Source organism: Nostoc sp. ChiQUE02 (genome assembly GCF_034531305.2).
Taxonomy (GTDB): domain Bacteria; phylum Cyanobacteriota; class Cyanobacteriia; order Cyanobacteriales; family Nostocaceae; genus Nostoc.
In genome coordinates this window covers 1-57,671 of sequence record NZ_JAVRBN020000034.1, presented here as the reverse complement: position 1 = coordinate 57,671, position 57,671 = coordinate 1, and the positions used below count along the sequence as shown (strand labels likewise).

Here is a 57,671-nt window from a genome sequence, read left to right as displayed (position 1 = left end):
TCTGGCAAAAGCATACTATGTCGATGGTTTGGGTTGTATTCCTGGTCGAGAAAACCGTCAACTTTTAATTCTTAATCTCCACGGACATCAATTTGTTGCTTTCTTGACTAAAGAAACCCTTGTACCTCAACCTATATACCCCAGGCATTGCGGAATTGTCTTTAGCTTAAAAAGTGATTGGGAAGAAGTACTTTCAAAGGCAGAGCAACAAAAGCTCACTTTTAGACAAAAACCTGAACTCCGTTTTGCTGATTCTTTTATAGAGCATGACACCTTTTTTTTAGAAGATCCTTTCTATAACTTGATAGAGTTTAAACATTATCGTCACCCGGAAGCAATCTTTGGGTATTATGATTATACGCAAATAGAAGAACGGGTTTGACAGGGGTTAAAATAATTCGTAATTTGTAATCAAGTTCCTACGTTGCAAACGTAATTCGTGATTAAAATAGTAGGAAATTTATTTACAACTAATTCCAAATCACCAATTTGACAATTTGGTGTGGTGTTTCGCCGAAAATAACGAATTAGCTAAATATCCAATCGCATCAGCTAACTCATTCCAAATGTTAGGAAATAATGACTTGCAAGACCGATGGATTCCTCGCTATTTCAGATTAGCGATCGCGAATATGCTCTCCAATTTAATGGTGCCGTTGTCTGGAATGGTTAGTGTTTCCTTTTTAGGACACTTGCAAGACATTCGTCATTTAGCTGGCGTTGCACTGGGGACAGTTCTGTTTAATTACTTCTATCGAACATTCAATTTTTTGCGTCTCTCTGTGACTGGCACAACTGCTCAGGCGACTGGAAGGAACGATCGAGAGGAAGTACTACTGCTAGGCTTACGGAATGTTTTAATTGCCCTCAGCTTGGGATTTGCTGTTTTGCTCCTACAATACCCACTGCGAGAGTTGGGGTTTATTGTCTTGAACAATGCTCCAGAGGTGAAAGCGGCTGGAGTGGACTACTTCAACATGCGGATTTGGGGTGTACCTGCGGTTCTGGTGAATATGGTGCTGTTCGGCTGGTTGATGGGGCGCGAACAGAGCCAGAAAGTGTTGGCCTTATCGGCTTTTGGTAACGTCCTTAACATCGTCTTAAGTTACCAGATGATTCTGCGAGCGGGTTGGGACAGCGTGGGAGCAGGCTTGGCACAAGCTTTGAGCCAATTTCTCATGATGGTGCTTGGACTAATTTGGGTCAAGAGTGAAATCCAGTGGCAAGAGATCCGTGCCGTCGCGCCTCAGCTTTGGGACAGATCTGCCTGGAATGAGACTTTTGCCTTGAGTCGGGAGCTTTTTGTGCGGACACTGGCGGTTGGGTTTACCTTTTGGGCTTTTACCAATCTGTTTGCTGGGATGGGAAGAATCGCCTTTGCGGAAAATGTCTTGCTGCTTGAGTTGATGACGCTAGGAATTCAAATACTCAATGGCTTGTCTTATGCAACAGAAACCTTGACAGGCAACTTTCATAGCACAAACGAGCAGAGGCGGATGGTGCCACTGCTTGGCGTTTCTGTAGGCGTGACTCTGATGTTTGCAATTACCATGTCCCTTACCTGCATCCTGTTTCCTCAGACGGTATTTGGGCTACTGACAAATCATACGGAAATAACCACCCAGAGCGATCGCTATATTCTCTGGCTAATGAGCGTACTGGCGCTGTATGCCTTCGTCGTCTCAATTGAGGCTTATTTCTTTGGTTTGGCAGAAGCATTAATACTCCGGAATGCAGCTTTTATTGCAACTGGGTTAGGGTTTATTCCCACAGCAGCCTTGGCTTGGAAGTTACAGAGTGTCCATCTGTTGTGGTTGGCGATGTCTTTATTCATGGTGACTAGAATTGCAGTGCAGGGAATTCAGATCCCTAGAACCTTGAAACTAACGACAGAAGATATTGTTCCTGCCCAAAAGACTCAAGCTTCATGAAATCTCACGAAAGGGCATTAACGCTTGTGCTGACCTCTCAACTATAGTTGTTGTAGCACTCATGTTTGGGGATTTACTCAAAGATTTTCCATTAGGAACAGGAAACTGGGGACTTGTCACTATAGGGGTTCCGTTTTGGCTTCAAGTGGTGATATTTTTTGTATTGATAGACTTCCAAAGATATTGGTTTCATCGATTAGACCATTCTTTTATATTTCTTTGGCGTTTTCACAAGATCCATCACGGAATCTCCAAATTCAATGTTATTTCCTCTCAAAGAGCACACCCTAACCATAGGATAGGAAATACCATTTGCCATTAGGTGGGTCTAAAACGTTTTGCTACTGACAAGAGGACTTTTCAAATATCCTCTTAAATATTCTTGTTTATATGGATACAGATTTTTATATTTGCGTCTAATATCCTGGATCGAAGCATACTCATTTCAGGTGGCTTGGATCATTTTCTTCACCATAAAAATAGCTACAGCAAATATTAATATTATATATTGCTATAGCTATTTTTATAAAAGTTAAATTAATTAATTCAAACCAGTCATTTTTGTCACATGAATAAAACATCCGAAAGTCGGCAAAAAACTGCTCTAATTACAGGAGCAGCTAGTGGAATCGGCTATCAATTAACCCAGATTTTTGCTCGTCATAAATATAATCTTGTGTTAGTGGACAAAAATGAAGAAAAACTTGCGGAAATTCATCTAGAATTTCCGCAAAAGTTTGGTATTTTTGTCAAAATTTTTGCTAAGGATTTATCTATCCCAACATCCCCAGAGGAAATTTTCACAGAACTACAGCAAGCATCCATCAAGATTGATGTGCTGGTTAACAATGCTGGCTTTGGTACTTATGGAGCATTTAGTGAAACAGACCTCACCATTGAACTGAAAATGCTACAGGTAAATATGGTGAGTCTGACTCATTTAACAAAGTTATTTCTCAAAGATATGGTCGAGCAAGACTATGGAAAAATATTAAATGTGGCCTCAGCTGCTGCTTTTCAACCTGGGCCTCTAATGGCAGTTTATTTCGCTACTAAAGCCTATGTCTTATCATTTTCAGAAGCGATCGCTAATGAATTAGAGGGCACAGGTGTAAGTGTGACTGTTCTTTGTCCGGGGCCAACAGCATCGGAATTTCAACAAACAGCTGCAATGGAAGATTCAAAGATTGCTAGCGTTAACAGAATGATGGATACAGCAACCGTTGCTAAGATTGGTTATCAGGGTTTAATGAAAAACAAAACTGTTGTTGTTCCTGGGATGAGAAATAAGATATTGACTGAAAGCGTCAGATTTACACCCAGAAATTTAGTAACAAAGGTTGTGAGAAGTATGCACGAACTCAAAAAAAGTAGGTAGTCCAATATCTAATACTATTTTCGGCGTTGCAGAACAGTGACATGAATTGGGGCCAAGTTCTTGAGGCAGAGGAGGAAAAAGAGTCATTAAACAATACCTTCTCTTCTTCTCCCCCTGCCTCCCCTGTTTACCTCAACACATAACTTTCTCTTTTCCGAACCCTATTGCTAACACTTCTAGCACAACTGCGTCACTGAAGGTTTTTGTTATGAAGCCCACAGTAGATATATGTCACAAGATAGCTGCTTTTTCGATATATATATATGCTGTGAAAGTTGGGCTGAAGTATCTGGAGCATAAAAATAGTTAAAAACTACAAATAAAAAGGTTTTGTGACTTACGTATAAACGTTTGTATGTTCAGGCAGTGCTGCGAGAACAACTGTGTCGAACAGGAAAGCCTCTAGGAGAATCTGCAATCTCTAGTGGAGTCATCAGAACAAACTAAAAAAGCGGATTTTTAGAAGTTAGTAGTACTAAGTGGATTTTCATAAATAACTTGATATCTTTTAGCATCTTATTTTGTTTTACTGCCTATAAATTATGTCAATAACTATTTAATTATAGCTATTATTTATTACTATCTTTTGGATGCCCAATTCCCTCACTATAGTAAGATGTGCGCTCACTATCTCAAATATTATTATATTTATTAAATAGAAATTACAATTGACGTAAAGAGGTAAGTAATGGCAATTAAATTGACAGTTCCGGATATCAAAGGTGATGACTGCGCCAAGAAAATAACTAAATCTATTCAGACTATGGAATCTGATGCCAAAGTAGATGTGAACGTTAATGCAAAAACTGTAACTGTAGAAGCTGCGGCTTCTGAAGAGACAATTAAACAGATAGTCCAATCTGCTGGGTATACTATAGAAGGCTATTAATTACATTTATAAATTTCTGAGGAGATTTAGATGAAGTAATTTAGCTAGCACAATTGCTTAGTCATATATTCGCCCGGAAAACGGGCGGAATATTATTAATTGCTCTACTTAATAAAAAATATTTTCCTGTTCTGACATCCTTGAAATACTTGGCTTTCTACCTGACTTATAAGCTGTAACATATACAGCTAAAGACTGTAGAATTTTGAAACTATTACTGTATATTTGTTTGATCTGAACAACTTGTTAAAATTCCGGGACTCGTTTTCAAGTACGAATTAACATCGGGTCATAAATTTGACATTCCTGAACTCCATAATTGCCCAAAATCAAGCTAGCCTGCTCAAGCTCTTTGTCTGTGCCACTAACGATAAGTATGTAATTGCCTTGAGAAATTTGCTCGTTGTAAAAACGTGCCCATTCATCTGCTATTCCTAGCCTCATAGCGTCAAAGCGCTCACTTAAATTAATACCAGTTAACCCAATAAGTTGAGAAAAGTCTTTGCAAATTAAAGACATCTGGTTTGCTGAAAAACCTGCTATGTACATATCGTTAATTGCAGATTTAGCATTATCTATGTTATCAAAACAACTAACAGCATACTTACTTAAAATCCCACTTTTATTAGGAATGGTAGTAGCAGGATTTGTAGGTAATTGCTCACTACTTAGAGGCTCGTAAATACCAAACTCTTCAATACCCCAACGCTGTAGGATTGCTTCTACTTTAGCAATTTCAAAAGATGTACAATCCACGATTATGAAATAGTGCCCATGCTCTACTCGCTCGTTATACGCTCTAGCTTGCTCTTCCGATATTCCCCAACCAACTAGCGCACCAGCAAAAGTGCCAGTAGCAGCACCAATACTTGCACCAACAAGGGTTGTAACCAAAGCAGTTGCAGCTGCGCCAGCCAGCATTATTGGCCCAACTCCAGGGATTGCTAAAGTCCCAAGACCTACTAATAAACCAGTCAATCCACCAACAGCGCCCCCTGAAAGCCCTCCTACTGTTGCACCTTCGTCGGCTTTATCACCAGTGCGCTCTTTAATTTCATCCTCGGTAATTTCATGATTGCGATCTGCATTCTGTACAACTACAGATACTTTGTCCATCGCCAAGCCAGAATCTCTCAACTCATGTAGGGCCTGTTCTGCATCTCGACGATGAGTAAATACGCCTACAGCACGTTGATATTGACTTAAAACCATTATTACTCCTTGGTAGCAGGGTCAATTAATTCCCCACATATCTAGTTTTTCATTACCTTGTAATGTTAAATACAATCTAATTTAACTCGGAACTATCCTAAGTAATAAAAATTATTATGGTTAAGGCAAGAGACGCGATGAATCGCCGTCTCTACAATAATCAGTCTTTCGTGCTGATGAAAACCCGACCAACGGATTATTTTGTTTAAAAAATCTGTTGATCGGGTTTAGCCATTCACAAAAAATCAGCTGAGATTACCCTCTGTCTACTTTGATAGTTTTGGCGCGAAGAGAATGCGGTTGTCATTAATGCTATCAAATGTAGGTGTAGACCAGCGATCGACTACTTTGCCAATAATTGACATTTCTTGAACTAAGCGGTCAAATTTATCAGGGGTGAGAGATTGCGGCCCGTCAGATAAAGCTTTTGCGGGATTGGGGTGAACTTCAATCATCAAGGCATCTGTACCAGCTGCGATCGCAGCCATTGCCATAGATGGAACATATTCAGACCTACCCGTACCGTGACTAGGATCAATCATAATCGGTAAATGGGTGAGCGATCGCAATACCGGAAGCACAGATAAATCTAAAGTATTGCGGGCATATTTACCATCAAAGGTTCTGATTCCCCGTTCACAAAGAATCACATTTGGGTTTCCTGATGCCAAAATATATTCTGCTGCCATCAGCCACTCGTCAATTGTGGCAGACATCCCCCGCTTCAGCAGCACTGGTTTATCTTGAGCGCCTACCTTTTTGAGCAACGAAAAATTGTGCATATTCCGCGCTCCGATTTGGATTATGTCAGCTGTTCTCGCCACTGCTGATAAATCGGCAGCATCCATCAATTCTGTGACGATACCCAAACCAGTAGCTTCCCGTGCTGCTGCTAATAAATCTAAAGCGCTTTCACCATAACCTTGAAACGCATAAGGTGAAGTGCGAGGTTTGTAAGCTCCGCCACGCAGAAACTGCGCTCCTGCTGCCTTCACGCGCTTTGCGGTTTCGACAATCATCGCTTCGTTCTCAACGGAACAAGGCCCAGCTACCACCACAATAGGGTGATGTTCGCCAAAATAGACATCACCATTAGGTGTAGGAACGACAACTTCGCTGGCTTCTCCATGTCGGAATTCTCGGCTTACCCGCTTGAAAGGTTGTTGCACCCGTAATACTTGCTCAATCCAAGGGCTGAACTCTTGAACCTGTAATTTATCGATGCTAGTGGTATCACCAATTAGCCCTAAGACAACTTTATGAGTGCCAATGCTTTTTTCTACCGTGACTTTCCAAGTGTCACTCAGTTCTTGGCTGATGCGAGTAATTTCCTCAACAGGTGTACCGTTCTTAAGTATGATAATCATCTGTTTTTCCTTGTGTATGTTTTTGGGTCTAAATAGGATTAAAAGGGCGGTTAGAAACCGCATTTATACGAGGTAAAACCTACTCCGTGGGTTTTACAATACGGTTGGGTTAAGGGTTATTGGTGTAGATAATTGGTTTTTCAAGACGCGATAAATCGCGTCTCTACATGAGGGTTTCAAACCTCAATTTTTTCTTAGGCTGTGCTGCGCCTCTACCTTGGTGATTCGTGCAAAAATTCAGCAAGTTGTTCTAGTTTTGTCCAAGCTGCGCCGCTTTGCAGAATTTCCTTCGCAAGGGTAATACCTTTGACACAACCGGCTAAAATATCCGTTTCTCCATGAATGGCTTCACCAACTTGGAGTGCCAGGGCTGTATTTAAAGCGACAACATCCTGCTGCGCTTGAGTGCCTTTCCCTTGGAGAACTGCTTTCAAGATTTCGGCATTTTCTTGGACATCTCCACCGTGCAATGCAGCAGTTGGGGCAAAATTCAAACCAAGTTCTTGAGGGTTCAGCGTTAGAGAACGCACCTTTTTATCTTGGAGTACAGCTAAATCGGTGACATCTGCTAAACCAGCTTCATCTAAACGTTCGCGTCCATGAACTGCGATCGCTTGCTGACATCCCAATTGGGATAAAGCTTGCACAATCTCCTCTAGTAGAAGCGGATCGTTCACACCAATAATCTGCCCCGTTGGTCGCATGGGATTTACTAGCGGGCCGAGTAAGTTAAACACAGTCCGCACCTTCAAAGTTTTTCGTAAATTAGCGATCGCTTTGAGTGCAGGATGCCAACCGGGAGCAAACAAAAAGGTGATTCCAACTTCACCCACTGCGGCTTGTACTTTTTCAGGAGTGGCGTTGAGATTTATCCCCAAAGCTTCCAGCACATCAGCCGAACCGGTCTTGCTAGATGCCGAACGATTGCCATGTTTAGCAACTTTTACCCCGGCGGCGGCAGCAACAAAGGCAACAGCAGTGGAGATATTAAAGGTGGAAGCGCCATCTCCACCAGTTCCGCAGGTGTCAATTAAGGGAGTATGTAGAGACGCGATTAATCGCGTCTCTGAAGATTGCGATTGTAAGACGCTGGCCATGCCTACCAATTCTTCGGCGGATACGCCTTTAGCTTGAATTGCGGCTAAAATCGCTCCTGATAGGACATCCGGAATGGCATTTGTGAGCCAACCTTGCATGAGATCCGCAGCTTGGGGAACCGTCAACGATTGCCGATTTAGCAACTGTTGTAATAAAGCTGGCCAGTTGTAGAACTCAGAAGGGATGTAGGTGTTATCAGGTGGAATTTGAGTTAGAGCTATCATAATTAGTCATTAGTCATTAGTCATTAGTCATTAGTCATTAGTCATTGGTCATTGGTCATTGGTCATTAGTCATTAGTCATTGGTCATTTGTGATTTACGAAGGACAAAGGACAAATGACAAATAACAAATTAAGGAATAAGGACTTTGGCGACGGTTTGCACGTCTTTGTCACCTCTACCGGAGCAATTGATGACGATGCGGGGACTGCCTTTTAACTGAGGACAAAGGGTTTCGAGATATGCGATCGCATGAGCAGTTTCCAAAGCTGGGATAATTCCCTCTAGTTGCGAAAGTCTTTGAAATGCATCTAACGCCTGTTTATCAGTCACACTGTAATATTCGGCGCGACCAAGATCCTTTAAATAACTATGCTCAGGACCAACGCCGGGATAATCTAATCCGGCACTAATTGAATGGGCTTCGATGACTTGACCATCATCATCTTGCAATAAATAGCTCATTGCACCATGTAATACACCTATTCTTCCCTTTGTCAAGGTAGCAGCGTGTTTTTCTGTATCTACACCTTCACCTGCCGCTTCCACTCCAATGAGACGCACCGAAGGTTCATGCACAAATTCATTGAATAAGCCGATTGCATTGGAACCTCCACCCACGCAAGCCAGTAGAATATCTGGTAATCCTCCCCATTTATCCTGGGACTGAATGCGGGTTTCTACACCAATTACCGCGTGGAAGTCACGCACAATCATCGGGTAAGGATGAGGCCCGGCAACAGAACCGAGGATGTAATGGGTTGTTTCTACATTCGTAACCCAATCCCGAATTGCTTCAGAAGTTGCATCCTTGAGAGTTCCCGTACCTGCCTCTACTGGGCGAACTTCTGCCCCCATTAATTTCATGCGGAAGACATTTAAGGCTTGGCGTTCCATATCGTGGATGCCCATGTAAATCACACATTTCAAACCAAACCGCGCACACACAGTTGCAGTCGCTACGCCATGTTGTCCTGCGCCTGTCTCTGCAATAATCCGTTGCTTACCCATGCGTTTAGCTAGCAAAACCTGAGCCAAAGCATTATTAATTTTGTGAGCGCCTGTATGATTTAAATCCTCACGCTTTAAATAAATTTGTGGCCCTGTGCCATCTGGTCTAGCGTAGTTTGTTGTCAGGCGTTCAGCAAAATATAATGGGCTGGGTCGTCCGACGTAATCGCGCAGTAGGTTTTGCAGTTCTGCTTGGAAACTCGGCTCATCGCGATATTGATGAAACGCTGCTTCTAACTCACTTAATGCAGGCATTAAGGTTTCGGGGACGTATTTACCGCCAAATCTTCCAAACCTGCCCAAAGAATCTGGTTGGATAGTTGCAGTCTTGATGTCTTGTATGCTTACCACTAGTTAAAATCCTTTTATGTTCAAGTATTTTTTACTTTCGTTCTAACTTTTTAGAACTTATGCCACAGCTAAAATCATCTTTGCGTTTTCCTTTCCCAGGTTTCGTAGGTATAGCCCAGTTCCCTGTGATTCAAAACGTCTATAGGGCGTACCAAATCATCAGAGTCAAAATTTGGTAATAGGGATAGTAAATTTCCTAACGCTGTAGCTTTGGGGGTAGACATACCACCGTCCCAAGGCCACATTAGGTCTTTAAGATTGTGTCCATAAGGCTGGCCATTGGCAGGATAAAAATCGCTACCTTTATGACCGTTTTCTTGCCATTCAGCCCAGAGGCGGTCTGCGTTCGCATGATGCAACCAAAACACTGGGTCATAAGGGGAACTTGGTATATTGCTCATGGTACCCAAACCCTTAAATGTTATGGGTGTCGTACTTGCGTCTATCCGTACCCCGCCGACTAAGCCATGAATGTAATTGTGGATGAATCCTCCAGGGGTGACTTTACCCTGTTCATCTACAGAGATAAATCCTTCCAACGCTGGGCGAAATAGAGAATAGTTATTAAGACTCAGGGCACGCTCAATATCTTTTTTGGGCACTGGGTAATCACTGGCAGGAGGTACTTTTAGAAAGCGTACAAGTGATGTACCTAATGATGTTCCGGTATCAGGGTCAATGTTTAATGCTGGATTCATAAGCCAGCCATTTACAGCAGCAAAAGCCCCAGTTTGTACAGGCCCGCCTGTAAAATCTCCCTGATTTGGAATTTTGATGGTTACTCCTTGACCGTTAGAACCAAGAAAGTCATCGTTAAAAATAACATCAAGTGCTTTGGCATCTGTCCAATCCCAGTATGGGAGAGTAACAGTTCGGTCTACTGCTTGCAAAGCTTGTTCAAATCTACGGATATATTCTCGATGCCAAGGGAAAAATGCAGCATTTTCATGAGCAAGTTCCTGAACGGAACCATCGGAATGTCCTTTATGGTTATGAATCAAGCGTGTTGCCCCTAGATGTATGGCAACGAATTGATCGTAAATACTGAGCTTGCTACCTGCGGGAATTGTAGTTTTTAAGGTTTTGATAGCTTTGACAAAGGCTGCTTTCTCTGCTGGTGTCAGGTCAGTCACGTTCTTTCTTACAGCTAATTGAGCGTACTGTCCCCGAAGATTTTCATACCTATAGTGTTTGTCTTGTCCGTAGCCAATGCGATCGTGGGCGAAGACTGTAACAGCACAGGCGCTAACTATAAGTAAGCTATAGATTAATATTTTGACAGATTTCAGCAGGAGTTTCATAGCCAAGATTTCCTTTATATTTCTTCCTTTGCGACCTTTGCGCCCTTTGCGGTTCGTTATTTTTTATCGAACCACAGAGGCGCAGAGGGTACAGAGAGGGAAGAAAGAGAGAGTTTTTTATTTTGCGGAAACAACTTGTTGCAGGGATAATGGGGTTATTGCTGCTTTCAGTTCCCGACAAAGCTTTTCTACTGCTTGTAATCTTTCTGTTGGACTACCTTCAGCTAAACGTTTGACAAAGGCGCTACCAACAATCACGGCATCTGCTCCCCATTCCATGACTTGATGCGCTTGTTCTGGCCCTGAAATACCAAAACCAACGCCAATGGGTTTATCAGTGACGCTTCGCAAATCTGTGATTAAATCTTTTACCCGGTCTTGGATTTGAGCGCGGATACCTGTTACACCTGTAACGCTGACCAGGTAGATAAAACCTTGAGATTGACGAGCGATCGCTAAAATTCTATCTTTAGAACTGGTAGGAGCTACGAGTAAAATTACCTCAATCCCAAAAGATGCAGCAGTTTGGATTAATTCTTCGGCTTCTTCTAAGGGTAAGTCTGGCACTACTAAGCCTTGCACCCCAACAGCAGCAATTTGGGCCAAAAATGTCTTAATACCCCGGTGCAAAATGGGATTGTAATAAGTAAATAGAATTATCGGCGCTTTCAGGGTAGGAGTTACAGCTTCCAACATCTCTAATACTTGTTCTAATTTCGTCCCTTTTTGCAAAGCGCGAGTTGCTGCTGCTTGAATTACAGGCCCATCTGCGAGAGGATCGGAGTAGGGAATGCCCAACTCGATGAAGTCTGCACCATTACGATCTAAGATGCGTAAAGCTTGGGCAGTGGTTTCTAAGTTAGGATCGCCTGCTGTGATAAAGGGGATTAAAGCACACTGTTGGCGAGTCTCCTGCGGAGAAGCTTCTCCTGACGGAGACGCTTCGCGAACGCTAACGCGTAAAGTTTGAAAGGAATTGGAGATAGAGGTCATTTTGAAAAATAGTTAATGATTAGTTAATAGTTTTGGAAGAATCAACATTTAGGAATTAGCAATACCCACGCTATATTTGTTTTTGTTGAGTCTTTTAGCTCCATTAACGAGCCTTTTATCTCCGTTAATGAGGCTTTTATCTCCGTTAATGAGGCTTTTAGCTCCGTTAATGAGTCTTTTATCTCCATTAATGAGTCTTTTATCTCCGTTAACGAGTCTTTTAGCTCCGTTAATGAGTCTTTTATCTCCGTTAACGAGTCTTTTAGCTCCGTTAATGAGGCTTTTATCTCCGTTAACGAGTCTTTGAACTCCGTTAATGAGGCTTTTATCTCCGTTAATGAGTATCAGAGCTTCATTTTTTAGGTTTACCTCAGCTCTCAGCACTCAAAAGACTACGTACAGCTTGTTCTATATCGCTTTGTTTAACTAAAGACTCTCCTACTAAAACGGCACGGACACCAGCTTCAGCAACAAGAGATAAATCAGCAGGTGTATGGAGTCCAGATTCACTGACGACAGTGATATCCAAACTTTGCAAATATTGCTGACGCTGTGCTAAGAGTTGCTGTGTTATTCCTAAATCAACCGTAAAATCTTCTAGATTGCGATTGTTGATTCCTACTAAATGTAAGTCGTCAAGTTTTAGCACCCTGTCCAGTTCAGCCAAAGTATGGACTTCTACCAGTGTATTCATGCCCAAATCGTGAATCACTTTCAGAAAGTTTTGCAGTTCTTGGTCTGATAAAATAGCAGCAATCAACAAAACTGCATCTGCGCCTGCTGTCCGTGCTAGATAGATTTGATAAGGATCAATGATGAATTCTTTGCACAGTAGGGGTAATGCAACGTGCGATCGCACATTACGCAGATTATCAAAACTGCCCTGAAAAAACTTATGATCAGTGAGGACTGATAGACAAGCTGCACCAACTCGTTCATAAGCTTGAGCGATCGCTACTGGGTCAAAATCTGCCCGAATAATCCCACGGCTGGGTGATGCCTTTTTTACCTCGGCAATTAAGCTAGGTTGGTTAGGATTTTGTTGTAAAGCAGCTAAGAAATTTCGGATAGTTGGAGCCGTAATTAACTGCTGTTGCAAAGAAGCTAAAGGAAATTCCTGCTGCATTTGTGCAACTTCTTGCCTTTTATGCAACACAATCTCTTCAAGGATATGGCGAGAAGTGGTAACTTGGTTAGTCATAAAATGCTTGAGTGAATGGGGAAATAATTAATTATTCTCGTTTCCAGATTCCATCTGGGAATGCATACAATACGGTTTAGTTAAGGGCTACTGGCAAAAATTTTGGGTTTTTGAGACGCGATAAATCGCCGTCTCTACAAGTATTGGGAATGCATGGGAACGAGGCACTTTTGACAAATGACTAATGACCAATGACTAATGACTCTTCGATCTGTGTATATGCACGCACCACATTTTTAATTATTTCCAGACCGACTTCTCCCGCTAAAGTCATGATTGATTCTGGATGAAACTGAACGGCGGCGATGGGAAGTGTCTGATGTTCAATACCCATAATTACGTTGTCATCAGAAATCGCTGTCACTTTCAGTTCTTTCGGTAAATACTGCGGGAGAGCAAATAATGAGTGATATCTACCCACGGTAAAGGATTCTGGTAAATTCTTGAAGGTAACGGAATCGGAATCAGTAACGAAAATCCGTGAAGATTTCCCATGTTGAGGATAGTTGAGAACTCCCAATTGTCCATCAAAAGCTTCAACAATGCTTTGCAGCCCTAGACAAACTCCAAAAATGGGAATTTTGCGATGAAGAAGCGCCCCGACAGTCTGGGGAACCCGAAAATCACTTGGTCTACCAGGGCCAGGAGATAAAACAACTAAGTCAGGGCGTTCTGTATCGAATAGCGATTCTGAGAAACCATGACGTAATGTGGTGACGCTTGCACCAGTTTGGCGAATGTAATTAGCTAATGTATGAACAAAAGAGTCTTCATAATCTATTAGTAAGATGCGTTTGCCAGTTGCCGCACAAGGTAGGATTTTAGCTGATTTTATGGAACTGGATTCATCAATTTTGTGACTGCTTTGCTTAACACGGCGAATCGTTTCAAATAAAGCAGCAGCTTTAGTAATTGTTTCTTGTTCTTCTGCTTGGGGTATGGAGTCATAAAGGACAGTCGCCCCAACTCGCACTTCGGCGATGCAGTCTTTTAATCGGATTGTCCGCAGAATTAAGCCAGTATTTAAATTTCCATTGAAATTTAAATAACCGACTGCGCCACCATACCAACGTCGGGCGCTACGTTCGTGCTGCTCAATAAAATCTATTGCGGCTTTTTTGGGTGCGCCGGTGACTGTAACCGCCCAAGTGTGGGAAAGAAAGGCATCTAAAGCATCAAATTGCGATCGCAGTGTCCCCTCAACATGATCTACTGTATGAATTAAGTGGCTGTATAATTCAATTTGGCGACGGCCAATGACTTGTACCGAACCAGGTTCGCAGATTCGGGATTTGTCATTGCGATCGACATCAGTACACATGGTCAACTCAGCTTCATCTTTGTGGGAGTTGAGTAACTGACGAATTTGCACCGCATCATCAAGAGCATCTTGTCCCCGGCTAATAGTGCCGCTAATGGGGCAAGTTTCTACGCGCCTACCTTCAACCCGCACAAACATTTCTGGAGATGCACCAATCAGATATTCTCCACCTAAATTAAAAATAAACCCATAAGGGCTAGGATTTATTTCCTTTAAGGTGTTAAATAGTTTGCTGGGTTCTTCTTCATAGCCCTCAAAAAAGTTTTGACTAGGAACCACTTCAAATAAATCGCCTCGGCGAAAATAATCGAGCGCACCCTCAACTTTTTTGGCATACTCGCCTACTTTATGGTCAGCAGTTTGATTTGGGAGAAGATGTTTTCCGCGATAGTCTACAGACTCACCTGTTCGAGGAAGATTATTAGTGCTGCCATGCACTGTTTCAAATTCATATTCTAGACGAAATGCACGTTGCTGATAGTAGTCAACAACTATCAAGTCATCAGGCAGATAAAGCACTAAATCCCGTTGATCTTTAGGACGTTCTAGGCGTTGGGTAATTGGTTCAAACTGAAAAACTAAGTCATAACCAAATGCACCATACAATCCTAAGTGCTCGTCTTCTTGACTAGAAAAAGTATATAGAATTTCACGAATAACAGTAAATGCTGAAGGTTGTTTACTGCGTTCTTCTTCAGCAAATAGTTTTTTTGCAGGTTTAATAAAGCCGACAATATACTTCTCCTCTTGGCTAATTTTCTCAAGTTGTTCTGACTGAGATAGCTGTTCTAGAAGTAATGGTAAAAGAACTTCACCGCGTTCATTCAACGCTATCAAAGTAAAAGCATTTCCCTGTGTAGTCAATTCCAATGGTGGATTGACAAATCCGATCGCCCATCTCTTATATCTGCCTGGATATTCATAGCTGCTCCTTAGCAAACCTCCACGCTGAGAATTTAAGCGAAACAGAATATCTTCCAGGGCAATGCCCATCTTCACTTCGGTGATGGAGCGAGAAACACTTACACCACCAGGGGTTTTGTAGGAACGGGAATCAAAAATCATGGGGAATTTCTCTGAAATATTTATTAGTCAGCAGCCCTTAATCATTATTGATAACTATCTTCAAATTAAAAACAAATCTAGATAAATCTATGTCAAATTAATTCAAATTATCTAAATCTGTAGATCCGTTTATAAAGATGTAATGAAAAACTTTTTGCTTCTTATTTAAGTGTACTAGATATCAAACAGATAATACATTGAATAATTTTTCGATTAGGTGTCAATTTATTCGCTTTTTATACTGCTTTTCAAGTACATTTCCTGAGAATACTGTTTGAAATTCTTCGCCTCCCTCTAAGGTAGTAGATAATCTCACAAGTTAGTAGTGAAAAATTGTCTTGTATCAAATCTTAGTGTTCCTACCCTGCGGGAAGGCAAAGCACCTATGCATTTAAAATTCACTCCTCAATGCCACCAAAAATAATCCTAAAACTCGCGCAACAGGGATATTGCTTGCCTGTACAAAAATAAATCCACCTTGTGAACTTCAATTGCTTTTCCAATGCGTTGTAGCAGCGTTAAAGTCAATTCTCCACCCAAGTGTTCGCGGAACTCGGTTAAACCCCGGAACAGACAATGAGGATGTTCCAGTTGTGATAACTTCTCAGCTAGTTCTGGCACATACAATGTGAAACCCAACGCTGATAAAGTATTTAATATCTGTTGCCACTCTGAACAATCAAGCAGTCCGACTAAATAAGAGTAGGTGCTATCCAAAGCGATACCGATCGCAACTGCTTCGCCATGACGCAAGCGATAATTTGTCAAATGCTCTAGTTTATGAGCCGCCCAATGTCCAAAATCCAAGGGACGAGACGAACCCATTTCAAAAGGATCGCCGCTATTGGCAATATGTTCTAGGTGTAACTGGGCGCAACGATAGATAACCTGTTGCATGGTATCCATGTCTCGCTGCGCCAGGGCTGCGGTGTGAGAGTGGATAAAATCAAAAAAGTTAGCATCCTTAATCAGCGCCACTTTGACGGCTTCTGCAATCCCAGAACGCCAATCGCGATCGTCTAGAGTTGTCAAAAAGGCAGAGTCATTTATAACTGCATAAGGTGGCGCAAATGTGCCGAGAAAGTTCTTTTTACCAAAAGCATTGATGCCGTTTTTTACGCCAACCCCAGAATCATTTTGTGCTAACACCGTCGTCGGAACCCGAATCAGGCGAATTCCCCGGTGAGCAGTTGCAGCAGCATATCCTACCAAATCCAATACAGCCCCGCCCCCGATCGCTAATATGTAGGAATGGCGACATAATCCGGCTGCTTCAATCTGTTGCTGGATTTGATCTACTAAAGTGCGATCGTTTTTGGCAGCTTCTCCTCCCGAAATTATCATCGGTTCGGCTGCGATCGCTAGTATCTCTGCATAAAACTTGGTATACGCTACTAATTGCTTAACCAATTCCGGTTGATGCTGCAATATTCCTGCGTCTACTATCGCTACAACTTTCTTCGGCTTTGTCTCCCCATCCGCTGAAATAACTTGAGCTAAGGTGGGGTTTTTCAACTCAAATAAATTTTGGGTGAAGTAAACCTCGTAGTTAAAAGTAACCGAAACCCGTTGATGGATTGGTTGCAGGCTGAATCTACTTTTTTGCTTGATGTCAACTACCATATTTTTGCTGATATATCTATAAGTGCGGCACGATTCAAAGCTTGAAGGAACATTTCTACCGAGTGAGAACCATTTATCTTGACTTTATTGTTGATGATGAAGAACGGCACGCTGTTGATGTCATGTGGCCGAGCAAATATTGATTCTGCCACAAAGGATTTAACCGCAGCATCATCACTCAATTGCAGCCGTAATTCCCTAGAATCCATTTGGTAAGCTCTACCTATGGCAATCAGAACGTCAATATCTCCGATGTTCAAACCGTCTTCAAAGTAAGCTTTATAAATGGCTTCTACGACATCGTTTTTTACCTTTGCGGGTGCGAGTGCAATCAGTTGGTGGGAAAGCTTAGTATTGATAGCCAAACGGATTTTGTCAAAATTTAGCTTGACTCCAGCCGCCTTCCCGGCATATTGCGTAGAATCAAACATATATTGTAATTCTTCCGCTTTGATGCCTTTTCTATTTCGCATAAAGCTGCGAAATTCGTACCCGTCAGCAGGAACGGTATTATCGAGAATAAAGGGATGCCAGCGGATATCTACTTCTTTTTCTGCCCATTGTGCTAGTGCATCAAACAAATGCTTTTTCCCTATTCTGCACCAAGGGCAAACGGGATCGTGAAAGATGTCTATCAGCATAGCTCTTATTCTTTAAATGCTAATATTTGTGTGCATCTGTGGTTTAAAATCTCGTTGGACAGTTGTGTTTAAAGGCTGGAGAAAAGTGTTAATTTTCTCCTCAAAAAAGCTTTGAGTATTTTCAAATTCTTGAATTAATGCGTCTCTATCTTTCCTCGCCACCAGTCTCGCTAAACGGCTGTAAGTATTAGCTAAAAAGCTAATTGCATTACATCTTTCTTCTGTAGCTAGCATAATATCCACACATAATTGAGGGTTTTGGGAAAATAAACGTTTAACAATGTCAATTTCTTGACGATAGTTAGGAGTTGACATTGTTAGGCTCTGCTCTATATCAATTTTTTTATGTGCCAAGAAAACGCCAAGACTAAATCTACAGAAGTGCTGCGTTGCTTGAACAATCACCATCATTTGATCGTGTTCTTCAGGCGTGCTAACAATTAACTCTCCACCTTGACTTTTAATTAAGTCTAATAACCATTGAAATGAATCATCGTTCCGACCTAGACATATCACCACTTTTTGTCCGAAGAACGATTTGATATTTGGTCCAAACATTGGGTGTAAACCCATGACTGGGCCTGAATGGTGTTCGAGCATTGCTTGAGTTGCCTGTGTTTTAATACTCGTGATGTCACACAAAGCTGTAGCTGGGCTAAGGTATTTAGCTGCACGCTTGATAACATCAACTGTATGCTTAATGGGAACGCTTACTAAGACTAATTCTGCTTGACTCAACAGTTGATCTGCATATTCCCAATCCTCGTGTTCGAGAATGCTAACATTGTGACCTACTGTCGAAAGCTGCTCTTGAAATAATCTTCCCATCCTGCCGCGTCCACCAATGATCGTAATTTGTCTGGGACTGACATGATTTGTTGCAGATTTAGGAATCAGAGTCGCATGGCAACTCTTTAGCACACCTGCCCAAACAGACTCAGGAATACCAGCTTGAGCGAGTAGGGGAGCGACATCAGCTAGTTGTTCATCTAGAGAAGGAAGTTCTGATGCTGCTAATAATGATAGGCGATCGCTAAGTAGAGCGATCAAGCTTTGGTCAGTTTTTTTAAGCTGATCTGAATTTGTCATTTGTCATTTGTCATTAGTCATTTGTCATTAGTCCTTGAGAGACTACGCGCACACGGGGCTTGGTTTTAATTAGCCCGATATGATTGGTTTTTTCGCCCACAAGGGATGAGGTATGTACCAAAAACTCTTTATCAACAAGTGATTCCTTAGAACTTAATTCGGGCAATATATCCAAAGTTGTTGCTTCTTTGGCAAGAATATTAGAAAATAGTTCTTCATATCGATCTAGCGCTTGCTCAAAGGAATAGTTTTCTACCGCAAACTTTCTTCCTTTGCGGCCTAATTGCGCTGCTAATTCCGGCTGATTATATAAATCTAATACCGCACTTGCTAAAGCATCTGCGGACTCTGGCTCAACAATAATACCGCCGCCACTTTCTTTGATAGCTTTAGCAGCAGTCCCAGTGGCGGGAACTGAACCAACAATTGGGCGACCACTGGCTAACAGCAGTGGTATTTTAGAAGGCATATTGAAGGAAATCACATTGCTCTTTTGGACAATCAACCCGACATCTGCGGCTGCTAACATTTGCGGTAGTTTTTCTCGCGGTTGCAACGGTAGCAGCAAAACGTTATCTGCTCCACAAGCAAGACAATGTTTTTGCAACCTTTCCAGAGCTTGGGATTCGCCTGCGATCGCAAAGACAATATCATTAATATGACGCAACCGAGCTGCTGCTTCTATTACTGTCTCCAAACCTTGCGTCAGAGCAATATTACCTGAATAAAGCACTACAAATTTACCATCGAGTAGATGGGTAGCTCTCCAGGAATTTTTCTCCTGCGGTAAAGGGCGGATAAAATTTAGATTCACCCAATTTGGAATGCAGGCAATTTTATTAGCCGGTACACCTTTATTTATTAAATTATCTACAAAGCCATCAGCAATTACGCTAATGGTATGTGCAGTTCGGTAGGCAAATTTCTCTAAAGTTTCCAGAGCTTGAATCATCAACTTATTTTTAATCAGCCCAACACGCACAGCAGCTTCCGGGAGGATATCTTGCACATTCAGCACTACTGGGCAGTTATATAGCCAAGCTATTAAGGTTGCAGGTAAACAAACTAGTAGCGGCGGCACTGTTAAGAGAATTACATCAGGTCGTTCGCCCTTGAGAGCTTGTGGCAAACTCGTAAAAACAAAGCTCAACTCTAGCAGTAGCCTGTCCACAAGGTTAGGTTTAGACTTAATCCGCAGGTAACTACGTTGAATGGTGACACCATTTTTTTGTTCAGTAACATATAACTTACCCCGATAGCGATCGTAAATCTGACGCTGAGGGTAGTTAGGCATACCTGTGATTACCCGCACTTGGTGCCCTCGCTTTACCAGCCCTTCTGCTAGTTCAGTCATCAAAGGTGCAATACCAATTGGCTCTGGATAATAATTGTATGAATAAATCAGAATGTGCATGAGCTATTAATGTCCTGAAAGCACCTTGATAATGTTGGCTTTGTTGTGCAATTTTGATCTCCCTTGTTCTGAAAATTTCGTAGGGGAGCCAGTAGGGTGTGTTACCGTCGAGAGTACGGCACCGAAATTATTAAGATGGTGCGTTAGCCAAGGGCATAACGCACCCTACGAAACTGTTACTCAAGCATTAGAATTCAGCACTGTTTTTGCAGTTCCTTCTCTAAACTGAAGACTGGCTTTTGTTGCCCACGTTTCCGCAATGTGACGGTAGCAGCCCCAAGTCCTAGCAATGCTAAACCCAATGCTGAACTAGGTTCAGGCACTTGCTTTCTGCCCTCTACGTTTAACACTTGGACGCGACCTTGGAAGAAATCGCCTACATAAAGCTTGCCATCTTTATAGCTTGTGCCACCCGTCCAGTTAAATGTGCCTGGTGTCAGGTCGAGTGGACTGCCAAAGGGTGGCTCACCTAGTTGAGGAGGTGGTGCTGCCGCAGGTTTACCAAATGCCGTCAGGAAGTTACCGTTTTTATCGAATACTTGAACGCGACTGTTGATAGAATCAGCCACATAAATATTCTCAAACTCATCTACTTCTAAGCCGATGGGCTGATTAAACTCCCCATCTCCACTGCCTTGTTTGCCAAATGTGAACAGAGAATTACCTTCAGGATCGAGTACTTGGACACGGTTGTTAAACTGGTCACTAACATAAAAATTGCCGCTAACCGGGGAAATTCTTAAACCTGCTGGCCCTTGAAACTGTCCAGGTTGAGTGCCAGAAGTGCCAATGCTACCAATTAGTTCGCCGCTCTTAGTATATTTATTGATTTTATCGCCGCTAAAATCACCGATATACACATTGCCTGCTTTGTCAAATGTGACACCAGATGGGCCAAAGAAAGCTCTACCTGGTATTAGACCGCCAAACTCACCAAATGAGTTAATAAACTTACCCTGGGGATCAAAGACATTAACGCGGTTGTTGAAAACATCACCTACATAGAGATTCCCAGTCTGCGGATCGATTTCTAGAGCCGATGGTTCGTCAAATTGTCCAGGCCCTTTACCGCCCTCACCGATCGCTCCAATATAATTACCTTTAGGGTCGAATACTTCAACCTTATTACCGATATTTGGGTTAAAAGTGCCGTCTGGGTTAAGACCGCGACCATTACTTATTAGAGTATTCCCGGAGCCATCCACTGTTATGCCTTGGGGAACAAAGAGCTGCCCAGGGCCAAAGCCAGGACTGCCGATACTTCTGTCGTAGGTTAACGTTACAGCCTTGGCTTGGGCAGTTGTTGCCAACACCGTGAATCCGGCACCGAGAATGCCGATTGATAAATTTTTGACTAATCCCATGAATTTTAAGTCCTGGTTGTATGAGTTATACTCGTTCCTAGACTAATTTCGTTCCCAGTCCCAGTTTGGGAACCCTGAAATTTGGGCTGCTGCCTCTTGTTTGAAATGCAACTTTCTGTGTGAGGCAGCAGCCTATTCTGTAAACATTCCCTGACAGAGCCAGGTCAAGAGGAATTAGACAGTCTCTGCTTTGGCTAGCAACTCTTCACCCAACTTTTCTTGGCGTTTGCGCTTGCCGTAAGCAGCAGTTGCGCCTACACCAGCAAGTGCTAACAAGCCGACTACTGAACCAGGTTCGGGGATTTTTTCTGTAACGATACCATCCACTCGAACAACCTCCCCTAGTTGTGGACCGACTCCGCGATTGGTAATATAAATCTTGCCGTCAGGGCCAATATCAATTCCATCAGCTGAATCTAGCCCTTCACCTGCTGCAACGAGTGTTGTGCGAGTACCGTCAGAAGCAACTTGGATGAGAGAACCAGGTAGATTTGTGATGTCACCCCCTAACTGGGAGGTGTCGCTAAACTGTAAGACTAGCAAATTGCCATTTTCATCAAAGGTTAGGTCTGTGATGTGCGTAAAGCCATCTAGAAAAACTTCTGGTTTTTGATCTTCGCCAATGCGGAAGATCCGCGATTTACCATCTGGATAAGGAAAACCCGTATATTCACCAACGTATAAAGCTCCATCGGGGCCAATTGTGCCACCTGTGGGTACTGCTTGAATTGCGATTTTTCCTCCTGGAAGCTCATCTAATAGTCCAGGAGGGACTTGTAATCCTGGTGGCAAATCTGACTTACTAATGATGTTCTTAGGAATTGCGATCGCCTCTGACTCACTTCCATCAAGTTTAATTTTGTAAGCAGTGTTCCCACCCCCGTCAACGACATAAGCACTATCGCCACTAACAGTCAGGTCATAGGGATTGGTAACTATATCGCCACTGTCTGGATTTTTGGTGATTTCATACTTGGCAAAGTCAAAAATACTGTTGAGAGATCCCGTATTCAAGTCAACTTTGTACAGTTGTGCTAAAAGCGGTGTATTCAAAACTTTATCGGGTGTTGATGGCGGGAAAGTAGCAAGTTGCTTTGGTGGGATAGGGAATTTAGAACCAAGGTTAAGTGTTTCTAAATCGCGGTTTCCTGGATAACCAGCAAATCCAGTCAGAAGATAAGCATTCCCTAGAGAATCAAATTGTATGTCTTGAATACCAGCACCTTGGTTGCCACTGGGTTGTTCTGCTAAAGACTGAAAGTTTTTAAGTATACGCTGTTTGGTGCCGTCTGGTGCAACTTTGACCAGTGAACCACTATTACCAGCACAGATAGGTTGAAACAGCGTACTCGGAGATGGTTGGCAATTTCCATTTCCTCCGATACCTGGCTCTGCTACGTAGAGACTGCCGTCAGGGCCAAAGCTAACACCCCGTGCATTACTGATTCCATCGACAATAGTCGTTAGTGTTGCAGCTTGTGCAGATGGTGTTCCACAAATAGCAGCAAAACAAAATGTAAGAGATGTAAGAGCAAATGACTTGAGTTTCATACCTTTGGAGATTGAGAGTTAAATAATTTGTTTGTGGAAACTTTTATGGTTTTAAAGACAATGCCCTGGTTGAGAGGCACTGATATTGGTTTGAAACTCTTTACCTGAGCGATACAACTCTATCTATGAGTGGTTGGGTAACTCTCTTCTTGTGCAACCAAGCAACGCCTAAGACACCGATCGCTAATATGCCTAAAGCAGAATCAGGTTCAGGAACAGACTTGGTATTTTCAATTCTGAGAACTTGTCCAACTCCTGAGCGATCGCCGCGGTTTGTGACGTATACTGCACCATCAGAACCAATAGTCAGAGCGCTAGGTGACTCTAATCCATTCCCACTCAGAAGAGTTGTGCGTGTGCCATCGGTAGCTATTTTGATTACAGAACCATCAAAATTACCCTTCCAGGCTGACTGATTGGCGTACTGCAAAGCATATAAATTGCCCGCGGTATCAAATTCTAAGTCTGTGAGTTGGGTAAAACCATCGGCAAAGATTGTTGCCAAACCATCAGCACCAACTCGATAGATTTTTGCACCACCTTCAGGAAACGGAAAACCAGTAAATTGGCTGACGTAATAAGCACCATCAGGCCCTTTTGCCACACTTGAAGGTACTGGTTGAGTTGCAAACTGCGATCGCACCTCTTCACCTTGAGATGGTACTTGCGCCGGTTCATTGGATGGTGTACCAGAAGGTGGAAAGACTGGATTAGTCAATATGTCTTGGGGAAACGCAACTATCGCCTGCAAATTACTGCCATCAGCATTAACACTGAGTAAGTCATTTGCGCCTGCATCAACTGCAACGAACTTATTGCCATCTATTACAAAAGCCAAGGGATTGCTACCGATATCACCACCATCGGGATTGTTGGCGAGTTCATAGTTAGCTATATCAGCAACACTCGTCCAGGAATTGGTATTAAAATCGGGAGCAATAATTTTACCGAGGTCAGTGTTACCCAAATTGCGATCGCGAAAGGCTGGATTAGCCCCATACCCAATCAGAACATAAGGTTTACCTTTAGCATCAAATTGGATATCACGAGGCCCACCGGCTCCAGTTCCATCTGGTAATGCTAAAGAAGGAAGTCCTGTAAGTATCCGCTTAGTCTTGCCATTCTCTATTTTGGTAACTGCACCACTTGTGCCATAGCATAAAGAATCGCCTTGACCACTTGCTGGTGGAACACAAGCCCCACTTCCCCCGATTCCCGCCTCTGTAACATAGAGATTCCCATCAGGGTCAAAGCTCAGACCACTGGCATTATATAAACCGTCGGCGATTACCGAAAATGATGCAGCTGACGCAACTTTCATTCCCGAAAAAGCGGCAACACAAAAAGTGAGGAAAGTAATAGTAAGTTGTTTGAGTTTCATGTGTTGCAATGTTGCTTCTTGGCCCCTTAACTAGTTACTAGCCGCTAGTGGCTCTGGAGTTTTTGGTAGATAGCTCATTCCCCGATCAAATGATTTGAGATTGCCAGCTTTAGCTTCGAGTAAGCGTTTGATGTTCATACTCTCAGCGCCAAAGTCTTCAATTTGAAGTTTGCCGTGGCTAACAGTTCCATCTGTTTTCCAGAATGTGATTCGATGCAGGATGAAGCCAGAGGCTTCTGGATCAGCGAAAGCATAAGCGGTTGGGATAAGTAGCGCTACAGAGCGCTGATAATATTCGTAGTCTGGATAAAAGTGTTCCTGTTCAAGCAAGTAGTATTTACTCAGACTATGAACCCGTACAGAAACTTTTACCTTCTGGTCATATTCATCTTTAAATTCACCTGATTCAGAAGTAATATCACCATTTGGTCGCAATAAATGTGCCCACTCATCTATATTTCGTAAGTCCTTTAAATATTCAATACCGATTTCAATTGGGGCATCAACATAAATGGTGTCAGTATCGATAAAGTGGCGTCCTTTGGCTGCTGCGGTCAGACCAGCCTTGCGTTCCAAATTACCTTTGAGAGAACGACATTCAGAAGTGTGTACTGTGTGAATTCCTTGCATAATCATCTGAGTCTGCCGTTTCGGATCGACAAAACTCAACCAATGAAAGTACACACCTTTTTCATCTGTCCCCGGCTCGATGTAGTCGGTGGGAAATAACAAAACAGGGTAAACCTGAAAATATTTCTGATACTCTAATCCACAGTGCCACTCAATGCCATAAAACAGCGGATTTTCTAGTTTCTTAACGTGGTAATAAAGATTTTTGTGATAACCAGATGCACTTCCGAGCCAGGTATCTTCGTCAATTTGCTCTTTCATCCGGCTATAAAGTGTCCATTCGTCTAAGTTCTTTAAACTACAAAGGTAGTTAAAAGCGCTCTCTGGTGAAGTAGCAATATAAGCTGATGTTGCAAAGGTATTTTTTTCCACTTCTCACTCCTGAAGATAATAATAATTAAGCTGCGATCGCTTTAGTTTTTCGCTTAACGCTCTGAATCCGATCTTCTGCTAATCGTTTGGCAGCATCGTTAGTAGTAATTCCCTGCTGTTTTGCAATATCAAAAATTGCTAATAGGGTGTCATAAATGTTATGCACTTGCTTGAAAGCTTTTTCTTCGTCATAGCCAATCATTTCGTTATAAACATTGATTAGCCCTCCAGCATTAATTACATAATCAGGGCTGTAAAGAATCCCTTTTTTGGTAAGCATTTGGCTATGTAGTTGCTCATTTTCCAATTGATTATTAGCTGCACCAGCAATAATTGAAGCTTTTAGGAAAGGAATTGTATGGCTATTAAGAATTCCTCCTAAAGCGCAAGGAGCAAAAATATCTACATCAAGAGCATAAATTTCGGCTGGTTCTACAACAGTTGCACCAAAAAGCCGTTTTATCTCTTCTGCTTTTGCTGGATCTACATCGCTAACAAAAAGCTTGACATCATGCTCATGTAAGTGCCGACAAAGATTTTTACCTACATTTCCTAGACCTTGAACTGCAACTTTCATACCATCAAGTCTTTTGCTCTGCCAGCGAGACTCTACAGCGGCTTTAATTCCGAGAAAAACTCCTAATGATGTTATGGGAGCAGGCCCACCAGATTTTTCTGATACGCCAACAACATGTTTAGTTTCTTGACTAATTGTTCGGACATCGCCAGGGGTAATATTGACATCTTGTCCAGTAATAAAACGTCCATTTAGGCTATCAACAAAACGTCCATAAGCTCTCAATAGATCGTCTGTTTTATTTTCAGGATTAGCGATAATGACTGCTTTGCCGCCACCAGCCGGAATGTTGGCACAGGCAGCTTTATAAGTCATGCCACGACTGAGACGAAGTGCATCTTTTAAAGCAGCTTCTTCATTGACATAAGGAAAGAGTCTTGTCGCTCCCATTGCTGGGCCCAAGCTCGTGTCATGGATGGCAATAATTGCCTTAATTTCGGGATTTTTACCATGACAAAAGAGAACTTGTTCGTGACCCATTTCTCTAACAGTTTCAAATAGCAGCATCTTCACCTCTTGAGATTGTTTGGGATTGGTTAGAGAAAGTAATGAACATTACAAAATGTAAATATATAGACACAAAACTACTCTCGAATATTAAGATTAGATGGAGCTAACATAAAGACTTAAATTTCAGAAATCAAAAATTTGAAATTCCAGCTATGTGAGTATAGTTTTTGACTGGAATAAAGTTTTTGCTGCTTCTAAATTTATCCTTTATCTTTTGCTGAATGGACTAATCCAAACTGCGTTGTCAATTCCGCTTTATTGGAGTGTCTTAGTGTCTATAAAAACTGAATGAGATTGCCAGCTTTTAAAATCAAACCATTGGAAATGAAACTTGCTTGGCTGAATTTTTAGCCGGACTTGATTTAATTCCTTGTGCAGCCAAACTTTTATTACGTGCACCAGAGGGTGCTGGGCGATCGGCATCAATCACTACATCAATGAGAAAGGGAACAGTTGATGCGATCGCTTGTTCTAATGCAGCTTCAATATCCGACTCTCTGACGACTACGATCGCTTCTGCTCCCATACCACGAGCAATCATGGCAAAGTTTGTGGGTGGAATTGTTGCATCTGCGCCCTTTAATCCCAAGATTTTCATCCCTTGATGGCACATGTTGTAACGCGCATCGTTGAGTACAATCCAGATGGCGGGAATTTTGTATTTCACGGCTGTGCTGATTTCGTTATTCATCAGCATTGCTCCATCACCGACAATCCCTACAGCCTTGCTATTGCTTGCTAGTGCTGCACCCAACACTCCTGTGACAGCGTGACCCATTGCGCCAACTCCGGTGCTGACTCGGTAACGATTGGCTTCGGAAAATTGGAGTAGGTGAGTTGACCAAGTAAACGAGTTACCACACTCCGCCATTACTATCGCATCGCTATCTTCAACAATTATCTTTTGAATTGCTGCCATCAAGACTTCTGGCCGCACTGGATAATCTACCTCTGGTGCAGGTTCAATTGCTTTGTGTTCTGGATGAGGTAGCGGCATTGTAGACTCAAGAGCATCTGGTAATTGCTGCAACAACTCTTGTACAAAAGCTTTGATATCAGACCGAACTGCGAAAGTTTCAACGTGTGGATAGGCCACACCTGGCACTTCGGGATCAATATCTACATGGACAAAACCTGCTTTTGGAACTAGCGCCGAACTCCAGAAAGAAGTCGGTTCACCAAGGCGGGTTCCTAATACGAGTGTGCGTAGTGGAGGTTGCTGTTCCATATAAGTTAAGACAGAAGCATGACCACCTAAACCTGTGACACCCACAAACTGGGGATGATCTTCAGGGAAGATACCTTTACCACGGGGTGAGCACATGACGGCTGCTCCGGTTTTTTCAGCGAGTTCAATGATTTCCTCTGCTGCATCACGTGCACCGAAACCAACCCAGATGGCAAAGGGGCCAGATGATAATAACTCTACAGATTTAGCGATCGCTTCTTTTGAAGCAGTCATCGGAAACGGAGAAATATCTAGTTGGGGTAAAGCTATATTCTCAACGAAACTTGTCTGCACACTGGTGGGAATACTCAAATGGGCAACAAATCCGCCTGGTTGCGCCATAGCCAAAGCCAGTTTACGAAAAATCTGCGGTAGTTGAGCCGCAGATTCAATAGTGATTGCATAGTTGAATAGTGCTCCTGGGGTAAAAATTCCTCCACTGGGCAATGTATAAGTGCTGGTTTCTTGAATTGCCCAACGTCCACGCTGCGGTGCTGATGTGCAAGCCGACAGCAAAATCACCTTTGCACCTTCACCACGAGCCGCAAACAATCCGGTGAGGGCGTTGGTGATCCCCGGCCCTGCTGTGGTAAAAACTACAGTAGGTCGATTATTTGCAAAGTAAGCTTCGGTCGCTGCAAATGCTGCTCCTGCTTCATGGCGGAAGTTCAACACCTCTATGCTGCTGTTGGATAGCGCACCCCAAAGGCTTGCCATTGCACCACCTGCGACACCAAAAGCGTAGCTTACTCCCAAATTTACCAACATCTGAGCGATCGCATCGGCAACTGAGAGCGTTGGGGTTGTTTGGTCGTTTAAAAAAGGCTGAATTCCCCCATTTTTCTCCGATTCATCAAGCTGACGGGAGTCAGACACAGATTCTACGTAGCTGTTTGCTGGAAGTTCTTTGTATGGCTCAGTGATGATTGGAGGAGAGTTTGAACCAGTATAGTTTTGACTCATGGTTTCACGTAATTACATTCAAGTTAGACAAAGGCTTTTTAGTTTACAATCACAGCTCTAGAAATATTTAATACAAACAACTCTGTTGTTTACTACAGCTATGACCAAGCTAGGTCGACAGTAGAAATGGTTGATCGCTGCTGGTTGATGCTTGTGAGCGCAGTACCAAAAAATTTTTACCAAAAGCATACAACAGTTGAGGCTGTGCTTCTTGAAACCAGAATAAAGGAGAGGAAGACTGTTGTGCAATCAAAAATCTTTTGATGGAGGTGACAAATTTTTCGCTTCTATGGTGATGACTACAGTACTTAAGTAAGTTGGCGGGGAAAAACTAAATCATGCAGAGGTGTATAAACTAGCAATTAACCTGGATTCAAACACATCTTATAAATTTTACAAAGCTTAATATAGTTAAGTTTAATTGCACCGCTCTACTTACTAAACCGCCTCTAAAGGTTCTTAACTTGCGATCGTTACTATGATAAAAACCTAATTTGCAATGAAAAATCTTTTGATATGGGTGTCAATTCTTTCGTTTTTATCGTGATTGCGACATTTCTAACTTAGTCACTCTAAAAAGTTTATATCTTGCGTAGGCGTAGCCCGCCGTAGGCATCGCAGAAGCAGCACATTACCAAATTTACAATAGAAAATATTTTGATATGGGTGTCAATTCTTTTGCTTTAGGGCTTACGCATTAAAAACCTGAAACCTAGATACCCTAACCCACGCCACTTGCTACAACATCAGGAACCTTAAGAGCCAACTTTTTAAGCGGATTGGGGGATCTCTTTTGCATAAATACTACGAGTCTCCCAGCGTCATCCCGAAAGAGTTAACAGTCCAGAAAAAAGCTTGATTTTTGATTATTGACTCTTGAACTCGTCGTCACAAATTATCCGAATTAAAGAGGATGAGCCAAACTACAATAGTTTGGTGGTCTTTATACTGGCAGCAAAAACTCTTTGAGTCAATTATTTGTAACAAGAATGACATACTTTCTTAATTTTTTTTCTTTCCTTTGGGAGATGACTAAATACTAACTATGTAATTTCATGATAAGATTCATTGTTTTTCAGCTATATTTTAGCAAAATCTACGTAAATAACAAAAATACTAGTTATTTAAAGCACATTTATATAGTTTTATACTTAGAAAAATGTAGTTTTTATAATACTAATGTATTCCTTACGACAGATGACTAAGCATCTTCTTCTATAGTTAGATCCCTGAGTGACTAAGTTAAGATAAATTAAGAAAATAAATTGATGAGTCAAATTTATTGATTTAAGCCAAGCCCAACACTGCAAATTCATTTATGTTGAGATCAAACGACTTTACATGAGTAGTTCGCCAAAGTCCTTGATCGGAAAAGGTTAAAGGATAAATTTTTTATCCTTTAACCTTTTCCGAGTCGAAACCCAGCAATATTAGGTTGGTGAACCATTAGTTAGCTCTGGTGCATGACTAGTTGAAATGTAAAATATTTTTTCTACTTATAGATTCAGAGTTTGAGACTCTAATCTAATAAAGTATATTGACCAATCTGAATTTGATTTGTCTAAGTTTTGTGCTGCTATAAAAAGCTGTCTAAGTCAATAATAAATAAAATTTGAATATTTACTCGTTTTAGGAAAATTGGGTTCAATAATTCATTTTTTCTTGGTATGATAACTTTTGTTAAGAATGTTAGTAAGATTTTTTGATGACTAACTAATTTTATTTTTTAACAGCCTAACGGTGCACCAAAAATTTTAGTTAGTTATGACTATTAGCTCATTAATGGCTATGGTGCTGATTGATTACCAGGAGGAAGTAGGAATATGAATTCTGGAGACTATACATTACCTAGATCAAACAATCAATGGGCACTACAACCAGAAGTAGAGATGAAGTTTGCTCACTTCCTAATCAATCATGCTGTAGATGCTGCCTTCTGTTTAGGAGCAAACGCGCAGTTTCTTTATGTCAACGATGCCACTTGCCTGATGACTGAGTATTCCCGTGAGGAATTACTTTCCATGAGGCTGCATGATATAGACGTAGATTTTTCTCTACACAATTGGTCAGATATTAGCTTACAAGGTTCCCTTACCTTTAAATCTCGCTATCGGACAAAAGGAGGTCGAATATTTCTGGTAGAAATATTCATTAGCTATGTAAAACAACAAGATATGGAATTTGGCTGTGCCTTTGCTCGTGAGATAAGCAATGAAATAGTAGAATTGAGCGTGCAAAAGTGGACTGATGAATTAAGGGATGCCAAAGACAATTTGCAACAGGAATTTTCTCAACTCAAGGCAAAAGAAGTAGAATTAGAAACATCTCTTTCTTTACTTCGTTCTACTCTCGAATCTACTGCCATTGGTATTGTTGCAGTTAACTTTGAGGGAGATATTCTGAGCTTGAATCAGAAATTTGTGGATATGTGGCAGATCCCGGAGTCCCTAATACTATCTAAGAAATGTCCTCGATGCAAAACCTTTTTTGAGAACCAACTTAAAGATCCACAAGCCTTTAGTCGCCTGATTTGGGAAGTGTCTAGCCAATCTGATTTTGAGAGCTACGATATTCTGGAGTTGAAAGATGGGAGAGTTTTTGCACACTACTCTAAACCTCAGTGGCTCGAAGGCAAAATTATTGGTAGAGTGTGGAGTATTTGGGACATTACTGAATCGAAACAGACTGAAGAAGCATTACGGCTGAACGCAGCTAGATTTCGGACTTTAGCAGAAACGACAGATGCCAGCACTTTTCTGATTCAAGGCACGCGGCTTTGCTACATAAATCCAGCAGTAGAGCAACTCACTGGCTATACAAAAGAGGAACTGCTAACAGGTTTTGATCTCCGCCGACTAATTAAGAGCAAAAAACCCAGGCAGATCCGAAAACAGGATGAAGCAGCTAACTTTGAATACCAAGAGATGAATATTCTGACAAAAAACGGCACGGAGCGCTGGCTAGCTTGCGCGGTTGTAATGTTAGATGGAGTTTTGGATTTTGGTGGAAAACCAGTAGAAATGATTGCAGGGATCGATATTACCGATTATAAATATGCAGAATTAGGTCTTAATCAAGCTTTAGAACAAGCAAAACAACTTAGCGAACTTAGAGCGCGTTTTCTGTCTATGGTTTGCCATCAATTCCGAACTCCGCTGAATATTGTTTCATTTTCTAATAGCTTACTCAAGGAAGAAGTAGACAAACGTACACAGAAAAAAATCCAACCATTACTCGATCACATTCAAAAAGCCACCGAACAACTCAGCCAAATGTTGGATGATATTTTGTTCTTCTCTAAGGCAGAATCAGCAAAAATCAATTGTGAACCTAAACCGCTTGAGTTAGTTCAGTTTTGTAATGATTTAGTTGCACAAATGCAGATGAGTATTAGCCAAATTCCGATTAATTTTGTAAGTCAAGATAACTCTCTTACAGTCTGCATAGATAAAAAATTGTTAGAGCCTATTTTGAAGAATTTGCTTGACAATGCAATTAAGTATTCTCCCTCGAAAAGTGCAATTAATTTAGAATTATCTTGCAAAAATGATAAATTAATTTTCCAGGTCAAAGATAGGGGGATCGGTATTTCAATAGTAGATCAACAACGAATATTTGAGCCATTTTACCGTGGTAGTAATATTGATCATATACCTGGTACTGGACTAGGACTATCGATTCTTAAAACCCTTGTAGATTTACATCACGGTCAAGTCTCTGTAGAAAGTCAACTTGGTGTGGGCACTACGTTTACTGTGATGTTGCCATTAATCAAATCAGAGTTTAGCAGTTCCGAGTTATAAGTGTTGAAATGAAGATAGTTGTTAATTAATAACTTAACAATCAAAACTCTCAGAACGAAGTAATTAATCTCATGCCTATTTACATACTCACCAAAGAGTCTAGTAAGCAACTTCTACAAAAAGTTATGGTAATAAAAAATGATGTACGAATCGCCAAATAAAATTCTCGTCATTGAAGATGATAACGTTACCCGCAATCTTTATTTAAAAGGTCTTGAGGCTAAAGGTTTTGATACCATAGGTGCTGATAATGGTCTTGCTGGTATCCAACAAGCACAAGAGCGTATACCCGACTTAGTGATTTGCGATATCACGATGCCCGATATGGATGGTTATAGCGTTTTAACTACGCTACGCCAAGATCCTCTTACAGCAATTATTCCCTTCATTTTTCTGACTGGCAGTAGTACCAGAGCAGATGTTCGCAAAGCTATGGAATTGGGAGCAGACGACTATCTTACCAAACCCTCTACACTAGACGAATTGCTCAGAGCGATCGCTATTCGCTTGGAAAAGCAAGCTACTCTCCAATACTGGTGCGCTATGAAGTTTGAGAAAGCTCCAAAATCAGTATTTACAGATAATACTACAGCGATCGCTCAAGGTATTGCCGTAGCCTCTGATAGAGAAGCTCCTGATAGAGAAGCCAACATTCCTTCTAAGTCAATCTTTCCCTACATTCCCCAATTAAAAGAAGTTTTCGACTTTATCGAAGCCCATTATCATCAAGGAATTACTTTGTGCGATGTGGCTCTTGCTGTTGGTTACTCACCCGCTTACTTAACTAACCGAGTAGCAAGGCAGACAGGAGAAACTGTAAACTGCTGGATTGTCAAACGCCGGATGGCGGGAGCGCGTTTTTTACTCCAAAATAATAATCAGACAGTCGAGAAGATAGCGAAAGCATTGGGCTATCAGGATGTGTCTCATTTCTCCCGCCAGTTTCGCCAACATCACGGTTTACCTCCCCAGGCTTGGCGCAAAGAACATCAGCTTGTATCGCAAAAACAGGTGAGACTTTGGTGAAAGTAGATTTACAGCAATTTTCATTTAGATTACGACTGAGATGGAGAGTAGGGAATGGGGAATGGCGAGTAGTGTATCAACAAGAAAAGTAGTATTCCTTCTGCCTCCTGCCTCCTGCCTGCTTCATACAAATAGTTGCGTAAACTCATATATTAAATCCACTCTACCCTTACGTAACATGGCTGGATCTAATCTTTCAGTAGTGTTGCAAGTCATCAAGACAACTAACCGTTGCTGCATCTGAATACCAGAGTCATCAATTACACTCTGATACAAAGTGCCATCCAGCAAACTCAGAATGTGTTCAGTTTTGTTATTGTATTGCGCTACCTCCGAAGCACGATTTTGCGCTAGATTATCAGCTTCGTTAATAACGATACAAATACGCTCTATGTAAGTTGGTGGGACAAAATTAGCGATCGCATCATGATCTAAAATAAAAATTACATACCCTAAAGGTACAAGAATTTCTTTTGCTACTGCCTGTGTCCAGACTGTTTTACCTGTACCTGGTTGCCCATGTACAACAACCGCTAACTGGTTTTGATTCAGAATCGCTTGCTGTACAGAATCAGTAAAGTTTTGGATATCTGCGGGAAATGTCCGAATACTAAATTGACTATGAACTTTGCCTACACGACTCTGATATCCACTTAGCATAACTGCTAAGTCGTAAGTCGCTTTGTTAATTAGTGGCGCGAGATTTTTCGCCATTAAACTATATTGTCGTCGCCCGCGATCGTAGGGGTCAATTTGCAACCAAACGTCATACTTCGACCAGTAAGCATAAACAGTATTGATAACGTCTAAGCGTTCCCAGCTAACAAATCTATCTATAGGAAAATAAAAATCTCTTTCTGAGTAATACTGGGTAATAATGTCGGGTTTACCCAACACACCTAAAACTCGCAGTACAGTAATTTCTTGCAGTCGGTTAAGAACATAATCAATAGGAATGCTACTACGACTGACAAATTGAACTATAGGCGTTTCCGTACTCAAAACATCTTTGTAGCGATGATCTGGTGATTGAGGATCTGGCGTGATGTAATTCCAAAACTTTTCAACTTCGTAGCGGGTATTATCAGATACAACATTTAATAAATTAGCCCACCAAGCATAATTATTACGTCCCAAAATATCAGCAACATTACTCGCTAAATTCAAACTTTTTTGAGTTAATTCACGGGAGTCGCTGTACAACAGTTGCCACAAAAAACCCCAGTCTAATTCTCGGTTAAACGGTCGCCAACCGCTAGCAAGTAAGCTTTGCCGGCTATTATTTGTAGGAGCGCCTTCATTGCTTCTAAAATAGTCAAAATCCATATTTATTAGTTATGCAGCGTTAATCGAGTTATTTTGTGTGAAGTAGGAGATTTTGAAAAATTTTTCTTTTAATATCAACTAATTGTGTACAAGTGATAATTTTATTTCCACCGTGCTGTACTGGCTAGGAAGTCTTTTTAATCTAACGCACCTCTTATGTATTACACTATAATACGCAAAAACTACTTGTGTCAACTTTTTTGAGAAAGCAATTGGTAAGTGGGAGTTTACTTTTAGCTATTGATGTACCTGCGTCACTTATCCATCTCCAGATGAGGACTAATATCACGTCCGTTCAATTGCCTATAAGATAAAGCAGATAACCCCATTGTGGACTGGGGCTATTTCATTCTTGGCATAACTCGCCCGAAAATAAATTTCCGGGCTAATAGTCCAAGTAGGTTAAAACAGACTCAAAAGCTTAGAGTTTGTTTGACAAAGCTTTGGTGTACACACATCTCTGTACAAACCCAAAATCGTTGAAAATCCTCCTAAATCCCCATTAAAAAGGGGGACTTTGAGATGTTTTCGCCTCCCTTTTTTATAGGGGGATCAAAAGCTTATGGAGCAATATTAGAAAACTTGTGTGTACACCGGAGTTTAAAAAGGAGAGAACAACCTTCTCAAAGCCCTCCAATTTATCCGAGGATTTAAAGTTTGTGATACATCAGGCACTACTTTTCAAATATCCTCTAAGCCCTAACCCAAGTGTATTGCATTATCCATTACAAATTATATTCATCAAGTTGAGTATTTGCCATTAATTTCTATGTAACCCTCTGAAAGATCGCAACCCCATACAGTTGCAGAAGCTTCGCCGATATTGAGGTTAACATGAATATCTACTTTATCTTTGGACATAATTTGTCGCAACTGTTCCAAATTAACATCAGTTAAGCTATTAGGATAAACTTTGACATCATCAAAACTAATAACAACTCGTTCTGGATTTATCTGCTGTTCATTTTCGCATTTACCTATAGCCATAGCAACTCGTCCCCAATTCGGATCTGCTCCATAGACGGCGGTTTTTACTAATGGTGAATTCACAATTGCTTTAGCTACTGTTTTAGCTTGTACATAGTTAATTGCCGAAGCTACAGTCACCTCAATAATTTTGGTAGCACCTTCTGCATCTCGTGCAATTTTCAGCACCAATTCTTGTGCAACTTCTTGGAATGCACTAGCAAAATCTAGTTCTGAAACTTCACCTGCTAAACCATTAGCTAGAATCACGGCGGAGTCACTGGTAGAAGTGTCAGTGTCTACACTCAGGCAGTTAAAGGTTTTATCTATAGTAGAGCGAAAGATAGAACGAAGGCTATTTGCAGAGATTGCAGCATCAGTAAAAAAGAAAGTTAGGAGGGTAGCCATATTAGGTTCAATCATGCCGACACCTTTGGCGATTCCTACTAGCTTGGCATTTCCTATTTGCCGTGTAGCTAGTTTCGGTACTGTATCGGTGGTCATAATACCACGGGCTGCGGCATGAAAATCAGCAGCAGTCAATTTTTCCCCCAATCCTAATAAACCTGCCCGGATTTTTTCAATTGGGTAACGTCTGCCAATTACACCTGTAGAAGCTATCACAATATTATGTGCAGCAATTCCAGTTTCAGTTGCGACTAATTGCAGAACCTCTTGGGCATCAGCAATACCCACAGAACCATTGGCTACATTTGCATTTTTAGAGATAACGACAATTCCTTGTGCTTGTGAATCTTTTAAATTCTCGCGGCTAATAGTAACACTCGGCCCGGCAAAAAGACTTTGAGTGAACACTCCATCAGCAACACAAGGAACTGATGATTTTATAAAGACAAAATCATCAGTTGTATCTCGTATTCCTAAATTAGTAATAAATGCACTAAAACCTTGAGGTGTGGAAGATATAGTTAATGACATTTTTCTATATTTAATAATTTGGTTTAATTATCTCATACCATTTCCAAAAATCTTTGCAAGAGATGAATCGGCTGTAGGATTGTATAGATATACGCCCTAAGCAATGTATATGTAGCAGAGATTTCATTAAATTTTAATATAAGTTAAAAACCTATTAGTCCGCCAAAGCAACTTTGCTAAGTATTCAAAAATTTGACAAAATGAAAAAACTTTTCCCCACTTTCTCCTCTCTACTTCCCACCCTCAACCAGCAATTTTGGGTTGTCGAGTACTATAAATCAATTAATGTGAGGGTGAATGTCGTCCATCCATTCCCACTTTCTACTTGAATGTTTCCTTGCAGTTGTTCGACTAATTTTTGTATTATAGGTAGACCCAATCCCGAACCACCATAATTCCAGATATCTGCATTGGGGACGCGATAAAATTTCTCAAAGATTCGTGGTAACTCTATTAGCGGAATTTCTGCTGAATTACTGATAGTAATAATAGTTTTTGCGGGCGCTTCCGAGGAATTGTGACTTACACTTAGAACAATATCACCACCCGCAGGTGTGTATTTACAGGCGTTATTGAGCAATTCTATTAAGATTCGTTCCAGGCTAATGCCATCTGAGAACAGCGGCGGGAGATTTGGAGGGAGATTCAGCTGTAGAGTTTGCTGATGTTCTTGAACACGGATTTGAAACGGCTCAATAACCCAAGGTAACCACTGTTGTAAAACCAATACATCAGGTCTAATAACTGAATAGGATAAGCTTTCTAGCCGTTGTAAGTCTAGTAGATCGTTAATTAATTCTAGCTCGCGATCGCACTCGGCTTCCATTAGTTCTAGATAGCGTTGAGCTTCTTCAGTACTAGTAGTTAATTGTATCATTTGAATCATCATCTTCATGTTACTCAGAGGCGATCGCAGTTCGTGGGAAACTAAATTCAAAAAGTCATTTTTGAGTTGATTTATTTCCTCCCATTGCATTACAAGTTGCTCTTGCTCAATTTGCTTTTGACGCGCCTCAACTCCTCGTTTGCGCTCAGTAATATCTCGAAATACTAATACAGCACCTGTAATATTATCTTTGTCATCTTTAATTGGTGCAGCGCTGTCATCAATTGGTATTTCTGCACCGTCTTTAGCAATCAAAATGGTTTCTGCTGGGATACTGACGATAATACCATCTTGAAGAACTTTGATAATCGGACTTTCAATAGGGTTATGTGTTTCTGCATTGACAATATTGAATACTTCTGATGAATTTCTGCCACAAGCTTCTTCCTGTTTCCACCCAGTCAGATTTTCAGCCACAGGATTCATAAAAGTTATTAATTCTTGGAGATCGCTAGCAATCACACCATCGCTGATACTTCTTAAAAGTGCATCCAGCCATTTTTTATTAACTTTTAATTGCTTTTCTAAACCATGTTTGATTAAAGTTATTTCAATATTTATTTGTAGTTCTCTTTCTTTAAAAGGTTTAAGTAAGTAGCCAAACGGCTCAGTTATCTTGGCTCGTTGCAATGTTTTTTCATCTGCATAAGCTGTCAAATAAATTACTGGAATATCCAAACGCTTATAGATTTCTTGGGCAGCTTCTATTCCGTCCATCGACCCTTTGAGCTTAATATCCATCAGCACTAAATCTGGGGATATTTCTATTGCTATATTAATTGCTTCCTCTCCTGAAGAAGCGATAGAAGGAACTGTATAACCAAATTTATTAAGTCGATATTGTAAATCTTTAGCAACAATAGCTTCGTCTTCTACAACTAATATTTTTGCCTTTGTCATATTTGAGTTATTTTATATTAATGTAAATGTCAACTGACACTCTACTCCCCTAGCACCTTGGATATTGAGATTTCCTGACAGTTGATTGGTTAAAGCGTCTACTAACTGCCAGCCTAAAGAAGCTATATTTTTGAAATTAAAGTTTGATGGTAAACCAATTCCATCATCACTAACTATGAGTGTGATCTGATGATCATAAGTTTTTTTAATTTCGATATAAATTGTACCATTTCTACCTGCTGGAAATGCATATTTCAATGAGTTGGATACAAGCTCGTGGATAATTAAGCTACAAGGAATTGCTGTATCCAAGCCTAAAAACACGTGCTCATCGACATTTATTGTTAGAGCGATCGTATCCTCATTGACTTCGTATGCACTAAATAAACTTGCTACCAAATCTCGAATATATTCACCAAAATTAATCCTTGCCAAGTCATGAGACTGATATAATTTTTCGTGAACTAGAGCCATTGATGCAATCCGCTGCTGGCTTTGTCGGAATATTGCTAAATCGTGTTTGTCGTTGATATAGGCAGATTGCAAGTTTAGTAGACTGGAAATAACCTGTAAATTATTTTTGACACGATGGTAAATTTCTTTTAATAATACCTCTTTTTCTAAAAGTGACGCTTGGATTTGCTCCTCCCATTGCTTGCGTTCGCGCAGCGCGGCTTGCCGTTCGCTAATATCTTCGATCACAGAAATAAAATACTTTGGTTCTCCCCAAGGTTTACGCATTAAAGACACGGTGAGATTAACCCAAACTATGCAACTATCTTTGCGAAAATAGCGCTTTTCCATCGAATAAGTTTGAATATTATCTGCTAAAACTTGGTCAATATATTTTAGGTCGGCGTTAAGATCATCTGGGTGGGTAATATCTTGGAAAGTTAGCAACTGTAGTTCTTCGGGTGTGTAACCGACAATATCGCAAAGCTTCTGATTAACTAACAACCATCTTCCATCTCTTGCTACATGGGCGATGCCAACAGCAGCCTGATGGAATGCAGCACGAAATCGCTCTTCGCTCTCCCGCAATGCTTCTTCTATTCGCTGGCGCTCAGTAATTTCTGCCTGTAGTGATTCGTTGATTCTTGTTAACTCTGCTGTCCGTTCCTCAACCTTGCTTTCTAGTTCGTTAAGTAGGCTACTTAATGCCTCCTCTGCTTGTTTACGCTCAGTGATATCCGTGTGTGAGCCTGCCATCCGCACTACATTACCATCGTCATCCCACAATGCTTGACCTCGATCCAAAATCCATTTATAAGTTCCGTCTTTACATTTGACTCGATGCTCAGTAATGTAAAACGGTGTTTTCTGACCAAAGTGATCCTGAACTGCTTGTGTCACCCAGTCAAGATCGTTCGGATGTACTCGTATCACCCTTTCATCTAAATGGTTAGAAATTTCGTGATCTTCGTAACCGAGCATTTCCTTCCAGCGAGGTGAGAAGAAAACTTCATTAGTTTTAATATTCCAGTCCCAAATTCCATCATTATTGCCACGCAAAGCTAATTGCCAGCGTTGTTCACTTTCCCTCAACACCTCCTCAGTTCGTATGCGTTCAGCAATTTCCTTTGCTAGTTGGCAATTTGCAGCCTCTAGTTGGGCAGGACTCGGTAGAGCCAGTGCCTGCGGTATTAATGGCACAAGTTCTATAGCTGTCAATACTGACACGAAAGCGGTGATAGCTTTGATTAATCCTGATAACCAATAGGTAGGATGCCAAAGCGTCCATACATCCATCAAATGGGTTGTGCCACAAGCAACAATGAATGTACCAAACATTAGGAATATCCAGCCAAAAGGCATATCTCGCCGTTTACTGACAAAATAAACCAACATCACTGGAATTGAATAATAAGCAAGTCCAGTTAACACATCTGAAACCAGATGCAACCACACCAACCCTGGTTTCCAGAGGTAGCAATGTCCGTGGGGAATAAACTGGCTAGTAGAGAAAAAATTATTTAAAAATTCCATTATAGAAACCTATACACTGCACAAGTCTTCACCGAAGCCGGAAGTGTGAAGAAAGAGGTTTTTAGCCTAAGACCCCTGTAGAGGCACAGATGCCTAGAAGGTGGCTTATTATACTCTTCATAAGAACACATTTGGCGTTCGTCAGAGTTTTCCCATCCTAGCCTACGGTTAGGATCGAATAGCAGCTAGGGCTTCTACATCCTGTACGTATCATAGTTTCTGAGTTCTTTAACCTGATAATATAAGATTTATTGAATTTAAAGTACCGCGATCGCTTTGGTTATTGTTACCGTATATCCTCTGAAATGAACTATTTACATATATCAAAACCTTCAAAAATCACAGTAATATTTCGCTTATATAATCTAAATTTTATCTAGCTAACTATGTATATTTACTTATCAATCTAACTCATTGCTGAAGTTAGTGTGGGTAGTTCAATATTTCCAAGGGATTTACGTTCTGATTACACAAGGAATTAAGGAAATTATTAACTTGAGCCATGAAGATCGTCGAATCTTGCAATTCCTGTCTGCTACTTGTAAAAAATATTATTTCTTAGCCTAAAAATATCTGATTAATTATTGGAATACAGATGATCTCTTCGTAGTAAATAGCTTACTCGGTTTCATCTAACCTTCCATTAAATCCTAGTATAAATCGCGATAAGTACTTATACTTAAAAGGGTTTTCTTTTGGTTGCTTTTGGCGTGTTAGCGATCGCATGAAGAGAAATATTTTCCCATAAACACCCGTCAGCATCCCAATTATTCCTAACTACTCAGTGTTCTAGCGTAATCTTTAGGGTAGTAGGCTACTCAGGGGATGATGGGGAAATCCAGGTTATACTTTAGAACAAGCTTAGGACAGTTTATCTCGGTTAGGATGTCTGGAAGGACTTGGGAACAATGGACGTAACTGGATTCGAACCAGTGACCTCTACGATGTCAACGTAGCGCTCTAACCAACTGAGCTATACGTCCTTAACCACACAGTTATCAACCATAGCATATAGTTCTTTGAAAAGGCAAGATAAAAGACCAAATCAGGCGAACTATATAAGTTCAATCAATAGTGACTTTTCGTGGAATGAAGTGTTTGTTTCATTTATAGCGAGAGGTGCACGACCTGCTACAAATGAAACAAACAAGTCAAATCCTCTTTCCTCCTGCCTCAAGTAAGACTGCCTGATTTCCTGAAAGTGCCTTTAATTTTTTCGAATCCAAAATGCCAATCCTCCTCCACGACCGCGAGCCGCAATGAAATCTTCCGTCACTAAAAAGAAGGCAAAGAAGGGTAGTTTAGCTATGGGCTGGTTGTAGAAGTCTTCTGTTTGAAGTTTACCAGAACGGATTGCTCTGTTGTAAACAACACGACCAAACAGACTGATAAGCATCTGGTCAAAATCAAACGCCAATAAATTTTTCTTACCCAAATATTGCACTGGCCCCGTGAGCTTCAATAAAACTGGGCTTAACTCAACCTGATTACCAATTTCGCCTCTACCTGAATCCTGTTCTAAAGTGGCATTAAAGAAAACATGGATTGCTATAAACTTGGGTACATACAAACCCTTGCCTAATACAATTCCCCCGCGCTCTCTAACTTTCTTAGTGCCAGTTACAAAGCAAAGTTGCCATTTACCGAAAAGAGACTCAAACGGATAAGTCAACCGTTGTCGCTTGGCAGCTTTTTCTGCTTGTAACATCGCAGTTACTAATATTTCAGCACTAGGGTGTGTGCCTCTCTGTCCTCGATATGCAGCCGCAGCCTGGGATAGCACGGTCACAAAGTCAAATGTTGCTGTAGATGTCAAATCAGCCGTCATGAAGGCACTCTGGATTTAACTATTTCTTTGCTTTTCTGATAGATTGTAGCGTTCATCTGTTTTTTTCCTTCGATCTGTTGCTATTCTCTAAATACAGTGCAGACCGACAAAATTGGTTGGAGTTGTGACAAAGGTTATCGGCATACATATAGGACTGATATTTTATTTTTGAAATATACGTAGTTACGCCAAAGGCAATGCACCACCTGAAGGTTTCGGTGCCATACTCTCGGCGATAAACACCCTACATATACTACACATACTTGGATTTTTTCATCAATCAAATCGGATTGCTACACGATGACAAACATTCTAAATTGCATCCATAGGATGATAGATATATTAGCAGATTTCGTGTGAGTATGTCTGTGGATATACACATATAAGAATATAGTTTACTGCTCGAATCTCAGCAATTAGATGCTTGTTCGAGATTTGTCTAAATGTTTTAATTTTATTGAATAATCCGCAATTAATCTAAGTCTATTCTTAATAGACCACTCGATATCGATAGTTTTTCTATGTAAGTTAATAATTTTTAGCTAAGGGGCAACTTCAAATAATGGAAAATACGTTAGTTGATAAAACCTTCCGTGACAGCGATGGCAAAATTGTTTTAGCTCAGATGCCTAACCTACCACTTATTGTTTGGATAGGAGCTAGTATACTTGCTCTAATTTTTACAAGTGGCAAAATCAATATAGTGTTAGATGTAATAGCTAATGGCTCTTTGTTTACTTGGGCGTGGCTGGAATTATTTCAAGGTGTTAATTATTTTCGGAGAGCGCTAGGTCTTGCCGTATTGATTGGTATTATCGCACTAAAAATTCAGTAGTTATAACGGGTTAAGTAATTAAATAAAAATAAATATTTATATAGCAATCCTATTTCAGTACTCCGGACAAAATTAGGCAGCAATAACGCCGTAAGACCTAGGTTTTGGTAGTTAGGATGGGATTTAATTACAGTCGGCGAGAGTTTTAACGTTGAAATAAAGGTGTCGAGCAAATGGTCATCGAGTGATTTTCAGACGTTGCTGCTTTGATTACTTGCGCGTTGAAAAGAGCGAAATCAAACTGTTTTTTAAACTTTAATTTACCACCTCAGTAACTCATTTTTGACTGTAGTGTTTCATTTCCTGTGAACGGTTACCACAAAACCGCAAACCCAAAAACTACTGGCGAACACTTAAGTCTATCAACTCAAACGGTTGCAGTGAGGTTTGGGGGATTTTAGCCACAATAAGAAACTTTAGCATTGAACTGGAGCTTGTTTTAGCGGGGTTCCGTTCCAAGAGAAAGTAGGTTCACCTTCGCAATAGCTCCATCTTGCTTCCCAGGGCATGGGAAAATTAGGAACCTGAAAGCGGATTGAAAATTGTCCCCAGGTGTTGCTCAACTTGCCTTCCCCATCTTCTCGTGAAGTGTCACATTTGACATTGGATTTACCAATCCAATAGCCGTGATAAATTCCACGATTGCTCGTTATTCCAGCTAGCCCTTCAATGAAGATAGTTCCTCCTGGATAAGTCCATCTGTGATTGGCTCAAAGGGGTGTAGGTCATGTTGTCACAAACCTTCTTTTGAGGGAATGTTGTGCAATTTTTATCAATAAGTGCAAACTTATATTTCCAAATGTTGAGCTTTATTTAGTCTTATAAAAACTTTGGACTGGCTGGGAATGCTAAATAGAACACCTCATTGTCCTTTGATTTGACAGTGGTGGATAACGTTCATTAGCCTCACGCCCAGTTCATCCTAATACTTAGGCTTAGAAAAATGATACCTGTCCTTCCCGGTTACAACTTTATAGAAGCTTTGTATGAAGGTGTCAATACCGTTATTTATCGCGCTTCCAAGCAGTCAGATCAAACTCTTGCGATCGTTAAAGCCCTGAAAGCCGAGTATCCCAGCCTCGAAGAACTAACCCGACTCAGACATGAATATAAAATATCAAAAGTCTTAGTAGATATAGAAGGAATTGTCAAGTCCCTAGCTTTAGAAAATCATCATAACGGTCTAGCCCTAATTTTGACAGACTTTGGTGCAGAATCTCTGAAAAAGTATATTAGCGATCGCCAATTGTCATTAACCGAATTTCTCACAATAGCTATTCAGTTAGCATCCACTCTCACTCAACTGCATCAAGCCAAAATTATTCATAAAGATATTAAACCTGACAATATCGTTATTAACGCAGAAACTGGACAAGTTAAAATTATCGACTTCAGTATTGCATCGCGGTTAGAAAAAGAAAATCAAAGTATCAGCAATCCCAATTTATTAGAAGGCACTCTCGCCTATATGTCACCGGAGCAAACCGGACGAATGAATCGGTCAATTGATTACCGTACCGACTTCTATTCTTTAGGCGTTACTTTTTATGAAATGCTGACAGGTTCGCTGCCTTTTAATGCCGCTGACTCTCTGGAATTTGTTCATTGTCATATTGCCAAAACACCAATAGCGCCTCAAGAGTTAAATCCCAAAATTCCTTCAGCAGTTTCTGACATTGTAATGAAATTGTTAGCTAAAACTGCTGAAGATAGATATCAAAGCTCTCTCGGACTAAAAGCCGATTTAGAAACCTGTCTGACTCAGTTGCAGACAGATGGCGAGATTTCCCACTTTATTGTCGGTCAACTAGATTCATACAGCCAATTTTCCATCCCGCAAAAACTCTACGGACGGGAAAGAGAAGTTGCTACTTTGTTAGAAGCATTCGATCGCGTCAGTTCTGGTAGTACAGAAATGATGCTAGTTTCCGGTTACTCAGGTATCGGTAAATCGTGCTTAGTTTACGAAGTTCACAAACCGATTGTGCGCCAGCGCGGTTATTTTATCTCCGGTAAATTTGACCAGTTCAAGCGGAATATTCCTTTTGCCTCTCTAATTCAAGCATTCCAAGACTTGATGCGGCAATTGCTAACAGAAACCGATGACCAAATAGCCGTTTGGAAATCAAAATTAATAGATGCCCTCGGCTCCAACGCTCAAGTGATTATAGACGTTATTCCCGAATTAGAACGGATTATTGGCCCGCAGCTAGCAGTTCCTCAATTAGGATCGTCAGAATCACAAAATCGATTTAATCGGGTGTTTCAACAATTCATTCATGTATTTAGTCAACCCGAACACCCGCTAGTTTTGTTTCTGGATGACTTGCAGTGGGCGGATTCAGCTTCCCTCAAGCTTATCGAGTTAATTATGACCGACCCAGATAGCCAATATCTATTGCTAATTGGTGCGTATCGAGATAACGAAGTAAGTGCCACTCATCCCTTAATTCAGACCTTGGAGGAGATTCAACAGACTGGTGCGATCGTAAATAACATTATCCTCCAGCTTTTGGATATCGCTCACGTCAACCAGTTAGTAGCCGATACTCTTCGTAGTGAATTTTTAAAGGTAAAGCCGCTAGCTGAGTTAGTTTTTACAAAAACCCAAGGCAACCCCTTTTTCTTAACTCAGTTACTCAAATCTCTTCATCAGGATAACTTATTATACTTTGATTTTGAGCGCGGCTTTTGGCAATGGAATATTGAGTTTATTCAGGGAGTTAATATAACTGATAATGTCGTTGAATTGATGGTCAGCCAAATTCAAAAGCTATCTGAGAAAACACAGAACGTGTTAAAGTTTGCCGCCTGTATTGGAGACAAGTTTACTTTAGATATATTGGCGATTATTAATAAAACATCTCAGTCAGAAACAGCAGCAGATTTGTGGGAAGCTCTGCAATCAGGTTTGGTTCTACCCCTCAACAATTCCTACAAAACACCGCTCGTTTTCGACTCAGAAGAAATGGAGACTGAGAACAGGCGATCGCCCATTACTCATCACCCATCACCCATTACCTATAAGTTCTTACACGACCGGGTACAGCAAGCGTCTTATTCTCTCATTCCAGATGACCAGAAAAAACAGACTCATCTAAAAATTGGTGAATTGCTACTAATACATACCTCAGAAACGGATATTGAAGAAAACATTTTTGAAATTGTCAACCAACTGAATGTTGGTGCTGAATTCATTACCCAACAGCCTCAAAAAGATAGACTAGCTCAACTCAATCTTATAGCTGGACAGAAAGCAAAAGCAGCAACAGCGTATGAATCATCTGTTAAATATTTAAATGTAGGTTTGGAACTTCTTGCAGCAGATAGTTGGCAGTGTCAGTATGACATGACACTCAATCTCTATGTAGAAACAGCGGCAGTAGAATTCCTCAACACTAATTTCGAGCGAGCAGAAATGCTTTCTGATGTAGTTTTATCACAGGCAAAAACCCTGCTCGATCGAGTCCAGGTGTATGAGACAAAAATGCAGTTTTATATTGCTAAAAACCAAATGCAAGCTGCGTTAAATACCGGACTACAAGTGCTAAAAATGCTAGGGTTGCCTTTATCGGAAACCCCTCCGACGAGACTGACTAGATTGAATTTAGGAGGAAAACGAATTGAGGATTTAACAGAATTGCCAGAAATGACTGATGTTTATAAATTAGCCGCACTAAGAGTCTTGATAAATCTGATTCCTCCGGTTTATATTGCAGCTCCCGAACTTTATCCCCAGGTTGTTTTTAAAATGACTAACCTCTGTCTCAAATATGGGAACTCTCCTCTGTCAGCTTATACGTATGTACTTTATGGAATGTTCCTATGTGGCGCTTTTGAAGACATGGATTCTGGTTATCAATTCGGTCAGCTAGGCTTAAAGCTGTTAAATCAATTTAATGCTAAGGAAATGACGGCGAAAATCTATGAAACATTTAATTATTTTATTAGGCATTGGAAAGAACCAGCTATTAATACTATAGAACCGTTAATTGAGGGTGTACAAAGAGGGCTGGAAACAGGAGATTTAGAATATGCTTCTTATTCGGCTTGTTTTTATTGTACGCATTTGTTTTTTATCGGTGAAAATCTAGAAATCGCTCTCCAGAAACAGGCGCATTATATTGCTTTGATGCAAAGAACCAAACAAGAATTTCAAATTATTTATGCTAAGATAGTCCGACAGACAGGCTTGAATTTAATTAAAAAAACTGCGGAACCATATAGATTAATTGGTGAAAGTTTTGATGAAAATAAAATGTTGCCAATTCTGATAAATAGCAATAATTATATGGCTATTTATCCTATCTATGTTTCTAAACTGATTCTGGGTTATTTATTTAAAAATTACGATCGCGCTGCTGAAGATGCCTTGCTGGCAGAAAAATACGAACAAGGTGGACGAGGGTTGATGTACAGAGCCGAACATAAGTTCTACTCCTCTCTGACTCTCTTAGCTTTGTATCCCAGTGCATCACAAAGCGATGCCTACGGCGGCAAGCTACGCCAACAATATTTCAGTCAAGTGATAGCGCAGCAGAAAAAAATGAAGCAATGGGCGTTGCATTCTCCTGCTAACTATCAGCATAAGTACGATCTCGTGGAAGCAGAAAAGGCGCGAGTATTGCAACAAGATGCCAAAGCGATCGCGTTTTATGACCGAGCCATAACTGGAGCCAGAGAACATGGATATATTCAAGAAGAAGCCCTAGCCTCGGAACTAGCAGCAGAGTTCTATTTTGCTTGTGGCAGAGAGAAAGTTGCTAATACCTATCTCAACGATGCTTACTATGGATATGCTTGTTGGGGAGCGAAGGCAAAAGTCAAAGACTTGGAAAAAAGATATCCTCAACTATTTCGCATATCAAAGCGAGAAAGCGTCAGTACGAACGTGACTCAGATAATTAACTCTACGGGTGAAAATGCTTCAGACTCGCTGGATTTAGCCACAGTTATGAAAGCATCTCAAGCTCTTTCTGGAGAAATAGTTTTGAGCAGTTTGCTAACTAAATTAATGACAATTGTGCTAGAAAATGCTGGCGCTCAAACAGGCTACCTAATTTTAGAAAAGTCAGGAGACTTGCTAATAGAAGCATCAGGAGCAGTAGACAAAACCGATGTAACTGTGCTACAAGAAATTCCAGTATCAACCAGTCAGCAGCTACCAATTTCACTGATTAACTATGTAGCCCGAACTAAAGAAAATGTTGTCCTCAGCAATGCAACTAGTGAAGGAACATTTACCACAGATACATACATCGTCACCCATCAACCTAAATCGGTTTTATGTACACCGCTCATCCATCAAGGAAAACTTAGTGGCATTCTTTATTTAGAAAATAATCTCACCATTGGTGCATTTACATCAGATCGCTTAGAAGTATTACAACTGTTATCTTCTCAAGCGGCGATTTCCATTGAAAATGCTCGTCTTTATAAAGACTTAAAATTAGCCAACACTAACTTAGAAGCTAAAGTACAAGAGCGAACTTTAGAATTACAGGAAAAAAATGTGCATCTGCAAAAAGCAGAAGAAATCGCCCAATCAGCCAACCGCGCTAAAAGTGATTTTCTTGCCAATATGAGCCATGAACTGAGAACACCACTTAATGGCATTTTGGGTTATGCCCAAATCCTCAAACGTGAAAAAAGTTTAACTAACTCACAAAAAGATGGTGTGAATATTATTCATCAGTGTGGCGACCACCTCTTGAACCTGATCAATGACATTTTAGACCTCTCTAAAATTGAAGCGAGAAAAATGGAACTCCACCTAACGGATTTTCATTTTCCAGAATTTCTCGAAGGCATTGCCGAAATCTGCCGTATCCGCGCCGAACAAAAAGGTATTTGCTTAATTTTTGAACAGATTACTCAACTTCCTATAGGTGTCAAGGCTGATGAAAAACGGTTGCGGCAAGCTTTGATTAACTTACTAGGTAATGCCGTTAAGTTTACTGAAACTGGAGGTGTGGCTTTCAAAGTCGGCTATCAGGAAGGTAGAATTCGGTTCCAGGTGGAAGATACAGGAATTGGCATGGCACCAGAGCAATTAGAAGAGATATTTTTGCCATTCCAGCAGGTAGGAGATCGCGATCGCAAAGCAGAAGGAACGGGATTGGGACTGGCAATTACCCGCCAATTAGTTCAGATGATGGGTGGCGAAATCCAGGTGAAGAGTACTTTAGGAAAAGGAAGCGTTTTCTTCTTTGATTTAGATTTACTTGAAGTTTCTCAATATGCTGATGTTGTCAAAAAAGAGCAACGAAATATCCAAAGTTTTAAAGGCTATAAGCGAAAAGTTATCGTGGCAGATGACAGAGCAGAAAATCGTGCAATCTTGGTCAAGATGCTATCGCCTTTAGGATTTGAAATTGTGGAAGCAGCAGATGGTCATGATTGTCTCAATAAGGCATTTGAATGGAATCCAGATTGTATCTTAATGGATTTGTTGATGCCTCAAATGAATGGCTTTGAAACTACCCGTCGCATTCGGCGATCGCCTGAACTAAAGAATGCGATCGTGATTGGCACTTCTGCCAGCGTTTTTGATTTCGATCTCAACAAAAGTAAGGAGGCGGGTTGCAATGATTTTCTACCTAAACCCATCCGCATAACAGAGCTTTTAGAAAAGTTGCAGTATCACTTAAAACTGGAATGGATTTATGAAGATGGTGAAACTCAAGTATCTAAAGGTAATCAAGCAGAAAATTCTCAGCAATCATTGGTAGCTCCCTCCGCAGAGGAAATAGCCACTTTATTGAATTTAGCAATGAAAGGCGATCTCAAAGGTATTGTAGAGCGAGTTAATCAATTGGAAGAGTTGGATGTGAAATATGCGCCTTTTTCTTTAGAGTTGCGTCAATTAGCTAAAGGTTTTCAAGTTAAAAAAATCCGTGAAATTTTAAAAAATATAGGAGTAAATTAATGAGTCTTTCCAACATCGAAAATGGCATTATCTTAATCGTTGATGACAACCCGACAAATTTAGGAGTGTTATTCGATTTTTTGGCTGATTCTGGCTTCCAAGTTTTAGTAGCGCAGGATGGCGAGGATGCAATTGAGCAAGTAGAATATGCTCTTCCCGATCTGATTTTGTTAGATATACTCATGCCTGGTATGGATGGGTTTGAAACTTGCCAGCATTTGAAAGCTAAAGAATTAACTAAAGACATTCCCGTAATCTTTATGACGGCGCTTTCTGAGACAGTGGATAAGGTCAGAGGTTTGAATCTTGGGGCGGTAGATTATATCACTAAGCCGCTTCAGCATGAAGAGGTTTTAGCCCGTGTCAAAATCCATTTAAGCATCCGAAATCTGACTAAGAGACTGCAAGAGCAAAATGTGCATCTAGAGCAGGAGATTCAAGAGCGAACTAAGGCAGAGAACGCCCTTTTAAAACTGACATCTGAGTTAGAAGAACGCGTGGAAGAAAGGACGGCTGCACTTGGACAATCTAATCAGCTGCTGCAACAGGAAATCCAAGAACGTATTTTGACAGAGCAAGCATTGCAGGAATCCGAAGCACGCTATCGAGAACAAGCCAATCGACTAGAACTTGCCTTTCGCCAACTTCAAGAAACTCAAAGCCAACTGGTTCATAGTGAAAAAATGTCCAGTCTGGGACAATTGGTGGCGGGTGTCGCCCATGAAATTAACAATCCCGTCAACTTCATCTATGGGAATCTGACTCACGCCTATGAATATACCCAAGGCTTGCTCGACCTCTTGAACCTCTATGCTAAGTACACTCCCTCACCGCTACCTGAAATTCAACAACTGGCTGAGGCGATAGATTTAGAATTTCTGAGTGAAGACCTGCCAAAATTGCTGAGTTCAATGAAGGTTGGGGCTGACCGCATCCGCGAAATTATTCAGTCGTTACGGATTTTTTCACGCGTGGATGAAGCTCAAATGAAGCCGGCGGATATTCACGCTGGGCTAGATAGCACGCTGCTGATTTTGCACAATCGCTTTAAAGCCAGCTCTAACGAGCTAGGTATTCAACTCGTAAAAGACTATGGCGACCTACCCCTTGTGGAGTGTTATGCAGGACAACTTAACCAAGTGTTTATGAATCTATTGGCGAATGCAATTGATGCTTTGGAGGAGTATGACAAACAGCGATCGCCCCAGGAAATTTACTTTTGCCGCAGCACGATTCGGATTCGCACCGAAGTAACTGACAATGATTTTGTGACTATTTGGATTGGTGATACTGGCCCCGGTATGACAGAGGAAGTGCGCGATCGCTTATTCGACCCCTTCTTTACAACAAAACCTGTAGGTAGAGGCACAGGTTTAGGCTTGTCGATTAGCCAGGAAATTATTGTCTCCAAACATGGTGGTCAGATAACGTGCCTTTCAGCACCTGGTCAGGGAACAGAGTTTATGATTAAAATTCCGATGCGATCGCACCCTTTAGAATCAGTAAACCAAAAAGTTTTTCCCCAAGAGCGATGCCTGCCTGCGGCGGGCTACGCCTACGGTAAATTGTGTCTCTAGTGCAATACCTTAGCCAAAAAAAAAGAGGATGAAGAGAGGGCTAACTCTGTTAGCGATCGCATCCACAAAGATATCTCGAAAATTTTAAGTCACCTAAATTGCCTGGGCGATCGCAGCCCGTATTGCAGAGGTAGCTGCGATCGCCCTTGTTCGGATTTGTGCCATGCCGCGATCGACGAACAATTCGATGCCGATCATATAACTGCTGTCATCTGATCCGAGAAACAACACAGCTTTCGCAATCTCGTCTGGGCTGCTCATTCTGCCCAAGGCGACAAATGTTCTTCATGCCAATGACTTAAGTGATGTCGAGGAGTTGAGCAACGATGACTCTTCAGTTTCTCACTACCCCTTGCCGAAAATATTATTTACTTACCTAAGAAACCTGCGGAATGTAGGGTTATTGTTCCAATTAGGTAAAATCCCTATTAGGGATTGAAACTTCTACATCATATTATCTCTTGCAAAAATTGGGGAAAGGGTGGGCTGCTTGCCCACCCTAAACCATTATTTAATTGATGCTATTTTACTGGTGCTTCAGTAGCAGTTTTGCCAACCAGCATTGCAGTATTTTCATCGCTTTCGAGGATACCAAATTCAATCAACAACTCTTCTAATTCTTCCATCTCAATGGGGGTGGGGACGGCGAGTTTGTCGTTGTCGATGATCTTTTTAGCCAGTATCCGATATTCGTTACTTTGATTGCTATCAGGTGCGTACTCGTTAACAGTCATCCGGCGCAATTCTGCGTGTTGAACAATGTTGTCACGAGGTACGTAGTGAATCATTTGAGTGTTCAAACGTTTTGCCAGGGTTTCGATTAAGTCGATTTCCCGGTCAACGTTACGGCTGTTACAAATCAAACCACCCAAGCGCACGCCGCCAGTGTGAGCATATTTGAGAACACCACGAGCGATGTTGTTAGCTGCATACATCGCCATCATTTCACCAGAGGTAACGATGTAGATTTCTTGTGCCTTACCTTCACGGATAGGCATAGCGAAACCACCGCATACAACGTCACCCAAAACGTCGTAACTTACAAAATCAACATCTTTGTAAGCACCGTTTTCTTCTAAGAAGTTGATAGCGGTGATAATACCACGACCAGCGCAACCCACACCAGGCTCAGGACCGCCAGACTCCACACAACGTACATCCCGGAAACCAGTCAGCATTACTTCTTCGAGTTCAATATCTTCTACAGCGCCTCGTTCAGCAGCCAATTGAAGAACGCTTGTTTGAGCTTTACTGTGTAGCATCAAACGTGTAGAGTCAGCTTTAGGATCGCAACCAACAATTAAAATGCGTTGACCCATTTCAGCCATTGCTGCAAGGGTGTTTTGAGAGGTGGTAGATTTACCAATACCGCCTTTACCATAGAAAGCTATTTGTCTAATTTTTTCGTCAGTCATGGTTGTGTTTCCTACAATGATTTAGTTGATGAGTCGGAAGCTGGATGTGAAATATTCACCCTTGGTGTCGTAGGGAAGTAGAGCCTGTTGGCATATATGCATAGCAGTGAGGGAGTCGCAGTTTTCTCCCAAGGGGAGACGCCTGCCGTAGGATGCCCGTTCGCGTAGCGTCTCCTTTAAGAGAAGGGCTGTAGGGCGAACGAGCGTCTTGCTAACTCCCGAACCCGGAGGGCTTGTCGCTAGGCATCGCACCCTGGCAAAAACAGTGAAAATCAGAAGATATTTACCCACGAAGCGATGGCTTAAGGAACAGAGATTTCTCTATTTCCTAATTACAAAGCCTTTAAAACTTTGACTTCAGCATTGTCAGTTGTTGTAGCAGAATCCAAATGGTTGCTCAAGCCTCAAGAGTGGTTACAGCAGGAATTCAAATGAACGCAGATTTGTTCCCTGAACCACACAACCAACCAAATTGCAATCCACTCTTAAATGGTCGCTACAACTTTTATGATTTTGCTAATGTCAAGTTGCCAAGAACTTCTATAGCGCTTCTCGTTTCGTGATTGATGCAGCAGAATAAATTCTAATCCAAAAGTGGTAGCTACAGGTGCAGTACAATGCCTGCACAGGTAATCCCTAACACTCTGGCTTAGATAATATCTTGGTGACTATCGACAGTATGGTTAAATTCCTAAAAACTGTGGAACGACACCATTCTGCTTGGAGTTTTCGTTCCAAATATCAGCAACTGCTTCAACTTAGTTCGCGGTTGAAAATGTTTGCTCTCGCAAGACTAAGTTAGTAAAAATTCTGTATTTCTATGGATTTGTCAGGCTGTACTAAGAGTCTTTCTTCCCAGACTCCAAGAGTAATCGCCTTTGGTGGGTAATGCTCTAGCTAGGTTAACCAACTCTTATTGGCTCATACCCAGATAAATTTTGATTGACTTCAAGTTGTTACAAAGGCTACTATCCTACTCAATCTAGTTTTAGATTTTCGTTACAAAAAGATGTAGCTAATTGAAGTGGACTTACCAGAGCAAAAAAACTTTCTTGAGCTTGCCTCAAACTTGTCTTGAAGTCTTTTTGTGCTTTTGCTTTTTTGATTCCTATAAAAACCATAACATACATCTCACTAATTTATTTGCCGAATCTCAAATTATTTATCTATTTGTCAGAGCATTATCCTTAGGATCTTTAATAGTCATAAGTTATGCGCTCACAGGTTGTCAGTTCATGAAATTATTTATCATAGCCAATTTGTGCAGTTAGATACTTTTGGGTGTTTGATAAAAGTATTTAAAACTCATGTTTACAACAAAAACAGAATTTCTTATTTTGCAGTCAGAAAAGTAGATTAAATAACTCGCAAAATTTCACCTTATAATATAAATTTGGTTTAACTACCTATATTTCAAAACTCCCCTTCCCCCAATACGGTTCAGTTAGCCATAAAAACCTCAACCCAACCTACGATTATCCTTGACCCAAGCGTATTGCCCCGACTCCTACATTTTTAATGATAAATATTTTGCCAGATAGATATAATATCTGTGCATTTAGTGCTTGTGATGATTTCCTCGTTCCCAGGCTGTTGCCTGAGAACGAGAGAACAATAGGAAACAGCGCAATTAGCGCTTGTGATGATTTCGCATGGCTTTATGAATCTTCTTCCATCGTTCTTTCTCGGCTAGTTGCGCCCTCTGGTCTTGTTTGCGGGTAAGGTAGTCGAGTTCTTTTTGCAACTTTTGGTAGCTGAGAAACCTAGAATAATCAAGTTCTCCTTTAACCAAAGCCTGCTGCACTGCACAACCGGGTTCGTTATTATGCTGACAATTGCGGAAATGGCATTCTTGCGCCAAGGTTTCGATATCTGCAAAAGTTTCTTGCAAACCTTCATCACCTGCCCAAATTTGGATTTCCCGCATTCCTGGGGTATCAATAATTAATCCGCCAGTAGGGAGCAAAATCAATTCACGATGAGTTGTCGTGTGTCTACCTCGGTCATCACCTTGCCGTACTGGTTGCACAGTTTGCACAGATGTACCTTGCAGTTGGTTAGTGATGGTGGATTTACCAACACCAGAAGACCCCAACAAAGCAACTGTCTTTCCTGGTTGCAGGTAAGGTTTTAAGGTATCCAATCCTTGATGATTGGTAGCACTTAAAACTGCAATTGGTACGCCCAAAGCAACTGCTTCCAGTTGTGCTAAATACTCTTCTAAAGAGTTGCACAAATCTGCTTTGTTCAACACAATTACTGGATTTGCACCACTTTCCCAAGCCAGAATGAGATAACGCTCAACTCTTCTAGGGTTAAAATCGCCATCTAGCCCTGAGACTAAGAAGACTGTATCAATATTAGCTGCAACAATTTGTTCTTCTGTTTTACTACCCACTGTCTTGCGAGAAAATTTGCTTTTCCTGGGTAAAATCTCGTTGATAGTGGCTCGTCCTTCAGATTCTCTGACACTAATGACAACCCAATCTCCCACTGCTGGAAAGTCTTGTGGTTGAGAAGCCCGATGCCTCAATTTACCTGAAACTTCTGCTGAAAGTTCTCCCTGTTCACTATACAGGGTGTAAGTATTTCTGTATTCAATAGCAACCCTACCAAGGCTAAATCCTTGTAAGCGATAGGGTTGAAAGCTGTGAGCAAAAAAGTCACTCCAGCCTAAATAATCCAAATTCATTGATGTTTCCTCGATGTGTGCTACTTGTTTTGCACAAGGTTCCACAGAGGATGACACTTCTATACAGGGGAACTCCCCGCACAAGAATGTCTGTGAATTCTAGTTTTCATTCCTGTAGGAAAAAGGACTGAACAGAATCTCTGCGCCTTGTGTCTGTTGAGTTGGGATGGTCAAAGTAACCCGGACTACTAGCAAGTCAGTCATAGTTCGTCTTCCTTGTGTACTACAGTAAATAATCTTCATTACTACATTAGCCTATTCCAGAAAATTCGTTTAAATTATCCAATCTTGTGGAGTGGCCATCCTGCCCAGCTTTAGTTACAGCAGTTTACTTTTTAAGTGAGGTACAAAATGCCGGACTCATGCATCAAATATAAAGAGTTTCGGTGTTGCAAAGAAAGCAGGATGATTTAGCAACTTCCAAAATTCCCCCCCTGCTCCCTCTGCCTCCCCTGCTTGCCCCAATTCATCTCACTGTTCTGCAACGCCAGAGTTTCTACCTCCAGCAATAACTGCCTGCTTCAAATCGCTCTTGGTCGCACATATCGCCTATCAAATCCTTGCTTAATCCAACTTAGACATTCATATTCAGATGTGAATAATTTTGGAGCTGCAATATTATTCAATAACTCTGGTGGATAATGGTCATAAAAATATTTGTCTCCTTCTTGAAAGATGATAATCAAATTGTTCTGATAAATGTAGCGAGACTTAAAACTATCCCCCCGATGAACAAACTCGGAATTTTGATCAATATGTTCTTTAGCAATATCAACGATATTACTAACGCCACTTCCATAGATTCCTGCTGGGTTTTCTGCTTTATGAAATTGGCTTCTGTGACCAATTTCAGACAGCAATCTATATGAATAAATATCGTAATTATCCACCTTGCCAAAAACAAATGGAATGATGAGATATCCTTTATATGAGACTGATCTTTCATAAAGAAGACGACTCATATCAACCTCCTTTGGTGTAACTGACTTAAAAAATTTGCTGAAATCACATACACACTAAAAGCTAATACATTCCTTTAGTTATATTCAGGTATAACATACAGCAGATTGTAAATAACTAAGGTACAAAATGCAGGATTTAAAATCAGATATAAAGAGTTTTTAACTCCTGCCTCAAAACTTGTAGCTTTGTACTTGATGTAAAAGAAAACTGCTGTATACCTTCATCACAAATTAGCAAAGATGACTATCACCCCGATTTTTATAGAATGAGTAAGTATCAAGCTTTAACAGAAAAGTAGTACAACACCAATTATCTACTAAATATGCTCACCATAAACTGAGTTGGTTGGGGGGATGCTCAAGGTTGTTCCAAGGTAGGGGTGGAACTGCTGTACCACTCTGTTCCAATAGCTGTTGGAAGTGACGCGCTGTGCTGGGCGATCGCGCTTCTATTGGACAATGGACAAAGAAATAAATTCGCACTCCCATCTGCAACCATTGCTGAATCTGCCTCACCCACTCTTCCATAAACGGCTGATTGACTGATAAATTCGGATGAGAAATAAATCGAATCAGAGTAAAAGGTGCTGTCACACTCAATTGCAATGGTAATTTGGGTTTACGCCGTTCCGATTGCAACTGGGGGTCATCATCTCCACTGTAAATGGGGCGCGAGTCTAACAGTACCCGTCCTACGCCTAGCTTTTCTAAAAGCGCCGTCAAATTACTAGCATGGGGTTCTCTGAACCAGTCAGGATGCCGAACTTCCAGCGCTAGAGGTGCGTCTGTACGCGGCCAAGCTGACAAAAAGTTGGTCAAATCGTCAAGTAATGCGGGTGCATAACTAGGGCGTGTCACCAATTAGGTAAACTGGAATGATAACTGCTGAAGAAAAATAGGCAACAGGGAAACGATGACAG

Annotated in this window: 38 protein-coding genes, 1 tRNA gene and 1 pseudogene (1 of these 40 running past the window's edge); 10 read left to right on the top strand and 30 right to left on the bottom strand. The window is 41.1% G+C overall.

Annotated elements, in window-relative coordinates; translation table 11 throughout:
- The 5 genes from RM347_RS26735 to RM347_RS26715 all read left to right on the top strand — a co-directional run.
- Window positions 1–382: the 3' portion of a VOC family protein gene (locus tag RM347_RS26735; RefSeq protein ID WP_322717076.1), read on the top strand. The gene continues 47 nt to the left of window position 1, outside the view; only the last 382 of its 429 coding nucleotides appear in the window; the start codon falls outside the window, past its left edge; the stop codon is at window positions 380–382.
- A 118-nt stretch (window positions 383–500) separates the two neighbouring features.
- Window positions 501–1,931: a guanitoxin biosynthesis MATE family efflux transporter GntT gene (gene gntT / locus RM347_RS26730; protein WP_322717111.1), complete on the top strand. Its 1,431-nt coding sequence runs from the start codon at window positions 501–503 to the stop codon at window positions 1,929–1,931.
- Between the two features lie 61 nt (window positions 1,932–1,992).
- Window positions 1,993–2,253, top strand: a complete 261-nt coding sequence (locus RM347_RS26725; protein ID WP_416211877.1) for a sterol desaturase family protein — start codon at window positions 1,993–1,995, stop codon at window positions 2,251–2,253.
- A 246-nt stretch (window positions 2,254–2,499) separates the two neighbouring features.
- On the top strand, window positions 2,500–3,309 hold the full coding sequence (locus tag RM347_RS26720; protein ID WP_322717077.1) for an SDR family NAD(P)-dependent oxidoreductase: 810 nt from the start codon (window positions 2,500–2,502) through the stop codon (window positions 3,307–3,309).
- Window positions 3,310–3,997: 688 nt separating this feature from the next.
- Entirely contained in the window at window positions 3,998–4,198 is a 201-nt protein-coding gene (locus RM347_RS26715) for a heavy-metal-associated domain-containing protein (RefSeq protein ID WP_322717078.1), read from the top strand.
- A gap of 267 nt (window positions 4,199–4,465) precedes the next feature.
- On the opposite strand, the gene RM347_RS26710 is transcribed toward RM347_RS26715, so the two are convergent.
- From RM347_RS26710 to scyA, 19 genes are all read right to left on the bottom strand, one after another.
- Window positions 4,466–5,410: a general stress protein gene (locus tag RM347_RS26710; RefSeq protein WP_322717079.1), complete on the bottom strand. Its 945-nt coding sequence runs from the start codon at window positions 5,408–5,410 to the stop codon at window positions 4,466–4,468.
- Window positions 5,411–5,676: 266 nt separating this feature from the next.
- A complete protein-coding gene (gene aroF / locus RM347_RS26705; protein ID WP_322717080.1) occupies window positions 5,677–6,777 on the bottom strand; it encodes a 3-deoxy-7-phosphoheptulonate synthase in 1,101 nt (366 codons plus the stop codon).
- A gap of 212 nt (window positions 6,778–6,989) precedes the next feature.
- Window positions 6,990–8,099 (bottom strand): anthranilate phosphoribosyltransferase, encoded by a 1,110-nt coding sequence (gene trpD, locus RM347_RS26700; protein ID WP_322717081.1) that lies wholly within the window; start codon window positions 8,097–8,099, stop codon window positions 6,990–6,992.
- A 129-nt stretch (window positions 8,100–8,228) separates the two neighbouring features.
- Window positions 8,229–9,458, bottom strand: coding sequence for a tryptophan synthase subunit beta (gene trpB / locus RM347_RS26695; RefSeq protein WP_322717082.1), 1,230 nt, complete (start codon window positions 9,456–9,458; stop codon window positions 8,229–8,231).
- A 74-nt stretch (window positions 9,459–9,532) separates the two neighbouring features.
- On the bottom strand, window positions 9,533–10,759 hold the full coding sequence (locus RM347_RS26690) for a tyrosinase family protein (protein ID WP_322717083.1): 1,227 nt from the start codon (window positions 10,757–10,759) through the stop codon (window positions 9,533–9,535).
- A 117-nt stretch (window positions 10,760–10,876) separates the two neighbouring features.
- Entirely contained in the window at window positions 10,877–11,752 is an 876-nt protein-coding gene (trpA, locus tag RM347_RS26685) for a tryptophan synthase subunit alpha (RefSeq protein ID WP_322717084.1), read from the bottom strand.
- A gap of 48 nt (window positions 11,753–11,800) precedes the next feature.
- Window positions 11,801–12,136 carry a hypothetical protein gene (locus RM347_RS26680; protein WP_322717085.1) on the bottom strand — a complete coding sequence of 112 codons (336 nt, stop codon included), beginning with the start codon at window positions 12,134–12,136 and terminating at the stop codon, window positions 11,801–11,803.
- Window positions 12,123–12,953 (bottom strand): indole-3-glycerol phosphate synthase TrpC, encoded by an 831-nt coding sequence (trpC, locus tag RM347_RS26675; protein ID WP_322717086.1) that lies wholly within the window; start codon window positions 12,951–12,953, stop codon window positions 12,123–12,125. Before trpC ends, RM347_RS26680 begins: the two co-directional genes overlap by 14 nt.
- 181 nt (window positions 12,954–13,134) lie before the next feature.
- Complete coding sequence (locus RM347_RS26670; protein ID WP_322717087.1) at window positions 13,135–15,339, bottom strand: anthranilate synthase; 2,205 nt, start codon at window positions 15,337–15,339, stop codon at window positions 13,135–13,137.
- A gap of 426 nt (window positions 15,340–15,765) precedes the next feature.
- Entirely contained in the window at window positions 15,766–16,962 is a 1,197-nt protein-coding gene (locus RM347_RS26665; protein ID WP_322717088.1) for a 3-dehydroquinate synthase, read from the bottom strand.
- Window positions 16,956–17,603, bottom strand: a complete 648-nt coding sequence (locus RM347_RS26660) for a DsbA family oxidoreductase (RefSeq protein WP_322717089.1) — start codon at window positions 17,601–17,603, stop codon at window positions 16,956–16,958. Before RM347_RS26660 ends, RM347_RS26665 begins: the two co-directional genes overlap by 7 nt.
- 12 nt (window positions 17,604–17,615) lie before the next feature.
- Complete coding sequence (tyrA, locus tag RM347_RS26655) at window positions 17,616–18,692, bottom strand: bifunctional chorismate mutase/prephenate dehydrogenase (RefSeq protein ID WP_322717090.1); 1,077 nt, start codon at window positions 18,690–18,692, stop codon at window positions 17,616–17,618.
- A gap of 13 nt (window positions 18,693–18,705) precedes the next feature.
- Window positions 18,706–20,106 carry a glycosyltransferase family 4 protein gene (locus RM347_RS26650; RefSeq protein WP_322717091.1) on the bottom strand — a complete coding sequence of 467 codons (1,401 nt, stop codon included), beginning with the start codon at window positions 20,104–20,106 and terminating at the stop codon, window positions 18,706–18,708.
- A 194-nt stretch (window positions 20,107–20,300) separates the two neighbouring features.
- On the bottom strand, window positions 20,301–21,470 hold the full coding sequence (scyF, locus tag RM347_RS26645) for a scytonemin biosynthesis PEP-CTERM protein ScyF (RefSeq protein WP_322717092.1): 1,170 nt from the start codon (window positions 21,468–21,470) through the stop codon (window positions 20,301–20,303).
- A 174-nt stretch (window positions 21,471–21,644) separates the two neighbouring features.
- A complete protein-coding gene (locus tag RM347_RS26640) occupies window positions 21,645–23,021 on the bottom strand; it encodes a ScyD/ScyE family protein (RefSeq protein ID WP_322717093.1) in 1,377 nt (458 codons plus the stop codon).
- A 100-nt stretch (window positions 23,022–23,121) separates the two neighbouring features.
- Complete coding sequence (locus tag RM347_RS26635) at window positions 23,122–24,402, bottom strand: ScyD/ScyE family protein (RefSeq protein WP_322717094.1); 1,281 nt, start codon at window positions 24,400–24,402, stop codon at window positions 23,122–23,124.
- A gap of 30 nt (window positions 24,403–24,432) precedes the next feature.
- On the bottom strand, window positions 24,433–25,404 hold the full coding sequence (gene scyC / locus RM347_RS26630; RefSeq protein ID WP_322717095.1) for a scytonemin biosynthesis cyclase/decarboxylase ScyC: 972 nt from the start codon (window positions 25,402–25,404) through the stop codon (window positions 24,433–24,435).
- Between the two features lie 25 nt (window positions 25,405–25,429).
- A complete protein-coding gene (gene scyB, locus RM347_RS26625) occupies window positions 25,430–26,488 on the bottom strand; it encodes a tryptophan dehydrogenase ScyB (RefSeq protein ID WP_322717096.1) in 1,059 nt (352 codons plus the stop codon).
- Window positions 26,489–26,801: 313 nt separating this feature from the next.
- Window positions 26,802–28,682 carry a scytonemin biosynthesis protein ScyA gene (gene scyA, locus RM347_RS26620; RefSeq protein ID WP_322717097.1) on the bottom strand — a complete coding sequence of 627 codons (1,881 nt, stop codon included), beginning with the start codon at window positions 28,680–28,682 and terminating at the stop codon, window positions 26,802–26,804.
- Window positions 28,683–30,505: 1,823 nt separating this feature from the next.
- Here scyA and RM347_RS26615 point away from each other — a divergent pair.
- A complete protein-coding gene (locus RM347_RS26615) occupies window positions 30,506–32,485 on the top strand; it encodes a scytonemin biosynthesis sensor histidine kinase (RefSeq protein ID WP_322717098.1) in 1,980 nt (659 codons plus the stop codon).
- A gap of 138 nt (window positions 32,486–32,623) precedes the next feature.
- On the top strand, window positions 32,624–33,511 hold the full coding sequence (locus RM347_RS26610; protein ID WP_322717099.1) for a response regulator transcription factor: 888 nt from the start codon (window positions 32,624–32,626) through the stop codon (window positions 33,509–33,511).
- Window positions 33,512–33,634: 123 nt separating this feature from the next.
- On the opposite strand, the gene RM347_RS26605 is transcribed toward RM347_RS26610, so the two are convergent.
- The 6 genes from RM347_RS26605 to RM347_RS26580 form a co-directional block, all read right to left on the bottom strand.
- On the bottom strand, window positions 33,635–34,837 hold the full coding sequence (locus tag RM347_RS26605) for an AAA family ATPase (RefSeq protein ID WP_322717100.1): 1,203 nt from the start codon (window positions 34,835–34,837) through the stop codon (window positions 33,635–33,637).
- Between the two features lie 741 nt (window positions 34,838–35,578).
- Window positions 35,579–36,742, bottom strand: coding sequence for a bifunctional glutamate N-acetyltransferase/amino-acid acetyltransferase ArgJ (gene argJ / locus RM347_RS26600; protein WP_322717101.1), 1,164 nt, complete (start codon window positions 36,740–36,742; stop codon window positions 35,579–35,581).
- A 271-nt stretch (window positions 36,743–37,013) separates the two neighbouring features.
- A complete protein-coding gene (locus RM347_RS26595) occupies window positions 37,014–38,528 on the bottom strand; it encodes a hybrid sensor histidine kinase/response regulator (protein WP_322717102.1) in 1,515 nt (504 codons plus the stop codon).
- A gap of 12 nt (window positions 38,529–38,540) precedes the next feature.
- Window positions 38,541–40,514 carry a PAS domain S-box protein gene (locus RM347_RS26590; RefSeq protein WP_416211876.1) on the bottom strand — a complete coding sequence of 658 codons (1,974 nt, stop codon included), beginning with the start codon at window positions 40,512–40,514 and terminating at the stop codon, window positions 38,541–38,543.
- Window positions 40,515–41,423: 909 nt separating this feature from the next.
- Window positions 41,424–41,497: transfer RNA gene (locus RM347_RS26585), tRNA-Val, on the bottom strand.
- 224 nt (window positions 41,498–41,721) lie between these two features.
- Complete coding sequence (locus RM347_RS26580) at window positions 41,722–42,342, bottom strand: hypothetical protein (protein WP_322717103.1); 621 nt, start codon at window positions 42,340–42,342, stop codon at window positions 41,722–41,724.
- Between the two features lie 562 nt (window positions 42,343–42,904).
- Here RM347_RS26580 and RM347_RS26575 point away from each other — a divergent pair.
- The 3 genes from RM347_RS26575 (at window position 42,905) to RM347_RS26565 (ending at window position 51,682) form a co-directional block, all read left to right on the top strand.
- A complete protein-coding gene (locus RM347_RS26575; protein WP_322717104.1) occupies window positions 42,905–43,177 on the top strand; it encodes a hypothetical protein in 273 nt (90 codons plus the stop codon).
- 943 nt (window positions 43,178–44,120) lie between these two features.
- Window positions 44,121–50,105, top strand: coding sequence for a hybrid sensor histidine kinase/response regulator (locus tag RM347_RS26570; RefSeq protein ID WP_322717105.1), 5,985 nt, complete (start codon window positions 44,121–44,123; stop codon window positions 50,103–50,105).
- Window positions 50,105–51,682 carry a hybrid sensor histidine kinase/response regulator gene (locus RM347_RS26565; RefSeq protein ID WP_322717106.1) on the top strand — a complete coding sequence of 526 codons (1,578 nt, stop codon included), beginning with the start codon at window positions 50,105–50,107 and terminating at the stop codon, window positions 51,680–51,682. Before RM347_RS26570 ends, RM347_RS26565 begins: the two co-directional genes overlap by 1 nt.
- A 93-nt stretch (window positions 51,683–51,775) precedes the next feature.
- On the opposite strand, the gene RM347_RS26560 is transcribed toward RM347_RS26565, so the two are convergent.
- The 5 genes and pseudogenes from RM347_RS26560 to RM347_RS26540 all read right to left on the bottom strand — a co-directional run.
- Window positions 51,776–51,943 (bottom strand): SDR family oxidoreductase, encoded by a 168-nt coding sequence (locus RM347_RS26560; protein WP_322717107.1) that lies wholly within the window; start codon window positions 51,941–51,943, stop codon window positions 51,776–51,778.
- A gap of 260 nt (window positions 51,944–52,203) precedes the next feature.
- Window positions 52,204–53,097: a nitrogenase iron protein gene (gene nifH / locus RM347_RS26555; RefSeq protein WP_012407784.1), complete on the bottom strand. Its 894-nt coding sequence runs from the start codon at window positions 53,095–53,097 to the stop codon at window positions 52,204–52,206.
- A gap of 1,630 nt (window positions 53,098–54,727) precedes the next feature.
- Complete coding sequence (rsgA, locus tag RM347_RS26550; protein WP_322717108.1) at window positions 54,728–55,789, bottom strand: ribosome small subunit-dependent GTPase A; 1,062 nt, start codon at window positions 55,787–55,789, stop codon at window positions 54,728–54,730.
- Between the two features lie 521 nt (window positions 55,790–56,310).
- Window positions 56,311–56,751, bottom strand: coding sequence for a hypothetical protein (locus tag RM347_RS26545; protein WP_322717109.1), 441 nt, complete (start codon window positions 56,749–56,751; stop codon window positions 56,311–56,313).
- Window positions 56,752–57,078: 327 nt separating this feature from the next.
- Window positions 57,079–57,600: pseudogene (locus RM347_RS26540) on the bottom strand (DUF72 domain-containing protein); the annotation flags it as partial.
- Window positions 57,601–57,671: the final 71 nt, after the last annotated feature.

Bases quoted from the DNA above. Each gene is read 5' to 3' on its own strand.
- RM347_RS26725 (WP_416211877.1), top strand. From the start codon at position 1,993: ATGTTTGGGGATTTACTCAAAGATTTTCCATTAGGAACAGGAAACTGG.
- RM347_RS26720 (WP_322717077.1), top strand. From the start codon at position 2,500: ATGAATAAAACATCCGAAAGTCGGCAAAAAACTGCTCTAATTACAGGA.
- RM347_RS26715 (WP_322717078.1), top strand. From the start codon at position 3,998: ATGGCAATTAAATTGACAGTTCCGGATATCAAAGGTGATGACTGCGCC.
- RM347_RS26710 (WP_322717079.1), bottom strand. From the start codon at position 5,410: ATGGTTTTAAGTCAATATCAACGTGCTGTAGGCGTATTTACTCATCGT.
- aroF (WP_322717080.1), bottom strand. From the start codon at position 6,777: ATGATTATCATACTTAAGAACGGTACACCTGTTGAGGAAATTACTCGC.
- trpD (WP_322717081.1), bottom strand. From the start codon at position 8,099: ATGATAGCTCTAACTCAAATTCCACCTGATAACACCTACATCCCTTCT.
- RM347_RS26690 (WP_322717083.1), bottom strand. From the start codon at position 10,759: ATGAAACTCCTGCTGAAATCTGTCAAAATATTAATCTATAGCTTACTT.
- trpA (WP_322717084.1), bottom strand. From the start codon at position 11,752: ATGACCTCTATCTCCAATTCCTTTCAAACTTTACGCGTTAGCGTTCGC.
- trpC (WP_322717086.1), bottom strand. From the start codon at position 12,953: ATGACTAACCAAGTTACCACTTCTCGCCATATCCTTGAAGAGATTGTG.
- RM347_RS26670 (WP_322717087.1), bottom strand. From the start codon at position 15,339: ATGATTTTTGATTCCCGTTCCTACAAAACCCCTGGTGGTGTAAGTGTT.
- RM347_RS26665 (WP_322717088.1), bottom strand. From the start codon at position 16,962: ATGGTAGTTGACATCAAGCAAAAAAGTAGATTCAGCCTGCAACCAATC.
- RM347_RS26660 (WP_322717089.1), bottom strand. From the start codon at position 17,603: ATGCTGATAGACATCTTTCACGATCCCGTTTGCCCTTGGTGCAGAATA.
- tyrA (WP_322717090.1), bottom strand. From the start codon at position 18,692: ATGACAAATTCAGATCAGCTTAAAAAAACTGACCAAAGCTTGATCGCT.
- RM347_RS26650 (WP_322717091.1), bottom strand. From the start codon at position 20,106: ATGCACATTCTGATTTATTCATACAATTATTATCCAGAGCCAATTGGT.
- scyF (WP_322717092.1), bottom strand. From the start codon at position 21,470: ATGGGATTAGTCAAAAATTTATCAATCGGCATTCTCGGTGCCGGATTC.
- RM347_RS26640 (WP_322717093.1), bottom strand. From the start codon at position 23,021: ATGAAACTCAAGTCATTTGCTCTTACATCTCTTACATTTTGTTTTGCT.
- RM347_RS26635 (WP_322717094.1), bottom strand. From the start codon at position 24,402: ATGAAACTCAAACAACTTACTATTACTTTCCTCACTTTTTGTGTTGCC.
- scyB (WP_322717096.1), bottom strand. From the start codon at position 26,488: ATGCTGCTATTTGAAACTGTTAGAGAAATGGGTCACGAACAAGTTCTC.
- scyA (WP_322717097.1), bottom strand. From the start codon at position 28,682: ATGAGTCAAAACTATACTGGTTCAAACTCTCCTCCAATCATCACTGAG.
- RM347_RS26615 (WP_322717098.1), top strand. From the start codon at position 30,506: ATGAATTCTGGAGACTATACATTACCTAGATCAAACAATCAATGGGCA.
- RM347_RS26610 (WP_322717099.1), top strand. From the start codon at position 32,624: ATGATGTACGAATCGCCAAATAAAATTCTCGTCATTGAAGATGATAAC.
- RM347_RS26605 (WP_322717100.1), bottom strand. From the start codon at position 34,837: ATGGATTTTGACTATTTTAGAAGCAATGAAGGCGCTCCTACAAATAAT.
- argJ (WP_322717101.1), bottom strand. From the start codon at position 36,742: ATGTCATTAACTATATCTTCCACACCTCAAGGTTTTAGTGCATTTATT.
- RM347_RS26595 (WP_322717102.1), bottom strand. From the start codon at position 38,528: ATGACAAAGGCAAAAATATTAGTTGTAGAAGACGAAGCTATTGTTGCT.
- RM347_RS26590 (WP_416211876.1), bottom strand. From the start codon at position 40,514: ATGGAATTTTTAAATAATTTTTTCTCTACTAGCCAGTTTATTCCCCAC.
- RM347_RS26580 (WP_322717103.1), bottom strand. From the start codon at position 42,342: ATGACGGCTGATTTGACATCTACAGCAACATTTGACTTTGTGACCGTG.
- RM347_RS26575 (WP_322717104.1), top strand. From the start codon at position 42,905: ATGGAAAATACGTTAGTTGATAAAACCTTCCGTGACAGCGATGGCAAA.
- RM347_RS26570 (WP_322717105.1), top strand. From the start codon at position 44,121: ATGATACCTGTCCTTCCCGGTTACAACTTTATAGAAGCTTTGTATGAA.
- RM347_RS26565 (WP_322717106.1), top strand. From the start codon at position 50,105: ATGAGTCTTTCCAACATCGAAAATGGCATTATCTTAATCGTTGATGAC.
- RM347_RS26560 (WP_322717107.1), bottom strand. From the start codon at position 51,943: ATGAGCAGCCCAGACGAGATTGCGAAAGCTGTGTTGTTTCTCGGATCA.
- nifH (WP_012407784.1), bottom strand. From the start codon at position 53,097: ATGACTGACGAAAAAATTAGACAAATAGCTTTCTATGGTAAAGGCGGT.
- rsgA (WP_322717108.1), bottom strand. From the start codon at position 55,789: ATGAATTTGGATTATTTAGGCTGGAGTGACTTTTTTGCTCACAGCTTT.
- RM347_RS26545 (WP_322717109.1), bottom strand. From the start codon at position 56,751: ATGAGTCGTCTTCTTTATGAAAGATCAGTCTCATATAAAGGATATCTC.